A 53608-nucleotide genomic window follows, 5' to 3' on the forward strand; every position below is an offset into this window, starting at 1 on the left:
GGCGCGCGCTTCGGCCATCGCGAACTTGTGCTCGAACGCGTCGAGCACGCGGCAGGTCAACACCGCCCCGTGCCCGAGTTCGAACGTGACGGGCGCCTTGGCCTGGGCGCCCGCCTTCTTCACTTTCAACGTCATCGTTTGGACCCCTAATTTTTCGTTCGACCGTTAGCCGTTCATCACGGCGGCGGCGGCGGCGGCGGCGGGGGCGGGGGATAGCCCGACACGTCGTTCACCAAGGTCACCGTCATCGCCGGATCGTCGGCCGATTGCTCGGCGACGAAATTGTAGGTCTGGAAGAGCCGCCCGCGGCCGGTCACCGCTTTCGGCGCCACGCCGATCGACACGTTCGTGAGCTCGAAGGTGAGGCTGGCGTGTGAGCCCACGCCGAGCCCGTTGGTCTTGACCCAGCCGAACTGCCACGGCTCTTTGGTTTCGGCCTCGGCGAGATCGTCGAACGTCGCGTCGGCCAGTCGCACGGTGAAGCTGCCGCCGATCGTCGCTTCTCCCGGATCGAGCGCGGCAGGAAATTCGTTGCCGTTGAGCGGATCGTAGCGCTCCAGGCCATTTGCGTAATTGAGGCTGAACGCCGTCGTCGGCGCCGCGACGCCATTGCGCTTCACGAATGGCATCGACGCCGGCACGCGCAGCAGCTCGAACGGATCGGCGATCGTGCCCGACGCCTGGACGCCGGCCTTCGTCACGTCGAGCAGCATCAGATTGAGATCGAAGCCGTCGAAGCCCGCCTTCTTCTCGAGGTTGATCGCCAGCGTGTCGGCGACCAGGCCGCGCGTGCGCTCGTACCAGGTGTCGGTGAATCGCTTCGACTGCGCGAGGTACTTCAGATCTTCCTTGCCGCTTTCCCAGACGTGGGTGTACGGGCCCGAGCCCGTCGTCTCCGGCGCGCCCAACAGCACCGTCAGCCAGAAGCCGAATTCGCGCAGGCACGCGGGCACACGCACCGGGCCGCCCCCCTCGGAAAGCGTCGGCGCCGACGCCTCCGGATCGCGGTTATTATGGCCGCCGCGGCCGAGCAGTTGATCGGTTTCGCGCCCCTTCGACTTGCCGTCGCTGCGCGTATACGCCGACAGCGGATACCAGATCCCGGTCGAGGGGAAGTCGCTGTCGAACGCCGCCAGGAATTGGAAGACGGACGTAACGCCGCTGCCGCGAATGCTCATCGTACTGTGCTCCGTTGTTAGCCGAGCGCGTCCGGCGCCGTGTAGGTGAGGGTCAAAGTTGCCGCATAGGCGACGTAGCGCGCCTCGGCGCTTGGATCGGGCGCGCCGATTTCGGCGTGATCGACCAGGCCGCCAAGCGTGGGGTCCGCGGCGATCGCCGCGGCCGCCGCCGCCAGCGCCGCGGCGCGTCGCGCACGCCGTTCGGAATCGCTGCCGCCGACAACGAGGATTTCGAGCGCCGCCGCGTGCTCGAACTCGAACGGCCTGGCCGCGCCCATGCAATAGCCGGTTTCGCTGCCGACGCCCTCGCTCAAAGCCACGAGGAGGCCGACGCCGTCTTCGTCTTCGTCCGGCTGCTGCGGGCCGATCGGGTCGCGCAGCACTTGCGCAAGCTCGAGCGCCTGGCCGATGATTTGCGCCGCTTCGTCGAGCGCCGATTCCGCCACCGTCATCGCGCTGCGCCGCCGCTCGCGCGCGCGACGACTTGGTCGCGGCCAGCGAGGAAGAGCTGCATCGTCCGCTCGGCGACGCGCGCCTCGAAGCCCTCGGCCGCGCGCGCGATCGCGTTTGACATGTCGTGCTTCTTCGGGATCGTCACGCTCTTGCGCAAAATGAAAAGCGGTTTGAAGCGCATCTTGCCGGCGCGGCTCGCTGACCAAGCCCCGTAAGCTGGCGTGCCGTCGCGCAAGGTGTGCCAATGCAGCTCACCGTACTTTTGCCGCATCGCCGCGATCACGCGCGAGAGCCGGCCGGCTTGAGTCGCGAAATGCGGCTGCTTGAACTTCGCCGCCTCGAAAATCGGAATCATCAGCCCGCCGCCTTTGGCGTGGATCGTGATGCCGGTCTCCAAATGGTCGAGCGGCATCGAGGCGTTGGTGCCGATCAGATAAGCGGGCTTGCGGGCCATCGCCCGCGCATCCTTCGGGAAGATGTTGCCGCGCACGGCGGTCGCGAGACGCGCCGCGCCGCGGATCTTCGCCTTGCGCACCGCATCGCGGCCAACATTCTTCAGCTTGTCGCCTTCTTCCTTCAGCGCCTTGTGCTGGCTCTCCGCAAAGAGCCGCCGCTCGCCGTCGGCGATCTTCGCCCACGCGCCGAAGGTCTCGACGCCCAGGCGAAAGCCCGATCCGTCGCCGAAGCGGGTGACGGTCACGACCCGGCTCCAATTTGGGCGGCGCCCACGATGCAGCCGAGCGCGAACATCGCCACGCACAGGGCGCAGATGCCCCATTCCCAGGCGTTCGGCCACTCGAAGCGCGGCTTCACGACGCCGCCTCGACCTTGATCGTGTAGCGCAAGCCGTCGTCGTCCTCGATCGTTGGCGTCTCGAGGACGCGCAGCGTCTCGGCGACGGTGACGCCGTCGGCGGCGAACAGCTCAAACAGATCGTTCTTCTTCGGCCTCGCCGGCAGCGTGCTCGTGCGCACGCGCAGCACGAGATCGGCTTCGACCGCCTGCGCCTCGCCGAGCCCGAACGCCGGCGCCGGCGCGTGCTTCTCGACCGCGCAGGGGTGCGCGCCGCCGGCGGCCGGCCGGAAGCTGGCGCGCACGCCGAACGCATCGTCGCACGCGGCGTGCATCCGCTCGAGCTCGGCTTCGAACGTCATTCCGCGGACTCTTAAACGCGCTCGATCACGCCGGCGGTGACCAGCGCCTCGATTTCGGCTTCAGGCAGGAAGAGCGTGCCGCCTGGACCGATATCCTTGCCCTCGGCGCCGCGCACCACGCCCAGCTTCACGCGCACTTCGCGTACGGCGCCGGTCTGCACGACAGCCTGGCCGTGCGCGGCGGCCAGGCGTTCGACTTCCGCTTGCGCCCGCTTCGTCTTTTCGGCTTCGGCGACGAGCTTGACCTCCGAAGCCTCCGCAGCGAGCACTGCCTGAACGCGCGCCGCCTCTGCCAGATCACGGGCGGCGATCGCTTCCCCGAGTTGCGTCGCCTTGACGTCGGCCTCGGCGCGCGCCGCCGCGGCGTCCGCCTTGGCGGCGTCCCGTTCGGTCTTCAACGCGTCACGCTCCTCTTTCGAAACCTTGCCGGCGTTCGTCAGCGCGTCCTCGGTCGCCTTCGCGATCGCCGCGCTTGCCGCCGCGCGTTCCTCGGCGCGGGCCGCTTCGACCGCGGCCGTCATGGCGGCGGCGTCGGCGGCGGCGCGGGCGTCGGCTTGCGCGACCAGGGCGGCTCGCTCGGCCGCGAATGCTTCAGCGGTGCGCTGGTCTTCTTCTTCCTCGGTCACGAGCGCAGCTTGCGCGGCCAAGAGCTCGCGCTGCAGGCGCGCGGCTTCGGCCTCGGCAGCTTGGCGGCGCGCGATCTCGGCCGCGTGCTCTTCAGCGCTTACGCCGGGCGCGGGCGCAGCTTCAGCCGCCGGCGATTGTTCGGTCGAGCCGTTCATGTCGGCGGCCGTGGGGCCAGAGCCAGGCGCATTGGGATCCGCGCCCGCTGCAGGCGGCGTTTCCGTTTGCGCCGCCGGACCCGTCGTCACGCCCTCGCCGGCGGCGGTTTCGGCGGCCGGGTCCGTTTGCGGCGCGGCCGGTTGCGTCTGATCCGCGCCGGCCGGGGCTTCGTTGTTCGCGAGCGGCAGTTCGCCGCCGATGTTTTCGGTGTTGGACATTGGAGCTGCTCCTCTGAGGGGACTTGCTGGGCGCCGCGCCGATCACGCGAAGCCAAGAAAGGCCCCTCGGCGCGTGACGCGCCGAGGGGTTGAGGGGAGGGAACGATTAGCGGACGCGCGCGCGGAACGTGGCCGCCGGGCGCGACAACACCGGCAGCGGCGCGCCCTGCATCAGCAGCAAGCGGCGGCCGGGATCGAATTCGACCTTCGACTTCGTGAAGCTTTCCGCGACGATGTAGCCCGCCTCCGGGTCCTGGATCGCCCCGAAGCAACGCGTTTGCGCGCCGTCTTCGCCGTTGTTGCCCAGCAATACGCTGTAGTCCGCCAGCACCTTCTGCAGCGCGCCGGCGTCGTCGTGGTAGGTGTTGAAGTACATCCAGATCCGGACCGTCGAATTCCAGATGCCAACGAGCTGGCCGCCGAAGTCCGGCAGCTTGGTGAGATCCAGCGAAGCCGTGGTGCCGCGCAGCGTCGTGTCGACCGCCTTTTCGAACTTTGGGTCGGCGCGGAGCAGACGCAACGCGAGGCGATCGACAACGATATCGGTCACCGGCACGCCCGAGTTTTCGGCGAAGGTCGCCGACCAGTCTTCGATGTTCTCGAACGGCGAAACGTCAGTCTCGCCCCAGCGAGCGGTCGTGGTGAGCGTCACGGTGTGACCCGCCGGCCGGCTGAAGTCCACCGTCTTCGTCGCGTAGCCTTCTCCCGTCACCGTGGTGATGCCGTCGTCAAGCGCGTCGGCCGCCATTAGCTCGAGCCGGCGGTAGTACATGTCCTGCTGATCGAGCAGAGTTGCGTTCAGCAGCGCCGCTTCGCGCTGCGCCGGCGTCATTTGCGGGGCGCCGCCGATCGTTTCGCCGATCGCACGCTTGAAAACGCGCTTCGGGTTCGGAGAGCGCTTGTCCTTCACGTACGCCGGCTTGAAGGTCTTCGCCTCGTAGCCGAGATCCTCGACGAACTTGCCGGGCACGTGCGCCGCGACGAACGGCGTCACGCGCTGCTTGTTGATCTCGATATCGAAGGCGATCTCTTCTTCGTCCGACTCGACCTGGTTGCGGAAGAAGAGATCGAGCAGGAATCGCTGCGGGCGTTGTTGACGGCGGATGACTTCCGCGATCGCAGCGGTGGAATACATATCCATCGTGGTGTTTCCCTGAGTTGGAATGTGTGGCGACAGCCGCGGTCGCGGCGCGGTGCAGGCCGGTTAGTCGGCGAGCGGCTTGTGGATGTGGATGCCCTTCTGCGCGAGGGCGCGGCGATTGGCGGCCGCGGTGTGACCCGTGCCGAACCCGATTTTGTTCTCGTTGAACTCGCCCGTGTAGTACACGAACGCGCTCTTGTCGCCGCCGCTGGCGTCGCAATCCTCGGCCAGGACGGCGACGATGGCCTGCGAGCCGTCGACAGCCGCCGAGAGCGACTTGATGTACTTGCCGCTCGCCGTAATCTGCCCGAGCGCGTCGCCGGCGACCAAATTAGCGCCGGACGCGATGGTCACCATTTCGCCGGACACCGGCTGACCGTTCAGCGCCACCAGAAGCCCGTTGGGGTCCAGCGCCGCATGGTTCGTCACACCAACCATGGTGCAAAGCTCCTATCGATTGAGTTTGGGAGGGACGCTGACGATTACGCGCGCCAGCGACGCGGACCGTCAGCTTTTCGCGGGCGCCTTGCCGATCGCCGCGTCGTAGGCAGCCAGCACGCGATCGGCGATCGCGCTCGCCTCGCCTTGCGCCTTCTTGCCGGCTTCCGTCTCGGCGGCCGCGCCGAGCTTGGGATCGTAGACGCGGCCGGCGAGACCAGAGGCTTTCGGCGCGGCGGCGAGCAGCTTCTTCGCCGTCTTCGCCGTCATGCCGGCGGTAAAGGCGAGCTCCTGCGCAAGCGCCTCGCGGCCCTTGGCCTCGGGGAGGGCGAGAATCGCCTTGGCGCGCGCGAGCGCGGCCTTGGCCTTCGGCTCTTCCTCTTCGCCTTCGGCGGTGGTCTCTTCTTCCTCGCCCTCGGCCTCGACTTCTTCGTCTTCGCCTTCGGCCGTGGTTTCTTCTTCCTCGCCCTCGGCGGCCGCTTCGTCCTCGGCCGGCTCTTCTTCTGCCGCTTCGGTCGTCTCTTCGTCCAGAATGCCCTGGATCGCTTCGAGCTTCTCCGACTCGGTCATCGCCGAACGCTTCATGATCGCCGCGATGCGCGCGTCCTTCGTCTTGCGCATATCTTCAGTCTCCGTTTGCGCGCCGGGTTCAACAGAGGCCGCGGACGTCGGCGCCGGCGCGCGCCGCGATGCGGAAACAGGTGCTATGTTTTTGACGGAGGCGCCGGCCACGTGGGCGCGCAGGGCGCCGAACGCGGCCGCTTCGTGCGCGATTTCGTCGACCAGGCCGAGCGCCTTGCCGGAGCGCGCGGCCTCGGGGTGCTCGGCCATGAAGCACGCCGCTTGCGTCACGATCTGCGCCTCGCGCGACAGCATCGGCCGGCCCGCGGTGACGTCGGCGACGAAGCGCTCGCCGATCGCATCGATCTCCGCCTGCAGGTCCGCGCGGGCGTCCTCGCTAAGCGGCTTGAACCAGGCGCCGTCGGTTTTCTTCGCGCCAAACTGAATCGGCGTCACGACGACGCCGGCCTTGTCGATCGCGCTCGACCAATCCTCGTGCACGATGACCGCGCCGATCGAGCCGACGATGCCGACCGGCGGCGCAAAGATGCGGTCGGCCTGGGCGCCGATCCAATACGCGGCGCTCGCCATGCAATCGGCGAACATGAAGATCGGCTTGCCGTTCGCGTTGCCGCTCTCGCGCATCGCGCGGATATCGGTCGTCAGCGCCTCGAGGCCTCCGGCGACGACGCCGCCCGGCGAATCCATCCGCACGAACACGCCGCGCACGCGCGGCTCGGCCATCGCCTCCTTCAGCGATTGCGCGATCGTGTCGTAGCCCCAGAACATTGCGCCAGAGATCGAGCAGAAGCCGCGATCCAGCAGCGCGCCTTCGATTTCGATGCAGGCGATGCCGTCGATCAGCGACCAGCCATAGCCTTCGGCTTCCGGCTCGCCGGCGTAAGACGGCGCGTAGGCCTTCGGCTGGCGCGGCGCATCTGCGTCGAGCACGATGACGGCGCCGTCGTCATCTTCGCCGGCGCGCTTCTGCAGCAGCTTGGCGATGCCGAGCCGCTTGAAGAACGCGCCGGGCCGGCTCTGCAGTCGATCGTGCTGCAGCGCGCGTTCGTTGACGGCGAGCGCGCGCAGTGCGAGCTCGCGCGCCGCGTCGGGCGTGAGCAGCAGCGGGCGTCCCGCGTGGCGGGCGATGCGGTGCATCGTCATGTGTGTTTCCTTCAGCGCGCGCGGCTTGCCGACGCCGGCGCGGGTTGCGCGGCCGGGACGTCGGTCGCCGGCGTTACGCCATAGATAGCGGGATTGACCGGAGCGAGACCGCGCTCGGCGCGCAGCTCGTTTTCGTAGGCGAGCTGATCGAGATTATCCTCGTAGTCTTCGCCCTCGGCCGCGGCTTCCTTCTCGAGCGTCGTCAAGCCCATCTCGATGCCGATCTGCGCGGCTTGGCGATCCTTGACCGGATCGACGCTGCCGAGCGCCGGGCCGATCCAGGTCGCCGCGCAATAGGCGCCGGGCATTTCCTCGAACGGCGGCGCGCCGGCGGGCTCGGTGAGATAGCCGCGGTCGAACGCTTCCTGCATCACCGCGAAATAGGTTTGGTCCGCGGCGTTCTGGCCGAGCTGTGCCCGGCGCCCGCCGACTGTGCGCCACACTTCGTTCAACGCGGCGCGCGAACTCGAATAGTTCGTGCGGGAGAAATCGCGGCTGATCTGTTCGTAGCTCGTGCCCGTCATCGATGCGACGATCGACAAGAAGGCGGCGCGGAAATCGATAAAGGGCTGCGTCGTGCGCGACGACGTGTTCATCTGCACTTCGTCGCCCGGCGCCAGCACCGGCATGCGAATGCCGTTCAGGAAGAGCGGCGCGATCTCATAAAACGCCGAGCGGAAGCCCCAAGGATCGGTTTCATGGTCACCTGTCGCCAACGCGTCGGCGATCGCTTTCGGATCGTACCCGGTTTTGATGAAGGCGCCGAACAACGCGTTCAGCAGCGTGTTCGCGGCTTCGGCGTCCGTGATTTGCGCCAGCTGCTTGATCGCGGTCAGGATCGGCGCGAAGCGCGTCACACCGCGGTTCTGCGCGGCGCGGTCGTGATCCATGACGTGCAGCACGATCGGGCGGCCGCCGGGATTTTCCCACGGCACGCGCTCCCACTCATACTGCTTCGATGAGAAGCCCGGCTCGATCGCGTGGGCCCTGCGAATGTGCGCGGCGATCGGCGCGCCGTCTTCATCAAGCTCGACGCCGCTGCGCAGCGTGTCGGAATCGGGCTGGCCCATCGGATTGCTGAGGCGATCGGGGTCGATCACTTCGAGGCTCGTGGAATAGCGTGCGCCGAGCTCGAGACGCTTGGCTTCATCACGGAAACCCAGCACCGCGAGGGCTTCACCCTCCGGGCCCGACCATTGCTTCGCCATCAACGTGAGCATTCCGGGGAATGTCTGACGCCGCCGGCGGTCGCAATGCTTCCGCGGGTCCATCGCCCAGGCGTAGAATTCGCGCTGCATCGCACGCGCCAACACACGCGAGGTTTTCTTGTCGATGCCGAGCGCGTGATAGTCGGGCTTTGCCGACAGAACCCAGCGATGGCCGACGATAAGATCGGCCGAATGGATGACGGCCGCCGCGGTCGCACCATCATTGCGCTGCAGATCCCGCGCGCGGGCGACGAGCTCTTCACGCTCGTACTGCAGATCGGCATCGGCGCTCGCGCGGATCGGATGCCAACCGGCCATGGATTGATGCGCGCGACCGGCGCCCTGATACGCGCTCGCGTGCGCCTGGTTGGGCTTCGTCCAGGCCTTGACGCGCACGCGGGGCTTCTCTTCCGCGGGCACGGGCGCGGGCGCATTCACGACGGCGTTCATGCGTTCAACCGAAATACGGCTTGATCGCGCCGCGGCGCGGGCGGCCCGCGAGCTCGGCTTCGGCGCGCGTCAAGGCCTGCTCGAGCTCCTCGATCGTCATCTGCGCATACTCAACCGAGCGACCGCCGGATGCGATCTTTGACACAGCGCGGCCGCTGCGGCGCGCCTGCAAGGCCGCGCGAATGGCGGCGACGTCATCTGCTGTCGTCATTCGCTCGGCTTCCTCTGGTTGGTTTTGTTGTGCGCAGCGAGACGCTGCATCCAGGCCGGCAGCGCGCCGTCGCTGGCTGACGGATTCTTCGCAAGCCTCCCCGCCGGCGGGGGAGGCGGCGCCGGATGCGCCGCCTCCCGTTCACTGCTCACGGGGGCATCTTGCGTCGTGTCGGTCGTTGGCGCGACAGCGCGGACCGCCGGAAAAAGTTGCGCGCCGGCGTCCTGGGAGGGCACCGCCGGCGCGGCGGCAGGCTGCTCCTTCGCTGCATGGCGGGGAATTGCCTGCGCACCTTGTTCGGCCGCTTCACGTGCGGCGTAATCCAACAGCGGCGCATCGCCCGAGGGTGCGGCGCGCGCTGCAAAGAGCTTCGCCCATTCGGTCGGGCCCCAACGCTCCAAGCCCTTATCCCAGGCGAGCGCGTAGCAATAAACGGCGAGATCGAGCTGTTCGTTCGAGCGGCCACTGATTTTTTCCCAGAAGCCGACGGCGCCGGCGCGGCGCGACTTCGGCTCTTTGAACACTTCGGCAGTCAGCTGTTTGAAGTGCTCTTCCGGCGCATCGAACGGGAAATAGAGCCCGTACGGCAAACGCTCGCCGGCCTCGCTCGCCTGCAGCGCGCGAAACGCCATCGCGTAAATCGTCTTCTTGACGCCCCAGCCGCCGACCAGGTGGATCTTCGCCGTGACGTACTTGCCGTTCCGGCCCTTGACGCGGCCAATGCCGCCTTCGCCGAACGGCAGCGCGTCGAACTTCGATGCGCCCTTCAGCGCCTTCAAACCGATCGAGCGTTTGACGAACTCGTAGACCTTCGCCGTCCGGCCCGCGCCGCCCCCTGAGTCAACGCCGAACGCGTCCAGCCCGAGCGGTTGCGTCGCTTCACCAGGCCAGCGGCGCTTAATCATTTCCGCGAGCTCGAGCCACGGCGCGTCAGTCGAGGTGTCGCCCTCGCACACGCCGCAATCGATCCGAGCGCCCGACTTGTCCGGGCCCCACGCGTACACCGCCCATTCGATGCGGTTGTTCTGCACGTCGGCCGCGCCCGTCAGCAGACACGCCCAGGCCGGCACCACGCCCCGCTGCACGTGTTCGCCGCGCGCCTTGTAGAGCGCTTCGAAATCCGGCGCGTCGACCGCCGGGTCCCACGCCAGGCCCAGCTTCTGCTGCCGGAACGTCTTGCGCTGCGCCGGGTCTTTCTGCGCCGCGTCCGCTTCATCGAGCAGGCGCGCCCACGGTTTGAACGGCGAGTAGACCTGGCTCAGATGAAAGCTCGGCTGGCGGCCTTCGGTCGATCGGCCGCGCCAGTGTTCGAGCTCGCTCGCCTCGAAGCACGCCGGCGGCGCCGGATTGCCGAGCGGGTCGGCCTCGCTCTCGTACGTTTTAATCCAAACGCCGGCGGCCAGCATCGGCTTCTTGTGCCGCTCGTCGATCAACACGCCGCACTCGGCACACGCGAACGCCGCGCCTTCGCCGGTGCGCTTCAGCCGGTCGAAATCGAGCGTCTGGAACGCGCCGCACTCGGGGCAGGGGCAATAGAACTGCCGCTGGTCGCCCTTCTCGTAATAGCTCGAAATCCGACAGCCCGGCAGCTCGCCCGGCGTCGACGCGAGCAGGATCTTGCGGTCGGCGTGCGCATCGGTGCGCGTAATCGCCTGCGCCAGCGGATCGCCGCGCTCGCCCGAATCCTCGCCATACTCCGAAATCTCGTCGGCGAAGACCCGCTTGACGCTCTTGGCCTGCAAATCCTTCGACGCGCCAGCGCTGACGATGTGCAGCGGCCCGCCGCGATAGCGTTTCGTCTTCGTCGTCGAGCCAGTGCGCGAGCGTTCGATCAGTTCGAACACCTTGCTCTTCAGCGTTGGCGTCGCCGACACCATCGGCTCGAACTTCGTGGTCGAGAAGAGCTGCGCTTCGCTCAGCGAAGGCTGCACGACCAGGAACGGCGCCGGATCGACGTCGATCGTCTGGCCGATCCAGTTCAAACCGACCTCGGTCTTCACCAGCTGCGAGGCGCATTTGAGCGTGACGGTGTCGGCCGGGTGATCCGGCGACAGACACTCCATCATCTCGACCGCGTACGGCGTCGTCGCGTTCGACCACTTGCCCGGCTGCGGCGAGCCGGCGTCTTCCGAGACGTAGCGGCGCTTTTCGGCCCACTCCGCGACGCTGAGCTCTGGCGTCGGCTCGGCCGCAGCGCCGATCGCGCCATAGAGCCGGGTGCGCGGCGCGAAATAGGCGGCGAGGGCGGGCGAATAGCCGGCCATCGTCAGGCGCCGCGCGCTTCAGCGTCGCCGTCTTCGGCATCAACGTCGGTCTCGCGGACAAAATCGCCGCCGGCCAGGCGCATCATGTCCGCCGCGAAGCGCTGGCGCGCCTTGTTGCAGAGCGTACGCAGGCGGCGCGCCAACATCGCCTCGCGGTCGGGGCTCAAACCGAGGTCGATCGTGAGCTGACCCGCCATGGCGCGCGCTTCGAGATCGAACGCGGCCTGCAGGCCTGCGATGGCGTCAAGAATCGTGCGTTCGACTTCCTCGATCGGCACAAGGTCGCCGGCTTTGCGCGCGAGTTCGAGCTGCAGCGTGTCGCGCTTCAGCTCTTCGATCTCGACTTTCGCGGTTTTGCCGCTAGGCGGCGGCGCGCGCGGCGCCGGCGGTGGCTGAGTGGTGTCGTTTGCGGCGATTTTCTCGACCGCGTCGAGTTTCGCCAGCGCCGCCTGGCGCTTCGTTTCGTCCAAACGTCCGGCCAGCGCCTCGAGCGAGGCGCGCGCGTCGAGATTCTTGGCGTCGATGAACACGAGCAGGCCCTGCTCGCCGTACTTCGTCACCATGGCCGGCGAGATGTCGGCCAATTCCGCGAACGCGACCCGTTTCACACCTCACCCGTCAGCTTCGCCACACTTCGTTCAGGTGGCGGCAGGGTGAAATCGCACTACAGGTAGCGGTCTAACCCCACAAAATTTCACCAGAAATTGCGTCTGCCCCACTGCGCAAGCCCCGCGCCTTCGTCGCGCCGTGTATGCTTTTTGGCCGGGAAGGACCCGCAGCGGGAGGCGTCCGGCCTCCCGCCGCGCGCACTCATTCCTTCGGCAGCTGTTCGCGCGTGAACGTGAGCCGATAGTCGACGCCGACCTCGAACGCATCAGCCGCGGCATCGTTCGTGATCGTCATCTTCACTTCGCCCGCAGGCGTCCACTTCGACCACGTCTTGTTCGGACCCGTTTCGTCATACGTCGGCACGAGCCGCACATCGACGATCTTCTTCGGATCGCTAAGCCCGCCATTGTCGCGCTCGGTCTTCTCAGCGCACTTGAACATCGCGACAACTTACATGTCGTTTCTCCTTTGTGGTTGGCGGCAAACGAAACGGCCCCGCTGTCGCCAGCGAGGCCGTGTCAGACGCGATTCGCGCCCATGCCTATTTCGGTACATCGCGGGGTCCCCCCGCGACAAGCCCCCAATGCATCGCGAGCCGCGTGAGTCCACAAGAAAGAAGCTGCACCACGCCCGCTTCAGCTTTTCGCCGCTCCTGAAACCGCACCAGCGAACGCCGCCGGCCCAGCGTTTCAATGGTCGTTTCGTACACCGCGACTTCCATCACCGCTTCCGCTTCATTCGGCAGCAGCCCTGCGAGCGCCTCATTCAGCGATTGCCACGCATCACTGCCGACCTCCACCCACGGCCGCGGGGCAGCCCCGCCTTGCGCGATAATGCCATCATACGAGCCGGTCACCTTCGGCGGCTTCACGGCCGCCAGGTAGAGCGCGCACACTTTCTCGCCCGCGCGCACCTGATGATCCTCCAACACGCCCGCGCGCCGCAGCCGCTCCAACGGCGCGTTGCCATCAAACTTCACGACATACGCCGGCAGGGCTTCGATGAATTCCTCGCCCGGCGGCACGTCGACTTGCTCGACCCGCCAGCTCGTCTGCAACAGCGCCCGCACCGGCGGCAGCGCCGCGCCCAGGCGCTCGGCTTCGTTCATCGGCTGCGCGATATCCGCCACCGCGCGACGCACCGCCTGTTTCACCTTGCGCTGCTGTTTATTCGGCTTCAGCCCCGCGTCATTCGCCGCCTTGGCCGCGGACTCGACCTCAGCCAAGACATCGGCCGTCTCCACGCCCGCGCCCGCCAGCGCGCCCCTGAGGCGCGCCGTCGCCCGGTCTGGATCGTACGCGACCACTGGTGCTGCAGCTGTTTTTTTCATGCTTGATCCAGTGACGAGAGTGACAAGTGACAAAAGTGACGAATATCGAGAGTTAGCCAGCAAAGCGCGTGCGCACGCGCGCGCGAGTGCGTAGGGGGTCATCGTCACTTTCGTCACTTTCGGTTCGCGCCCTTGGCCGCCAACGCTTTCCGGCAGTGACGATCAGTGACGAAAGGGACGATCCGGCGCGGAAAACAGAACGGCGCGCGAACAGGCGCGCAGGACGAATTGTCACTTCGTCACTGATCGTCACTGTAAGGGCGGCGCACGCGCTCATGCTTCACCTCCGGCGACCAGCACGGCCTCACGCCACTCGACCGAAATGAAGCCCGCGCCACGTCCCGCCAACTCCGCATTCCACGTCCGCGCCGCGATCTGCCCGGCCTCCTCGGCGCTCTCGCGGCAAGGAAATTCGAGCGCATCCAACCATTCATACCCGCTCGGCGCGGGCAGCCCGTTGACGATGACGGCTACGCCGCGATTGAGCGGATACGAGACGCGGAAGAGATTGCGCCAGCGTTTGCCGCACCCCGTTTCGTTCGCGCTTTCCGGACGTTCGCCTATGACGACCGCGCCGATCATTCGCCGCCCCCGTCCTTCGCCGCCGCGTAATCAGCGCCCGCCGCTTCCTTGTCCTTCTTCTTCTGCTGGCCGGTGCGCACCATCAGCTGCCATTCCGGCAAGAGCTCGAGGCCCGTGCGATAGACGAAGCCGTCGCTCTTCTCGCGGCCGAAGCCGCGGTCGGTGAGGCGGCGGCCGACCATGTTCGACGACAGCGGCTCCTTCATGCCTTCGTCGCGCGACCAGAGCTTGAAGCCGTCATAGAGCTCGCCGAACTCGGTGCGCGCGCCTTCGGCCTTGGTGCAGCACTCGGCGATGAAGCGCCCGATCACGTCGCTGTCGGTGCGATAGGCGAGCGTCTCTTCCTGCACCTCGTCAGGGGGGCTAAGGCCGCCGCGCTCGAAATAATCGGCGAGCCCGTCAAGCAGCCAGTTCAAAATCCCCGGCGCCTCGCGTTCCAGCGCCGCTTCGAGCGCCGGGCCTTTTTCGCGCTGCTCTTCGGCCGGGATCTGCACTTTCCACGGCACCAAGAGAATGCGGCGCCAGATCCCGTCATCGCCGCCGCGGATCGAGGGCCGGTTATTGCACGAGAGCACGATCTTGAAATTCGGGCTGAACTCGATCGGCGCTTCCTGCAGCTTGCGCGCCACGATCGGCTCGCCGCCCGTCATCGACTTGACGCCGCCTTCGGAAAGCCGCGCGCCCGGTTCCGGTTCGGACACGCGCACCAGGCGCGGCTTTTCGGCGAGGCGGGCGATATCGGGCGAAGGGCCGCTTCCGGATTGGCGATCGTTGTAGAGCAGCGACTGCACCGCCGCCGTCATCGCGTAATCGCCCAGGACGCGCGACACCGCGTTGAGCAACGTCGACTTGCCGTTCGCGCCGCCGCCGTGAAACACGATCATGGCCTGGTCGCGCACGCTATCGATCAGACAGACGCCCAAGCAGCGGCGCACGAAATGCTGCAGGGATCGGTCGAGGCCGTCCGCCGTGGAAACGCAGCGCACGTCGCTCGCATCGCTCGCCGGCGACGGCGGCAGCACGCGATCGAGAAACGCGCGAAATTCCGGCGCTTCGGCGTCGGGCTCGTAGGCGACGCCGGCCATGTGCGTGATGTAGTCTTCGCGCGCGTGTTTTCGAAGCGTCACCTCTTCCGGCGAGAGCTCGAGCGTGCCGTTCGTGACATTGAACAGCCGCGGCCGTGCATTCCACTCCTCGTGCGTCACCATGAGGTGCGGCCAGGCCTGCGCCAGCATCGCGTTCAGGCGCGACGAGTTCGCCGAAGCCGTCGCCCACTTCATGTGCGATTCGGCGCGCGCCAGAAGCGACTTGCGCCGATCCGGTTCGACGCCCTCGGCTTCGGCGCGGATGGCGTCGGCTTCCTTGCGGATCGCCCGCGCCGTTTCCTGCGCGCGCCGCAGCGCGTGCGCCTGGTCGTCATCGATGCGCCAGCGCTGGCCGTCGAACACCAGGACGCCGAGGCCCGGCGTGCGGCGCAAATCCGCCCCGTGCCGCGCGCGCAGCCGCTCGGCGTTGCCGATATCGTCGCGGCCATAATCGGCCAGCGCCCGATCGTCGACCGCCGGGCCGCCGCCGCTGACGAGCGTGAGGGCAGGGCGCGCCGTCAACCGGCGCGCTCCGCTTTTGCCAATAGCAACCGGATCGCGATGGCGGCGATGTTGAGGTGACCCTCGGCGATCGCGCGGATCGCTTGCGCCACGTCCGGCGCGAAGCCGGCGCACGCGCGCGCCAAAAGTCGGGCAAACGGGTCGTGACCGTCATCCTTCAAGCCATCATCGATGACGACTGTCGCCGCGGCGCTGTCGAGCGCCCGCTCGACGTACCAGAGCGCTTTCTGCAAATCCTCGAGCTGCGCGCCCTTGTGATCGGCGCGCCAGAGATACTTCACCGCATTACCCTGGCAGAACGGCAGCTGTTCGGCGAGTTCGATGCATTCGACGCCGTGCGGGTGCGCGTTGTAGTGCGCCGGATGATCGATCGCGTTCACAGCGGCCTCGCATCTTCAGCGATGCCCGGCCGCATCGAATTGTCCGCGCCCAAGATCGCCGCGTGCCAATTCGCGAGCGCGGCCGCGCTCGAAATGGTATGGTGCAGGGCCTTCTCGCTGTTGCCGGCATCGGCGGCGTGCAGAGCCTTTCCGGCCAGGTAGCCGATGAGCCAGAACCAGTCGGCGGGCGTCTTGCCGGCGTCATGAGCCGATCCCCAACGCGCGCGCTGATGCGCTGCTTCGAGGACGACGGCCCTGCTGAAATCCCGCAATTCCGGCGCGTTCAGTTTCGCCAGTGCGTCGTCGCGCTCGCGCGTGACGCGCGTTAGCGTGTCCCGAAGCTCCTCAACTTGCTCAACGGTGAGATCGCTGCGCGCGAAGCGAGACATTCACTCAGCCTCCGCTTCCGAAGCCGAGTCGTCCGCCGCCGGCCGCATCGACGCCCAGTCTGGCATCGCCACGACCACGACGCCCCCCCCCAGCCACTCCGCCTCGGCCATCTCAGCGCCGTGCCAGACGCCGGGCTTGAACGGGTGAACCTTGATCGAGCACGAGCCGGACGGGCGGCCGTTCTCGCTCTTGGGCGCGTCCCGCTCCATCACCGGCCAGCCTTCGCCGAGTTTCGCGGGCGTCAGCTGCAGGAAGTCACGGCCGTCAGCGCTCGCCGCCTCGACCTTCATCGCGTCCGGCTTGCCGAGCTCGGCATAGGCGCCGGCGTTGAACGTCAGCTTCACCGCGCCGGCTTTCGTCACCGCCACCTTGATGACGCGCTCCGTTTCCGGCTCTTCGACCGCGACCGGCTTGAACGCGAGATTTCCAAACTTCGACATGACACCCTCCTTTATTTGCGCACGTCGCACAGCAGCACGACGGCGCTCTCGCCGCCCAAAACCTCGATCACGATTTCCCAAAGCGCCTCAGCCGACCATTGCTTGCGATCGAAGTCCGCGTCGGGCTCGACGCCGACCGCGCACAGCGAATGCGCGCCGTGTTCGCCTTCGCTTGTCTTCGTCATCAGCGTAGCGACACGACCGTCCCCGCCTGGCTCGGTCCAGTGGAACGCGTAGGGGGCCATATGATATTCAGCGCCGGGCAGCACGCGCGTTGGATCAATCTCGCGCACGCGCACACGGCGATCGGCAATCCATGGCCGATTGCCGAACTTCGTGCGCGCACCTTCGTGCAGATAAGCGATGTGCGTCGCATCGTCATTACGCTCGACTGCGACGGCGTGGTTGATCTGTTCGCCGACCAGCACGCGCGAGACGAAGCCAAAGCGATGATTGTGAATCGCCGAATGCGCAAAGCAGGCGCGGCGCGGCAGGGCGGGGTGCCAGACATGCAGCCGCTGCTTGCCTCCGAGCTTCACCTGCAGAAAGCCCAGCCCGTGCAGCGTGATCGTGTTTTCCGTTTCCTCGAACTCAAACTGCTTCACGTTGACCCTCCGCTTCATCAGCCGGCAGCGTCGCCACCTGCACGTCGCTGGCGCCGGCCGCTTTCCACCAATGCGTGACGCAGAGCGCGATCACTTGCGTGAGCCGCGCCGCGCTGATCCATTTCTCCCACTTCGTCCCCTTGGAGACGTGAAAGCCCTCGAGCGCGCCCGGCAGCACGACGAGCACGCGCCCGCGCCATGGGCTTGTCGCCGCTGGCCGTTCCGGATCGGGCGAAGGCCGCGACCAATCGTCGAAGCCGCCGCGATTCTTGGCGATGCCGCCGGCGAGCGCGCCGAGATCGCGCACGACGAAGAGCCCGTAGGCGCCGCCCTGCGCATCCTCCCAGGCGAGCGCCGCCAGCTCGGCTGTACCGCGATCGGCGACGATCAGGGTGGCGTCCGCCGCCGGCGGATATTTCATCATCACCGCGACCGGCCCGCGGTCGTCGCGCAGCGACGCCTGGCGCACACCGCGCTCGAACCGTTCCGCGCGCGTTTCCGATTGCGGACCGCCGAGCCGATCTTCTCGCGTCACTTTGCGCGGCCGCGATTGGCCGACAGAGAAGCCCCAGGCGATCTTCGCTTCGATCTGCTGCGCCAGCCACGGCCCTTTGGCTTCGCTCATCTGCGCCGCCGCATCGCGCAACGCGCGTTCGGCATACGCGGCTTCGATTTCGCCGCCGGCGACGAGCTCGCCGATCGCCGCGGCCTCGCTGGTCAGCGTCGTGTTCTGCACGCCGGGCGCGGCCGTCGCGATGCGCCGGCAAGCGCTGTCGAGCGCCTTCTCACCGTACGCGGTCGCGCGCCCGCCGCGGAAACGGTCGCTGTAGCTCGCCGCCGCCGCGGCTGGCTTAGGGGGAGGCGGCACGATCGCGCGCAGCAGCCAATCCGGCGCGTTTGCGATCGGCGTGTCGCGATCGGCCCAGGCATATTGCCGCCCGCTCGGATGGATCGACGGCGGCAGCACGATATAGCCGCCGTCGCCGCGCACATCGAAGCCCGCGCACTTCACGCGCTTGCCGTCGACGAGATAGCCGCCGCCGCGATTGCGCACGCCCTCGACGTGCTTGAACAGAAGATGCCGGCCCTTGCCGGTGTACTGCATCAGAGTCGGTGCCATGTGCGGGCCGCCGGCGAGACGCGCCAAACCCGCTTCCGCTTCCGGTCCGTCGAGATCGAGCACGAACACGCCCGACGCCGCGCCGGTCGCCATGCCGATGTTCGCGTTCGGCCACCGCGTCCACCACGCTTCGATCTGGGCCGCATCCGTCGTCGCCGCGTGAAAACCGCCATCGTTCGCGCCAGGCGCGGAAGGTTCGATCATCGGCCGCTTGTCGCGAACGCGCAGTGGAAACACCGCCCAGCCGCGCGCCGCATAGGCGAGGGCGGCGATGTGATAGATCGTCGTCACCGCCGCACCTCGTGCAGAAACTCTGCTTCGGTCAGCCAGTGAAACCGCTCGCGCCGCGCTTCCATCGCACGGCGCAGCGGACCGGATGCGAAGATGAACCCGGTGAGGTCGAAGGCAAGCCCCGCCATCGTGTGATCGAGCTCGTCCGGATGCACGACGAGAAGAATGGCTGCGTCCGGGAAGCGGCCCTCGCGCCGCTCGCCATCGATGCCGCGGTCGCGCAGCCAATCGAGCGCACGCCGGCGATTGCCGGCGAAGACGACGACGCGCTGCTTGTCGCCGTCACACATCAGCGGCCTCCCTGAGCGAAGCGAAGTGCGCGTTGAGCGACCCGCGCGCCGCCGGCGCCAGCTGGTAGCCGACGCCCCATACGGTCTCGATGGCGGCAAGGCCGCGGCGCTTCAGCTTGCCGCGCACCTTGCAGATCAGCACGTCGATGATCTTCAGCTCCGCCCCGCCGTCGGGATCGTCGCCGTAGAGCGCCGCGTGCAGCGCATCCTTGGTCGCGAGCGGCCGCGCCAGCAGCACGGCGAAGAGACGCGCCTCCGATTCGGTGAGCCCCCCCCAGGCCATGATCGGCGCGACCGCGCTTTCGCGGAACATCAGCTCGCGGAGCGCGCGCACTTCTTCGGCCAGCTCGTCACAGCGCGGACAGCAGGAGACCTCGACCCGCGCCACACGCTGCAGCGGCCGCGCTTGCGCCCGCGCCCGCTCGAACCGATTGCGCGCCGCCTGCACGACGGCGGCGACGTGGGCGTCGGCTTCGTCAGCTTCGACCAGGCGGCAGAGCGCGCTCATGCGCAGCCGCCCTTGCCGATGCTGCCGCGGACCTCGAGATCGCGACGCACCGCCGGCGGCAGCGTGATCTGTTCGACCGCGACATCGTACTTGCCACGGCCCGGCGGCAGGCGCCGCGGAATCGCGACGCCGAACGGCCCGAGCTTGATCCGGAGCCGCCCGAGCACGACGCTGACATTGTGCGGCGCGAAACTGAGCCCCGCGCGCTCATTGACAGCCTCGGTCAGCGCCCGCGTCGAAGGCCAGCCGCGCTCCAGCATGGCGAAGAACACCGTCTCCTCGCTCAGCGACAGATTCCAGAGCGCCGGCGTCTTGCGCTCGGCGTCGGGGCGGCGGCTGCGACGCATGTTCGGATTGACGGGCGGCTTGTACGCGCGCGCCTCGGCGATCGTGGCGTTGAACCCCGGCTTTCGCCCCTCGCGCTCGGCGCGGCGCTCTTCCAGCATTTTGATATTCGCCGCCCGGGCGCGTTCGAAGCGTTCCTGCGCGGCGCGCACGACCGCGGCGACGCGTCTGTCGCTATCGTCAGGCGGCAAGAGGCGAGCGAGGGCCGTCATTGCGCGCGCGCCTTTTGTTGCCGGCCGAGCACGCCGAGCGCGTGCATGATGGTCGTGTGGTCGCGGCGGAAGATCTTGCCGAGATGCGGATAGGAGAAATCGGGAAAACACTTGGCGACCAGCTGAATCGCTTCGTTGCGCGCCTTCACCAGCGGCCGCGATCGGCCTTTGGCCTTCAGCTGGTCGGCCGTGAACCCATGCCGCGCCGCGCAGCGTTCGACGATCGCCTTCACGCGCGTTGCGATCGGCGCGCTCAGCAGATCGTGCGCCTCGCGAAAGTGCGCCGTCGCCGCGAATGAAGACGCGCCGGCGTCAGCGCTGTTGCGCGGACCGCCGCACGCAGAATTCTTGGGCGCGCCCGACGATGCGGACGCCGCCCTCGATTGCTTTGCCATGATGTGGGTCTACTCCCCCGCAGCTTTGTGTTTTCGCTCAGCGCGCGCCCCGACCCAAAGCGCGCGCGCCTTCGTTACTTGGCGCGCCAGACCTCTTCGCCGCCGTCGCCTTTCGTCATGCTGACCTTCTTCGCCGCCCTGAGCTCGGATAGACGCGGGCTGATCAGCTTCGCCTTCACGCTGATGCGCTGCGCGATCGTGTCGGTCGACGCCGGCCCGTGCTTCTGCAACGTCGCGTGAATGCGATCCTTCAACGGCTTCACCATCAGCTGCTCCCTTCTTCGTCTGCGGCGGTCCGCGCAAAAGCGCTAACGCCGCCTTCGATTCTCTGTGTGAGCGCGGCGTCGAAACCGGCGAGGGCGGCGATCGCTTCGCGAATGTCCGCGCGCGCCGCCCTCGCCTGCTCGAGCCCCCAGGCCCCCGGCGCCAGCTGCGCCAGGGCAGCCACAGCTTCGCCAGTCTCTTTGATCGCGCTGAGCGCCCGCGCTTCCGTGCCGCCGCTGACGCCGTAAACGGCGCAACCCGCAAGCTGCGCCAAAGCGCGCGCCATGATCGGTTTCCCCGCCGCGCGGTCGAGATCGGCGGCGATATCGATCGGCACGAACAATTCGTGCGCGTGGTCGGCGTACTTTCTGAGCGAGCGCGGTTCGTTGCGCGTCAGCTGCGCGAACGCTTCAGCCGTGCCCTGCGGCGTCGCCACGGCGAACGCCGCCGCCGTCGCGCCCTTCAGCGAACCGTACGCGGCAGGGGAGAGCAGGCGAGGTTTGTCGCTCATGCGGCGCCTGCCTGGAGAGGCCGCGCCGGTTCCGTTTCGGACTCGGTTCCCTCGACGGCGTCGGGCAGTGTGATCCCGGCTTCGGCGGCGAGGCGGGACAATTCCGCTTCCGCCTGGGCGAGCCGCTTTACACCGACATCCGAGCGGGTGTTGCGGATCTCGCTCACCCGGTCGGATGCGCCGAAAAGTTGAAGCGAAACGGGACCTTGCTGACGCCCGGCGGCTTCGCAATAGGCGTCGAACCGGGCCAAAAAGGCGGCCAGCGCGGGCGAAGAAGGGGGCGCTTCGGAATGCATACTGCAGCCATGAACCGGGAAATGGCCCGGTCAGTCAAGCGGGACGAACCCCAAATGCCGTGGATAAGTTCCCATGGCAGATTGCGGGAGATGCCCCGTGCCCGTTCTAAGTCTCAGTACCCGAAAGCTTTTCTCGACATGCTCGCGGCGGCCGGATTCTCCAGCCCGCACGCGGCTGCGGTAGCGGCGGGCAGTCCCGACATGCTGCGCGACCTTGCGCGCGGTAAGTCCCGAGTGCTGCGTACGGACTCGCTCGCGGCTCTGGCGAACACGCTTGGCCGTTCGATGGAAGACGTCAGCGCCGCGCTCGAGCTGCCAGGCAGCGACGGCGCCGGTCGGCTTCGCGTCGACGAGCACACGCCACAGCGCGCGCCAGTCCGCAGCGGTCCGCTTCTGCCGGTGCGCTACGTGGTGCAGGCCGGCGCCTGGATCGAGGTCGACGACCTCGCCCAGGAACGGCTCGTGTCGCCGCCGGTCACCGCCGACCCCGGCTTCCCGCCGGACGCACAATGGCTCGAGCTTGTGCGCGGCGATTCAGCCGACCTCTATTATCCCGAGGGCGTGTTCGTGCACGTCGTCGACGCCGTCGCCATTGGCTACGCCCCGCGGCACGATGATTTCGTCGTCGTCGAACGAAAGCGCGAGCAGGGTGGGCTGATCGAGCGCTCGCTGAAGCAGATTTTCAAGAAGGGGCGCAAGGTGGAGCTCTGGCCGCGCTCGCGCAATCCGAAATGGAAAGCGCCACTCGATTTCAGCGACTCGGCCGAAGAAGATCTGATCGAAATCGCCGCGCTCGTGCTCGGCGGCTATCTGCCGGCTCGGCGCTGATCGAAAAGGAGGGGCTGACATGCAGGGTTTCGGTTGGGTTCTGTTCTGCGCCGGCGCGGCGCTCGGCATTTTCGCGCTCTCGATCGACGCCAGCACCGGCGTATCGGCGTTCGAGAGCTACAGCTACCTAGACGGTCCGGGCGTCAACAATATCGGCGTGCTGAATGAGAAAACGAACCTGACGATCATCGCCGCCGCCTTGCTCGTCGCCGGCGCAATCTTCGCGCGGCCGCACGCCGAGCCTGCGCGCGTTGCGGCCAGCGGCCCGTCTCGCGCCGCCGACATCACAGCTTAATCGAGGGGAGAAGCTTCAGATGCTCACGCGCACCATCGCCGCCGTCATCGCGGCCGTCGCTATGACCGCCTGCACCACGACGCACGGGAGCCAGGCAGTCCACGATTTCGGCCGGTGGCAACAGCTGCAGCCCGGTGTGACGACGAAGCAGGAGTTGCATGCGATCTTTGGTCAGCCGCACGAAGTGCGCTACGCCGCTGACGGCGGCGAGAGCGCATGGACGTACTATCATGTCGTCAATCGCACCAACGCATCGACGTTCGTGCCGTTCGTCGGCCTCGTCACCAATGGCAGCGACCTCGACATCACCCGAGCCGAGTTCGTGTTCGCCGCGGACGGCCGGTTCGCGCGATCCACGCGCGAGCAGGACAGCCGCTATGTGAATTCGTACGCCGGCATCGGCGATGCGCTGACTCCAACCGGTCAGGTCGCGGCGGTTGAGCGCGAAATGCAGACTCTCGGCCTCCCCTTCGACCGGCGCGCAGCGCGGGATGCCGCCGCGTGGGCCGATCAAGCGAACTGAAATCCACAAGTCTATCGGGACAAATCCCTAATGCGCCGTTGACGACCGGGAACTGTCCCGGTTAGCGTCCGCTCCGCCTGTAACGCGGAGGGGCGCTTTTGCCCGAATCTGTCACCTCGCTCGCCGTCGAATCCGCCCGCCGCGCAGCCCGCGCCGGCGTGGCCGGCCTCAACGACCCGTTCGCGCAAACCGACGCGCTGGCGCACCTGATTCACACGTTGACCGCCGAGGCGATGGCCGCTGGCGTCGGCCTCTACGCCCGTATCGACGCGCTGACGCGCGCGCTCGCGGTCGAGATCGACTGCGCCATCAGCCCCAGCAGCAATGACGACGTCGCGCACGAGACCATGAAGGCCGCCGGCCAGCTCGCGCGCTCGCAGCTCAACACGCTGCGCATCCTGCGCCGTGCGCGCGAACTCCAGCAAAAAGGAAACAGCAATGGCTAAAGCCGCGCGCAAGCCCAAAGGCGTACCTGCCGCGATCGCCGGCATAGAAGTTTCGCCGCGCCTCGCGCCGTTCGAAGCGCCGCCGATCCGCGAAGGCGCAGCGCCGCTCGATAAGCTCTACGTCGCGCCGGAGAACGCGCGCGCGGACTCTCCGCTCGAAAACATCGACGAGCTCGCCGCCAACATCATCGCCTGCGGTCTCTTGCAATCGCTGCTCGCGTACGAAGATGACGAGGGCCGCTTCGCCATCGTCGGCGGTCGCCGCCGCCTCAATGCGCTGAAGCTGATCCGGGACGCGGCGCGCGTCGCGCCGGACGCACCGGCGTTCAAAGTCGATTTCGACGCCATTCCGTTGCGCATCACGACGCAGGCGAACGCGACCGCGGCGTCGATCGCCGAAAACACTCAGCGCGTCGATCTCGGCGTCGTCGACGCCGCGCTCGCCTGGAACCGCATGGCCGTGATCGAAGGCCGCGACATCAGCGAGATCGCCAAGGCGTTCGGCGTCACCGAACGCTTCGTCAAGAGCCGCATGAAGCTCGCGAGCCTGCACGAACCGATCCTTGAAGCATTGCGCGCCGGCGAACTCTCGCTCGATGTGGCGCAGCTCTACGCGACTGCGCATATGTCGCGGCAAGAGAAGGTGTGGAAGGGCCTCGGCAAGCAGCGCGACGTCGAGTGGCGCGTGCGCGATGAACTGAAGAAAGACACGCTCGTCGCCGGCGACGCTGTCGCCCGCTTCGTCGGCGAGGAAGCTTACCTCGCCGCCGGCGGCCAGATCGAACAGGAGTTCTTCAAGGCGCCCGAGCAATCGCGCTGGCTCGACCCTGCGCTCGCAGAGCGCCTGGCGCAGGAGAAGCTCGCAGCCGAAGCCGCCAAGCTCGAGGCCGAAGGCTTCCTCTTCGTCGACGCCGCGATCACGATGCCCTACGGCAAGTACGCAGACGGAAATCTCGGTACGCCGCGCAAGCCGACGCCCGAAGAAAAAGCCCGCGTCAAAGAGCTCGACGCCAAGCTGAAGGCGCTGCGCGCCGAGTACGAAGCGATCGAGCGCGGCTGTGAAAAGCGCGACACCGCCGAAGAGGTCGGCGAATACACCGACGAAGAAGCCGAACGCATGACGGAGATCGAGGACGAAGAAATCGATCTGCGCAACGCCAGGGAAGCGATCGAGGACTCATTCTACGAGTTCGATGACAAGGCCAAGCAAAAGAGCGGTGTCGCCGTCACGTTGAACAGCGATGGCACGCTCGCTATCACGCGCGGCGTCATCTCGCCGAAATCACGGCCGGCCACGCCGGCCGGCAGAGCCGCGAAGAAGGGCAAAGCCGCCAGCGCGAAACCGGCCAAGCCCGAACCGCAGGCGCCGATGACGAACCTGACGCACGAGAAAACGTCGCGCATCGCCAGCGCCATCGTCGGCCGCGCGCTGGCGCAACGGCCGGACATCGCGTTGATCGCGGTGACGGCCGCTTTGGCGCGGGAAGTGTTCGACATTGATCTTAACGACAGCGCCTGCGAAGCGCTGACGATTCGCGGCGCCGGGCAGGGGATGACCGGCGCCGAGTTCGCCGACGAAGACGCGTTGCTCGGCGCTGATGCGCAAGCAGCGGCGCGCAAACGCTGGCTGGTCGCGCTCGGCAAGCCGATCGACAAGCTCGAAGCGCGAATGACGACCTGGCCGCAGGCTGACGTGCTGGCGCTGCTCGCCTTCTGCGTCGGCGAAAGCGTCAAAGTGATCGAGCCGACCGCCGCGCGCGATTACAAAGACGACCAACGCGACGCGCTGATGCTGCTCGGCCGACTCGCCGGCGCGAATCCGGCGGCGCATTTCATCCCCGACGCCGATTATCTCGAAGGCTATTCGAAAGCCTCGCTCGAAGCGGCCGCCGCCGAGCTCGGCCTCGACAGCGCCGGCGTCAAGACGAAGGCCGCGCTCGCCGCTCTTGTCGCCGATCACGCCAAAGGCGGCGGCGCCACCGCGGCCTGGGTCCCGCCGCTCCTGCGCACGCTCTGCGGCATGGACGAAGCGCCGAAACCGAAATTGCCCGCGCCACGGGAGCCGAAAGGTAAGCCCGGGCGGTTGGATGCGGGCAAGGGGGCCGCAGCGAAGACCGCGTCTTCCGCCGCGAAAGCTGCGGCCCCCACCGCATCGAAGAAGGGCGCGGCGAAGTCCGCGAAGAAGCTCGCCAAGCCGCCGGCGAAGAAGGCGGCGAAGCCGAAATCGAAGACCGCTGCGAAGGGAGCCGCGCAATGAGCGAAGTCGCGTTCGAAGGTTGGGCCATCGTCGAACTGATGGGCCATCGCACGCGCCCCGGCCGCGTCAAGGAAGTCGAGACCGCCGGCGGCAAGATGCTGCGCATCGACATCCCCGCGCCCGATGGCGAAGTGACGGAGTTCTACGGCGTGTCGGCGATTTATTCGATCCGGCCCTGCTCGGAACAGATCGCGCGCGACCAATCCAGCACCGCACAGTCGCGCCCGGTCCGGCCGATCCAATACCGCGAACTGCCGCAGCCGGACGCGAACGCGGCCGGCGCCAGCAATCACGATTACGACGACGACGACGAGCTGCCGCTATGAGCGACCTCTATCCGATCGGCGGCGCGCTCGCGGCGGTCGCCGCCAAGCTGGCGCCGAAACCGGAAGCGCGCGCGCTCTACACCAGCGGCGTCGCCTGGTTGCCCGGCATCGATGCGGAAGCGCAAGCGCACACGCTGCGCCTCCGCGGCGGCCCCGAGTCGCTCGCCGCTTATCGCCACGCCGTCGCCGTCACCCGCGGCGAGGCCGCGCGCTGCGCCGTCGTGCGCGTTCATGTCCGCGCCGGCGGCGAGCTCCACGCGTTCGACTGCCGCCTCGACGAAGCCAACGTGCACAGCGTCGAAAAAGTGGAGGCCCTCTGATGCTTGCAAGGCCGCCGGTCTGGCAAAGGCTTGAACAAGCGCCGCCCGACATCGAGAACGCTGCCCTTGCAGCGACCATCACGTGTGATTGTGGCCGCGGCGGCAAAATTGTCGTCACCGGATCGCGCGTCGCAGGCGAGTGGATCGTCATGTGCGAGCACTCGATCGAGCTTACGCACTTCATGATTCTGCCGCGTCATCCCAACTGGGGATGCGTCCAATGAGCGACGGCACCAAGATCGAATGGGCGGCGAACGCTGACGGTTCGCCAGGCGCGACCTGGAATCCGATCCGCGCGCGCCGCCGCTCTGACGGCAAGCTCGGCTGGTTCTGCATTCACGCCAGCGAAGGTTGCCGCCTGTGTTATGCCGAACGCTGGAACGAAGGCCGCTTCGGCAATGGACTTTCCTACAAGAAGCAGAACGAAGCCGAGGTCGAGATCTTCCTCGACGAAAAAACGCTGCTGCAGCCGCTGCGCTGGAAGAAGCCCCGCACGATCTTCGTTTGCTCGATGAGCGATCTGTTCGGCGAGTTCGTACCCGACGCTTTCATAGACCGGGTGCTGACGGTCGCGGCGTGCGCGCCGCAGCACACCTTCATCGTGTTGACCAAGCGCGACAAACGCATGAGGGCGTACTTCGAAGCTCTATTCGGCTCGCAGGTAGCGCCGCGCGGCGTGCGCTGCCCGGCTTGGCCCGCGCTGCTCAATCGCGTTGAGCGTGTGTGGCTTGAGGAGCGAGGTCGCGACGCGTACCTCGCTGACGTGCGCCCGCTGCTTGAGCGTGGCTTGCGCACACTTCCCCCCGGCCCCCTGCCGAATGTCTGGCTCGGCGTTTCAATCGAGGATCGCGAGAACGGCGCCGGCCGCGGACCAAACCTGGCGATGACGCCCGCTGCCGCGCGGTTGTGGAGCGTCGAGCCGCTGCTCAGCGATCTCGGCGACATGACACGGCTGGGCCTCTTCGACACGCTCGACGGCGCACGCAAGGCCGTCGATTGGGTCATCGTCGGCGGCGAAAGCGGCCCAGGCGCGCGGCCGATGCATCCCGACTGGGTGCGTTCAATCCGCGATCAGTGCGCCGCCGCCGGCGTCGCCTTCTTCTTCAAGCAGTGGGGCGCGCACGCGCCCGTCACGATCCCGAAAACGGACTGGCGCGGCGAGACGCCGGTGGCATGGCCGCTCGGGCGGCTCGGCGCGCACCCGTGGCCGGATCACGACGACACGATGGTTGTGCTGACGCGCGTCGGCAAGCGCGCCGCCGGCCGCGTTCTCGACGGCCGCACCCACGACGAGCGCCCGCCGCTCGCGCACCAAAGGGTGGCGGCATGACCGCGCTGACGCACATCTATGCCGCCTTCATCGCCGGCGGCTGCGCCGTCGTCGCCGGCCAGGTGTTGCGCGCGTCCTACTGGCGCTTGCGCCGGCGCTTGATCGCCAGCGACGCCGCGATCGCGTTCGGCGGCGTCGTTAAGTTCAGCCGCGCCCTGCGCCGCGCGGGCGCGCTCGAGCCGCTCAGCCGCGCGCTCTTGATCGCCGGCGCTCTCGTCATGACCGCCGCTACGGCCGCGCTGTTCGCCTACGGCTTGTCGGGAGGGTTTCGATGACCGGCCGCCAGGGACGCCTGCTGTTCATCGGCGCCGTCGCCGCGTTCTGGAGCGCCGTCGGCTTTCTCGTCACCACCTGCGTCGGGAGCTGCGCACGATGAGTCCGACCGAACGCGCGCTGCGCGCGAGCCTCGAACAAGACGACGCCGCCTTCATCGCCGACATGCTGGTCAAGATCGCCGCGCGCCCGCTCGGCGCCGCCACCGTCGAGCTCGACGCCGAGGACGCTGCGCGCCTCGCGCGCCTGGCGACGGCCGCCTACATCGCCAACACCAATCGCCAGGGCGAGGGGTCGCCTTCAACAGAGAGAAGAGACTCATGATCGCCTACGGCTTCAAAACCGCCTTCGGGCCGCAAATCGACACCGACGCCAAAGAGCCGAAGGTCCTGACGCTGCGCCGCCAGCGCAAAGCGCCCTCGCGCCACGCCAATGTCGGCGAGACGATCGGGCTTTGGACCGGCCTCAGGACGAAGCAGGCGGCGCGCCGCGGCGTGGGCGTCGTCATCCTGCGCGGCCTGCTGCGTTTCAACGCCGCCGGCATCGTCTTCGTCAGCGAACTGCGGTCGACGCTGACCGTCGACGCGATGGCTGACGCGCTCGAGCGCGAGATCCTCGACGCCGAGAACGATTCCTTCGCGCGGCGCGACGGCTTCGAGAACTGGGCCGCGATGTGGGCCTGGCACGACGCCGCCCGCGACAAGGAAGAACGCGGCGCACCCTCGCTCGTGCGTCAAATCATCGCCTGGCGCCCGCTCAGCAAAGACCAGATCGCCGCCGTCGCCGCCGGCGCGCGCCTGGAGGAGGTGGCGTGATGCCGAAGCGTATTCCGATCGAGACGGCCAAGAGTGTCGCTCAGAAGCATGATCTTCATCAGGTGTTGCTCATCGGCTGGGACGGCGCGTTGACGCATGTCGTCACCTATGGAGCAACCCCGCACGATTGCGCGCTAGCAGCTAAGGCGCAGGATTTCTGGACAGGGAAGATTCGCGAGTTCTCATTTCGCGACGGAGATGCCTCGCCGTGGCGCCGCGATCTGTTCGTCGACGAAAGCGAGGACGTCGGCGTGAAACTATCCCACTTCGCGGACGCGATTCAGACTTACGTCATGATGCAGCAGGGGCGAAGGGTGTGCGTCCGCGAACTGGCCTCTGTCTTCAACACCGACCGCAGAACGGTTCTCGACGCCATCGACGCCGGCTATTGGCTCTATACGACCGGTGATGGCGCCGACGACACCAAGCACTTCGTCGGTGTGGACGGCGAATGATGGTCGTTTTTCCGAACCTCGCAATCTGCGTGCTGATCGTCGGCATCATACTTTTCGCCGCACTGCTTCCCGCGCCGCCGCCGCAGCTGCAACCCGCTTGGCGGCTCGGCGACATGCCGCGCGACGGCGTGACCTGGATCGAGATCGAGACCCGCTGGGGCGTCGAACCGTATTGCTGCGTGGTGCGCTGGAATCCGGCGTTGATCACGCGCAGCGGAACGGGCGGCTGGCAGCAAGCCGACGGCGGCTATTTCGAAGATGCGCCGTATCGCTGGCGCCCCGCGACGCGCCAGCCCGCGCTCCTCCAGAAGGCGCCGTCCGATGTCTGACTTGCAGTTACTTCGCGACGCGCTCGATGGCATCGCCGCCCCCAATTTCGCGGTAGAGCAGCAGATCGAGCGAGTGCTTGAGCCTGAGCGTGATGCGCAGCGACTCGCGTGGGATCGCCTTAACAAGGGTGCTCCGCCGACACCGAACTACACTAGCTCGCTCGATGCGGCCCTTGCGCTACGCGACACCCTGCTTCCTGATCGTGAGGTCGCAGTGTGGGACGACAAGGAAAACGGGCGCTGGGCGGCAAAGGTTGGTGACGATCATTGGGATGAGGCGATGAATGACTTCGTGTCATCAGGTCCGAACGCCGCCATCGCACTCATGCGCGCGATCATCCAGGCGTTGTGCGCGGACGAACTGGGCTCGATGAAGGCGCCGCCCGATGCGTGAACACGCCGAAGCCGCGGCCGCTTGGCGCGCCGAGTGTGAGCACAAACGCTGGCTCTTCATCGACACGATCGACCGCGTTCCCGTCGACCTGTTGATCGCGCTGATCGACCACGCTTTCCCGCCGGCGACCGCCGGCTTCTTCGAACCGCTCGGCGTCACTCGCGATCGCGCCGACTTCCTCGCCCGCCGCAACGCCGCCGAACGTGAATGGGCGGAGGCCTGGAAGCGCCACCACCGCTCCGTCGGCCGCAGCACACAGGTGATCAAGTCATGATTTACGAACTGATGTTGCCCGTCGCGTGCTTTGTTTTTGGCGTTTGGATCGGCCGCGGAAACGAATGGGAAGACGTGCGCGACACGGGCGTGCATTTGTACCAGCGCAATCGTCGCACGGGAAAACGGCGCGTGCTTCGCGGCGGCCCGAACCAGCCGATCGACACACACTGGCTCGAGACGGGGGAGTGGTTTAGCTCGAAACCGCCGCCCGGCCACAAGCGATGAGCGATCGCTGGCCCGAGCTGATGCGCCGCGAGACCGCGGCCGCGTTCTGCGACATGACGCCCGACCAGTTCGATCGTCAGTGTCCGGTCGCGCCGGTCGATCAGGGCTGGCGCGGCTATCGCTGGAAGCGCGCCAAGCTGCAGGCCTGGATCGACAATCTGCCGGAAAAGCCGCGCCCGCTCGCGCCCGGCCTTGACGCCGCCGAGCCCCAGGCGCCTGATGCGCCCGGCCTAACGCCAGAGCAACGCCGCGAGGCCAGCCTGGCGCGGATGTAACGAGGCACGAGGGGAGCAGGATGATTTTCGGCCGCCGCCGCCATTTCCGCGAGATCGCTGACGAGCTCGCCAGATCTGGGCTCATGCCGGACCGACTATTGCTGCTGCGCACCGACGCTGAACGTCTCGACGGCAAGATCGAGGACTTAGTCGAAGCGCTCAACGCGCGGACGCGCACCGGAGCCTGGCGCGCGCACCGCACCGCCGAGGGTGACTATGATTTGCGCCGGGAGGCGCCGCCGACGATCGCCGTAGAACTCGAACTGCCGACGAACGTCGTGTTTCTTCGGCGCAAGTGATGAGCGACGATCCGCTCGCGCCCTGGGCCAAGCGCCCGCCTTACCTGCAGCGCTGGATTGATCCGCGCAACGGCGCCGAGCACGTCTACTATCGGCGCGCCGGCGTGCAGAAGCGGCCGCTGAACGCGCCCTGGGGCACGCAGGCGCTCGCCGACGAAGTCGGCGCGCTCGCGGCCGCGCACACGCCGAAGCCGAAACCGGAAGCCGGCACGATCGTCGGCGCCATCCGCGAGTATCGCGGCGATCGCACGCGAGGAATCGACGCCTCGGCCGACTTCCTCGCCCTCGCGGCCGCGACGCAGCTGGATTACGAACGCCTCTGCGATGAATTCGAGACCACGTTCGCCGGCGTGCTGCTCGAAGACATCGACGCGGGCTACGTGCTGAAGCTCAGGGATAAATGGGCCAAGCGCGGCTATCGCGCGGCGAACCTGCGCCTGCAGGTGTTCAAGAATATCTGCAAAGGCCCGCGCATCCGCGCCGAGATCGCCGGCGATCCGTTTGCGCTGATCGACAAGGTGCCGCGGCCGCAGAACCTCGGCGTCGCCAACCCGCGCTGGCTCGACGAAGAGTTCGAGGCCGCGCTCGAGCACGCGATCGAGACGCACCGGCCCGGCCTTGCGCGGGCGCTCGCGCTCGGCCGCTGGGGCGGGTTTCGCCGCCAAACCATCTGCAGCGTGCCGCGCCGCGCCCGGATCTGGCGCGACAACGAAGACGGCGTGCGCGAGCGCCGGCTCTACTGGGTGACGGAAAAGAAGCTGGTCCTGTGCGATCGCCGCGAAGATCCGCGCCTGACGGCTCTACTCGAGCGCACCGAAAAGATGCGCCCGCGCTTCGCCAAGAACGTCGCGTCGCTGACGATCGCCTTCAACAGCTACGGGGAGGCCTGGAAGAAGCGGGCCCTGAGTCACGCTGTCGAGGACCTGGTCGCCGCCCTCGCGAAAGCGGGCCGCTGCCGGCCGTCGCTGACGATCCATGGCCTGCGGCACGCGCGCGGCGTAGAACTGGCGCTCGCGGGCGCCAGCGACGCCGGCATCATGTCCCAGCTCGACCACGCGACGCCGCGCCAGGCGGCCGAATATCGCAAGCAGGCCGAACGTCTCGGCCTCGCCGACGCCGCCCAAGACCAGGTGGACGCCCGCGTCACCAAGCTGCGCCAGCGGCGCGCCGCGCGTGGACAGCAAGACAAGAGCTAAGCTATTGATCCGGCGCCGCTTGTCTCCGCCCTACGAATCTGGGGGTCAGGAGTTCGAATCTCTTCGGGCGCGCCATGTCTCTTCGCTCCGGCCAGTCCGGAGCCTCCTCCGTCCGAACGCCGGCGCTTGACGGCGCCGCCTCCTGGACCGGATCGTCACGGCATGGGATCAGGCCAGGACCCGGCGCTGTTGCGCCGTTTGCTGCGGGCGAAGGACCGGATGGACGCGGCCTCCGACGAGGAATGGCCAGTCGAGCGGCTGGCCAACGTCAGCGGCGTCTCCCAGGCCCATTTCGCCCGCGCCTTCAAGCAAGCCTTTGGCGTGCCGCCGCACCGCTATCTGCTCACCCGCCGGCTGGAGCGCGCCAAGGCGCTGCTGCGCGACACCGAGCTGGCGATCATCGACATCGCCTTCCAGACCGGCTGGAACAGCCTCGGCACGTTTGGCCGCGTGTTCAAGGACGTCACCGGCGAGAGCCCGAGCGAGCTTCGTGCGCGTGAGCAAACGGGGGCGCACGCGCTCCAGCACGTGCCGCACTGCTTCGTCAGCGCCGCCCATCGGCCGAACCTCAAGACCGCAGTTTCGGAGAAGCGCCGCCGCGAGAGCGGCGGTATGGAATCCTCAACTGAAGAGGAGGTCCCATGAGCACCGGAATCGGAGTGATCGGTCTTTACGTTCACGATCAGGATGAAGCGCTCGACTTTTATGTCGGCAAACTCGGCTTTCGCGTCCACGCCGACGCGCGCAACGGCAATTATCGCTGGCTCACGGTGAAGCACCCGAACCAGCCCTCGTTCGAACTCGGCCTGTTCCTGCCGCAGGAGCCGGTGCTCGACGCGGCGACGGCGCAGACCATGCGCGAGATGGTGGCGAAGGGCGCAATGCCCCCGCTCGTGCTCGTGGTCGAGAATTGCCGCGACGCTTATGCGCAGATGAAGGCCAAGGGCGTCGAGTTCACGCAGGAGCCGATCGAACGCTTCGGCGGCGTCGACGCCAATTTCCGCGACCCCTCCGGCAACGGTTGGAAAATGATCGAGGCGCGCTGAGATGTACGCGCAATTCATGCAGCCCGCGGCAAAGGAGGTTCGCGTGAGCAAGTGGATCAGGCAATTTCACCGGTGGATCGCCATCGCGTTCACGATCGGCGTCATCGTCAACACGGTCGTAATTTTCGGCGGCGAAGCCGAGCCGGCGTTCTGGATATATTTGCTGGCTCTGATCCCGCTTTTCCTGTTGCTGATCACGGGCCTGTACTTGTTTGCGCTGCCCTATGCCGCCAAGTGGAAGCGCGCCTGACGGGAGCACTGCCATGGCGAAAACGGCAACCGCAAAGAAAGCGGCCACGAAAAAAGCCGCAAAAAAGATCGCGAAAAAGAGCGCGCCGAAGAAAGCCGCGCCGAAGCTTCTGTCCGGCGGCAATCCGCAGATCGCCAAGGGCTACGGCGAGGCGCCGGTGAAGGCCTATATCGCGGCGATGCCGGACTGGAAGCGCGATGTCGGCAAGCGCATCGACGCCATCGTCACCCGCGCCGTGCCCGACGTGAAGAAAGCGGTGAAGTGGAATTCGCCGTTCTACGGCATGGAAGAGGGCGTCTGGTTTCTGAGCTTCCACGTGTTCGCCAAGTACGTGAAGGTGACTTTCCTCAACGGCGGATCGCTGAAGCCGCCGCCGCCCGGCGCCTCGAAATATCCGCACGTCCGCTATCTGGACATTCGCGAAGAGGGATTCGACGAGAAGCAGTTTGCCGATTGGGTGAAGCAGGCCAGCAAACTGCCGGGCGAGAAGATGTGAGCCATGACCAAGATCGCAAAGACCACGAAGAAAGCCGCGCCGAAGAAAGCCCCGCCGCACACAAGCGATTGGCGCCCCGAAACGCTCGCGCGGGTGCGCGCGCTGATCCAAGAGGTCGATCCCGAAGCGGTGGAAACGCTGAAGTGGCGCGGCGTGCCGGTGTGGGAGCACGACGGCATCATCTGCACCGGCGAGACCTACAAGGACAAGGTGAAGCTGACCTTCGCCAAAGGCGCCGCGCTCGATGATCCTGCGGGACTCTTCAACGCGAGCCTCGACGGCAATGTGCGCCGCGCCATCGACATTGAGGCGGGCGACAAGATCAACGAAACGGCGTTGAAGGCGTTGGTCCGCGCCGCTGTTACACTGAACACGGCCAAGCACGCGGCGCGACCGCGCAAGGGGGCGCGCCGCGGCTGAGGCGCTGCACGGAGGGAACTTTTCTGGCGCCGTGGCCGGACATTCAGCGATCCGCCGAAGAAAACTTGTCTGAAACGCAGCGCTTTGCGTGTAGTCTTGCCGTCGCGCTTGCTTCAGCGCGACCTGAGACGATCGGGGCGCGGTGCTGGCTCGAGCGCGCGCGAGACGCCGGGGGAGCTGATGGCCAGAGCGTACGCCCATATCACCGCCGCGTTGTGCGCCGCCTGCGTCGCATTGCCGGTGTCGGCGCTCGCGCAAACCACGGCCATTGCTTACGATGAACTGGAGCAGCTCTCGATTGAAGACCTGGCGAATCTGCGCATCAGCTCGGTTTCGCTTCGGGCCGAGCCGCTGAGCGAGGCCGCAGCTTCGGTTTACGTCATCACCAACGACGATCTGCGCCGGTCCGGCGCGACCAGCATTCCCGAGGCGCTGCGCCTTGCGCCGAACCTTCAGGTCGCGCGCGACGACGCCATCGACTGGTCGATCACCGCGCGCGGCTCCGGCAATTTCGGCAGCGCCAACAAGCTGCTCGTGCTGATCGACGGCCGCAGCGTCTATTCGCCCGTGTTTTCCGGCGTGTTCTGGGACGCGCAGCACAGAATGCTCGAGGACGTCGACCGGATCGAGGTGATCAGCGGCCCGGGCGGAACGCTCTACGGCGCCAACGCCGTCAATGGCGTCATCAACATCACCACGCGAGATGCGTTCGAAACCCAGGGGCTTCTCACCAGTGTCAGCCTCGGCGATGTCGACCGCACCGCCGCCGTCCGTTGGGGCGGCCAGATCAATCCCGCCAGCGCGTTCCGCGTCTTCGTCGCGGGTTACGAACGCGGCGAGTCGCTGCTCGCCGGCGGCGGCGCCGGCGACGGCTGGGAAGGCGGACACACGGGCATTCGCTTCGACTGGCGCGGCGCCGACGATTCGGTCACCGCGCAAGCGGACGGTCACATCAACACCTATGATGTCGACCAGCGCGACACCAACGCCAACGTCGTGCTGCGTTGGACGCGCGAACTCGACGCCGACGCTTCGTTGGAGACGCAATTCTATTGGGACCAGGTCGACCGCAACAGCCCCAACGCGTCCGACATCTTCAACAGCTACGATCTGCGTTCGCAGCTGAGCATGCGACTCGGCGGCCATGCGATCGTCGCCGGCGCCGGCTATCGCTCTACCGAAGATAGTTTCGTGACGAAGCTCCCAGTGCTCACGCTGACGCCCGCGCGCCGTCACACCGAGATCGTAAACGTCTTCCTGCAGGATTCGATCAATCTCAATCCGGAGACGACGCTGATCGTCGGTTTCAAGGCCGAGCACGACACCTTCGTCGAGGAGACCGAAATCCTGCCGAACGTCCGCTTGGCTTGGCGTCCGCTGCAGGATCACCTGTTCTGGGCCGCCGTTTCGCGCGCGACCCGGACGCCTAACCGGTTCGATCGCGACCTCGGCCTCGCCGGCGTGATCGTTCCCAACGACGACTTCGTTTCCGAAGAGCTGTTCGCTTACGAACTGGGCTATCGCGGCCTGCCACGCGAGGGGCTCAGCGTCTCGGCGACATTCTTCTACCATGAGTACGACGAATTGCGCAGCATTGGGCCGAGCGGCGGCGGGCCCGCCCTCCAATTCCGCAACGACATCGAAGGTGAGCGGTGGGGCGTTGAGGCTTGGCTGCGCACCGATCTTACCGATTGGTGGCGCATGGAAGTCGGCGGCTACGCCATGGACGAGTCGTTCGGCGTGCGCCCGGGCGCGGTCGATCTGAGCGGGGGCCTGTCGCCTGGTGCGGATGCGGATCACCAGGTGCTGGTTCGCTCGCAGTTCACCTTGGCGCCGGAGGTCGAACTCGATCTGCGCCTGCGCCACGTCGGCGAAATCGACGAACCGAGCGTCAGCGTACCAGCCTACACCGAGGCGGACGCGCGTCTCGGCTGGCGCATGAATGAAAATCTGGAGCTCTATCTGGCCGGACACAATCTTCTCGACGAAAGCCACCTGGAGAACCGCCAGCCGGGAGATCCGGCCTTTGAGACCCGGCGGCGCGTCTCGATCGGCCTGCGCTGGACCCGCTGAGCATGGGCGGGGGAGCCTCTCATCTGCGATGTTGGCTCATCGCTTGCGCGTTCGTCCTTGGCGGATTGCCGGCGCACGCCCAAAGCGCCGACGAGTCGGCGGTTAAAGCCGCCTTCCTCACACGGTTCGGCTCTTTCACGGAGTGGCCGCCGACCGCCTTCAGCGCGCCGGACACGCGGTTCTCGATTTGCGTCGCCGGCTCCTCGTCGATGCTGCGCAGCATTGATCGCTTCGCGCGCGGCAGCCAAATCGGCGGCCGCGCCGTCGTCGTGCGGCGGGTCGCCGACGCCTCCGACATTAGCGGCTGCCAGATCCTCTATCTCGCCGCGTCGCGCGTGGCCGTCGCCGACTTCCTGCGCGCGGCGCGGGGCCGGCCCGTGCTCACCGTCACGGATGAGCGGTACGGCGCCCGGCGCGGCGTGATCCACTTCGTCGTCGTCGACGACCGCGTGCGCTTCCACATCGATCGTGACGCCGCCGAACAGAACCGGCTTGGTTTGAGTTCGCGCTTGCTGAGCATCGCCCTCAGCGTGCGCGGCCATGGCGGAGCGAGCGCGCCATGAGCCGATTGCCGATCAAGACACTGCGCATCCACACGCCGTTGCTCGCGGTCGTCACGGCCGTGGCGCTCGTGTTCGCAGGCGTCGCCGGCGCGGCGCTCAGCGAGCGCGATTTCCGCGAAGCGAAAGTCGAACAAGCCCAGGCGCATGCGCGCGTGCTGGCCGCGAGCGTGAGCGCGGCGCTCGCGTTCCAGGACGCCGCCGAAGCCCAGCATGCCGTGGACGCGCTGACTGCCAATCCCGATGTCGGCTCGGTCGGCGTCTACACCGTCACGGGCGACTTGTTCGTGCGCCGCGTCGGCCCTGAGGGCGCGCCGCCCGCGCGGCTGCAGCAGGCGGGGGAGGCGCGCTATGACAACGGCTTCGCCACCGCCTCGGCGCCAGTAGTCCAGAACGAAACGCCGCTCGGCGCGGTTCATGTGCGGCTTTCCAGCGGCTCCGCAGCGACGCGGTGGGCGCGCTATATCGGCGTTGCGCTGCTGCTTGGCATGGCCGCATTAATCGTCATCGTCATCGGCGAAGCGCAGCGTGCGCTGAATACGGCGAACGACGAACTCAGCCGCCGTGCCGAGGCCCTGGCGAAATCGAACCAGCAACTCAGCAGCGAAATTAACGAAAAGCGCAAGGCGCAGAATGCGCTGGCGCAGGGGCAGAAGATGGAGGCGATCGGCCAGCTCACCGGCGGCGTCGCGCACGATTTCAACAATCTGCTGATGGTGATCTCGAGCGGACTGCGCCTGTTGGAGACGCGGGACGACGAGAGCAAGCGCGCCAGCATCGTCGCCGCCATGCGTCAGGCGGTGGACCGCGGCGCAGGGCTCACCAAGCAACTGCTGGCGTTCTCGCGCCGCCAGAAGCTCACGCCGGAAGTGATCCGCTTGCAGGAGCGGATCGAAAATCTGCGCCCGTTGCTCGAACGCTCGCTGCGTGAGGACATTGCGCTCGAAGTCCGCTCGACCGCGCCAGACGCCGCCGTGAAGGTCGACCCGGGGCAATTCGACATCGCCATCTTGAACCTTGCCGTGAACGCGCGTGACGCCATGCCGAACGGCGGCTCCCTCGTCATCACGATTGCGCCCGCTGGGCCGGATGAGCCCGACGCCATCGCCGTCAGGGTCGCCGATAGCGGGCAGGGCATGGCCCCGGAGGTGCAGGCGCGCGCCTTCGATCCGTTTTTCACCACCAAGGAAGTCGGCAAGGGCACCGGTCTCGGCCTCAGCCAAGTCTACGGCTTCTCGATGCAGTCCGGCGGACGAAGCGAAATCGAAAGCGAGCCGGGCCGCGGCACGGCGGTGACGTTGATCCTGCCGCTGAGCGAGGAAGCGCCGCCGCCGCGGCAGGCGCCGGCCCCGGACGCAGCCGGCGGCAGCGGCGCCGTGCTGGTGGTGGAGGACGACGACAGCGTCGCGGCGATGGTGTGCGAGATGATCGCCGACCTCGGCTACAGCGTGACGCGCGTGCCGAACGCGCACGAGGCGCTGCAGCGCATCGAAGGCGGCGCGCAGGTCGATTTGATTTTTTCGGATATCATCATGCCCGGCGGGCTCAACGGCATCGAGCTTGCGCACGAAGTGCGGCGCCGGCGTCCTGAGCTGCCGATCCTGCTCACCACCGGCTATGGCGGGCGCGGCGAAACCGAAGTGCAGGGGTTCAAGGTGCTGCGCAAACCGTACGACCGTGACGAGCTGGGCGCCGCCTTCGCCGAGATCGGCGCCTGATCAGCGTTTGGCGATGTTCTTGCGGATAATCGCGATGATCAGGATCGAGAACGCAGCCAGACGCAGCAGATAGAGCCAGCTCCGCTCCTCCAGAACGCCGCCGAGCAGCGTCGAAAGCGCCGAGTTCAGCGCCAGCAGGAAGAAGGCGATGGCGAAGACGAAGAACAGCGAGTCCTTCGTCCGCTGCCAGAAGCGGAGAAAGAACGCCGTGCAGACGACATAGCCCATCGCAATGAGGCCGGAGAAGAAATCCGTGAACGGCATCACTCGACTTCCCAGATGAAGCCGTAGATCAGCACGCCGACGGCAAGCAGAGCGGCGAGGTGCCGATATGGCAGCAGATTGAAGTCCGGGAACAGCACGAGGTCGCCCAGGACGAAGAAGTTGTTCACCGCAAGAAAGACGAAGCTCACCGCGCTCCAGAGCAGCAGCCGCGCGCGGGTCCGGAAATAGGCCCGCACCAGCAAGACGGCGCAAAGCGCGCTGGTCACGAAGCAGAGCGTATAAACGAGCGTTGGCATGCTCATTCGTCCTTCTTGGTGAAGCGGAAGGCGTCGGCGAAGCTCTTCAGCCGTTCGTTCGGCGAGGCCACGATGGCGTTGATGACGGTGACGGGGCGCTCCTGATAGGCCTGCGCAAGCTGGGCGCAGAGTTCCTCCAGCGCGGGAGAAGCCGGTGCGTAGCGGCAGCGGTCGCCCTCGCACACCACAAGCCCGGCGTCCTGAAGCTGTTTGGTGCAGGAAGAGATTAGCGTGCGGGTGGCGCGAAGCTCGAGCACCGCCTCGTCCGTCGTGAACGCGCGATCCTGGTGCGCCCGCAGCAGCAAGAGCAGCTCGAGCGCCCAAGTGGAGCGTATGGCGCTTCGAACGAAGCTGAGGAGATCGGCGTCCAGCACTATCGGATGCTAAAAAGTCTCATCGGCGCAAGCTTCTGCCCTCCGCTGTGTCGGCATTGGCCGCGAATTTCAACCCCTCCTGAAAAAAAGCACATGCGGCTGGGAACTTCGATCTCCGGCGCGGCGTTTCGGCTTTCGCGGGGGTGTATGCGGACGGCGCCCCCGGTGCGTCAGACGTCCCGGGTGTGTTGCGGAGCTATTCTCAATGGACGCGAAGACGGCGACGGTGAGCAACCGCGCACGTAATGGCAACGGCGGTTCGCGGGGCGCAGGGCAAGGCGGTGACCCGCCATCGAGCCAAGAGGCGCAGCTGCGGGAATTGCTCCAGGCGCTCCAGGCGATGAAGGTCGGCGACTTCTCCGCCCGCCTTCCTGCCGACCATGTCGGGGTCCTCGGCAAGATCGCCGACACCTTCAATGAAATCGTCGCCGCCAATGAGCGCATGGCCGCCGAGCTTGAACGCGTCGGCTACACGGTCGGGCGCGAAGGCCGCACCAAGCAGCGCGTGAAGTTCGTCAATCGGGCGGGCTCCTGGGGGGAGATGGAGAATTCTGTCAACACCCTGATCGACGATCTCCTCTGGCCCACCGAAGAGATGACGCGCGCTGTCAGCGCCGTCGCTCAGGGCGACCTGCTGCAGACCGTTCGCCTCGAAGTCGACGGCCGCCCGCTCAAAGGCGAGTTCCTCCGCTCCGCCAAGATCGTCAACACGATGATCCGCCAGCTGCGGGAGTTCACCTCGGAAGTGACGCGCGTCGCCCGCGAAGTCGGCACGGAGGGCAAGCTCGGCGGCCAAGCGCAGGTGCGCGAAGTCACGGGCGTCTGGAAGGAGCTCACGGAATCCGTGAACTCGATGGCCGACAACCTGACATCACAGGTCCGCAACATCGCCGAAGTCACGATCGCGGTCGCCAATGGCGACTTGTCGAAGAAGATCACGGTCGACGTGCGCGGCGAAATCCTGCAGCAGAAGGAAGCCATCAACACGATGGTGGACCAGCTGCGCTCGTTCGCGTCGGAAGTGACGCGCGTCGCCCGCGAAGTCGGCACCGACGGCAAACTCGGCGGCCAAGCCATCGTGCCCGGCGTCGCCGGCACCTGGAAGGATCTGACCGACTCCGTCAACGCCATGTGCGGCAACCTAACGGACCAGGTGCGCAGCATCGCCCAAGTGACCACGGCCGTCGCCCGCGGCGACCTCTCGCGCAAGGTCACCGTCGACGTGCGCGGCGAAATCCTCGAGCTCAAGGACACCATCAACACGATGGTGGACCAGCTCAACTCGTTCGCCTCCGAAGTGACGCGCGTTGCGCGTGAGGTCGGCACCGAGGGCAAGCTCGGCGGTCAGGCGCAGGTGCCGGGGGTCGCGGGCACCTGGAAAGATCTCACCGACAACGTGAACTTCATGGCCGGCAACTTGACCGCTCAAGTCCGCAACATCGCCGAAGTGTCGACCGCTATCGCCAGCGGCGACTTGTCCAAGAAGATCACCGTCAACGTCTCGGGCGAGATTCTGCAGCTGAAGGAGACCATCAACACGATGGTTGACCAGCTGAACGCCTTCGCCGGGGAAGTGACGCGCGTTGCGCGAGAAGTCGGCACCGAAGGCCAGCTCGGCGGCCAGGCCAACGTGACCGGCGTCGCCGGCACCTGGAAGGATTTGACCGAGTCCGTGAACTCGATGGCTTCGAACCTCACCGCCCAAGTCCGCAACATCGCCGAAGTGTCGACCGCCATCGCCAACGGCGATTTGTCGAAGAAGATCACCGTCGACGTGCGCGGCGAGATTCTCGAGCTGAAGGACACCATCAATACGATGGTCGACCAGCTGAACGCCTTCGCCGGCGAAGTGACGCGCGTTGCGCGCGAGGTCGGCACCGAAGGCAAGCTCGGCGGTCAAGCCGTCGTGCGCGGCGTGGCGGGCACGTGGAAGGACTTGACCGACAACGTGAACTTCATGGCCGGCAACCTCACCGGCCAGGTCCGCAACATCGCCGAAGTCGCCACCGCCGTCGCCAAGGGCGATTTGTCGAAGAAGATCACCGTCGACGCGTCGGGCGAGATCCTGTCGCTGAAGGAAACGCTCAACACGATGGTCGACCAGCTGAACGCGTTCGCCGCCGAAGTGACGCGCGTCGCCCGCGAAGTCGGCACAGAAGGCAAGCTGGGCGGTCAGGCGCAGGTCTCCGGCGTCGCTGGCACATGGAAGGACTTGACTGACAGCGTGAACTCGATGGCCGGCAACTTGACGGCGCAGGTCCGCAACATCGCCGAAGTCGCGACCGCCATCGCCGGCGGCGATTTGTCGAAGAAGATCACGGTCGACGTGCGCGGCGAAATCCTTCAGCTGAAAGAAACGCTCAACACCATGGTCGATCAGCTCAACCGCTTTGCGGGCGAGGTGACGCGTGTGGCGCGCGAGGTCGGCACCGAAGGCAAGCTCGGCGGCCAGGCCCAGGTGCCGGGCGTCGGCGGCACGTGGAAGGATTTGACCGACAACGTCAACTCGATGGCCGGCAACCTGACGTCCCAGGTCCGCAACATCGCCGAAGTCACCACCGCCGTCGCCAAGGGCGACCTCTCGCGCAAGGTCACGGTCGACGTGAAGGGCGAAATCGCCGAGTTGAAGAACACCGTCAACACGATGGTGGACCAGCTCAATTCGTTCGCTTCGGAAGTCACCCGCGTCGCCCGCGAAGTCGGCTCCGAAGGCAAGCTCGGCGGCCAGGCCCAGGTGCCGGGCGTCGCCGGCACCTGGAAAGATCTCACCGACAACGTGAACTTCATGGCCGGCAATTTGACGGCTCAGGTCCGCAACATCGCCGAAGTCGCCACCGCCATCGCCGGCGGCGATCTCTCGAAGAAGATCACCGTCGACGTGCGCGGCGAAATCCTTCTCCTGAAGGAAACGCTGAACACGATGGTGGACCAGCTCAACGCCTTCGCCGGCGAAGTGACGCGCGTTGCGCGCGAAGTCGGCACCGACGGGCGCCTTGGCGGTCAGGCGGTCGTGCCCGGCGTCGGCGGCACCTGGAAGGACTTGACCGACAACGTGAACCTCTTGGCGGCGAACCTCACCACCCAGGTCCGCAACATCGCCGAAGTCACCACCGCGGTGGCGCGCGGCGACCTGTCGCGCAAGATCACCGTCGACGTGAAGGGCGAAATCCTCGAGCTGAAGAACACCATCAACACGATGGTCGACCAGCTCAACGCCTTCGCCTCGGAAGTGACGCGCGTCGCCCGCGAAGTCGGCACCGAAGGCAAGCTCGGCGGGCAGGCGCAGGTGCCCGGCGTCGCCGGCACCTGGAAGGACTTGACCGATACGGTCAACGTCATGGCCGCCAACCTCACCGAACAGGTGCGCGGCATCGTCAAGGTCGTCACCGCCGTCGCCGACGGCGACCTCAATCAGAACCTCACCGTGAAATCGAAAGGCGAGGTCGCCGCGCTCGCCGACACGATCAACAACATGACGCGCACGCTGGCCACGTTCGCCGACCAGGTGACGACGGTGGCGCGCGAAGTCGGCGTCGAAGGCCGTCTCGGCGGCCAAGCCAACGTGCCGGGCGCCGCCGGCACGTGGAAGGACTTGACCGGCAACGTCAACCTTCTCGCCGCCAACCTGACGAGCCAAGTCCGCGCCATCGCCGAAGTGGCGACGGGCGTCACCAAGGGCGATCTGACGCGCGCCATCGAAGTCGATGCGCGCGGCGAAGTCGCCGAGCTCAAAGACAACATCAACACCATGATCGAAAACTTGCGGCAGACCACCGACCGCAATACCGAGCAGGACTGGCTGAAGACCAATCTCGCCAAATTCACCTCGATGCTCCAGGGCCAGCGCGATCTGGCCTCGGTCGGCCGTTTGCTGCTCTCCGAACTCGCGCCGCTCGTCGATGCGCACCAGGGCGTCATCTATCAGATGGTCGCCGACGAGGACGGCCCTGCGCTGCGTCTGCTCTCGGCCTACGCCGACGACATCGAGAGCGCGCACCCGGCGCGGCTCGAGATTGGCGACGGCCTCGTCGGCCAGTGCGCGGCGGACAAGCGCCGCATGCTGATCACCGACATTCCCGACAATGTCGTGCCGATCCGCTCGGCGCTGTTCCGCTCGACACCGCGCAACATCATCGTGTTGCCGGTGCTGTTCGAAGGGCAGGTCAAGGCGGTGATCGAACTCGCCGCCGTCGGCGGCTTCACCACGCTACAGATCGCGTTCCTCGAGCAACTGACGGCCTCGATCGGCATCGTCCTGAACTCGATCGAAGCGACGATGCAGACCGAAGGCCTTCTGGTGCAGTCGCAGCAGCTCGCCGGCGAATTGCAGGCGCAGCAGCGCGAGCTGCAGCAGACCAACGAGCAGCTCGAACTGAAGGCGCAGCAGGTCGCCGAGCGCAACGTCGAAGTCGAACGCAAGAACCAGGAACTCGAACAGGCCCGCCGCGCGCTGGAAGAGAAGGCGGCCGAACTCGCGCTCACGTCGAAGTACAAGTCCGAGTTCCTGGCTAATATGAGCCACGAACTGCGCACGCCGCTGAACTCGATCCTGATCCTCGGTCAGCAGCTCAGCGACAACCCGGACGGAAACCTCAGCGCCAAGCAGGTCGAGTTCGCGCGCACCATTCACGGCGCCGGCACCGATCTGCTGAATCTCATCTCCGACATTCTCGACCTGTCGAAGATCGAATCCGGCACCGTCACCGTCGAAGCGGAGGAGATCTACTTCCAGAACGTCATCGACCGCGTCGCGCTGCCGTTCCGCCACGAGGCGGACAACCGCCAGCTCTCGTTCGGCGTCAACATCGATCCGAACGTCGGTCGTTCGATCATCACCGACTCCAAGCGTCTGCAGCAGGTGCTCAAGAACCTGCTCTCCAACGCCTTCAAGTTCACGGAAACCGGCGGCGTGCGGCTTGACGTGCATGCGGCGGCGGAGGGCTGGAACGCCGAACACCCGGTATTGTCGCAAGCGCCGCTAGTCGTCGCCTTCACCGTCTCCGATACGGGCATCGGCATTCCGGTCGAGAAGCAGCGCATCATCTTCGAGGCGTTCCAGCAGGCCGACGCCTCCACCAGCCGCCGCTACGGCGGCACCGGGCTCGGTCTCGCCATCAGCCGCGAGCTTGCCTCGCTGCTCGGCGGCGAGATCCAGCTGCGCTCCACGCCGGGCGAAGGCTCCACCTTCACGCTGTATCTGCCGATCGCCTATGCCGGCGCGAACGCGCCGTCGCGTCAGCCCGTCGGCGAGCGCTTCCCGCAGCCGGCGCTGACGATCCGCACGCAGACCGTCGAGCGCGTCGCAGACGACCGCAATGAAATCGAGCCCGGCGAGCCGTGTTTGCTCATCGTCGAGGATGATCCGCACTATGCAAGGATTGTCGCTCAACTCGCCAAGGATCAGGGGCTCAACGTTCTGGTCGCCATGACCGGCGCGGAGGCGCTGGACCTCGCCCGCGTCTACAAGCCAACGGCCATTTCGCTCGACGTCTTCCTGCCCGACATGCTGGGCTGGACGGTGCTGAGCCGCCTGAAGCAAGACCCCGCGCTCCGGCACATTCCCGTGCAGATGCTGACGCTCGACGAAGACCGCCAGCACGGCCTCGCCCGCGGCGCCTACGACTTCATCTCCAAACCGATCGCCGCCGACGAGCTCAGCGGCGCCATCGGCCGCGTGCTCGATTTCTCGAAGCCGCAGCAGCGCCGTCTGCTCGTCGTCGAGGACGATCCGACCGAACAATTCAGCATCAAGGAACTGCTGGCGCACGATGACGTCGAGATCGGCTTGGCCTCCACCGGCAAGGAGGCCCTGCGATCGCTGAAGCAGGAGCATTGGGACTGCGTCGTGCTCGATCTGCGACTGCCGGACATGTCGGGCTTTGACGTGCTGGAGCGGCTAAAGCAGGACGAGGAGTCGCGCGACGTCCCTGTCGTCGTCTTCACCGGCAAGGAGCTGTCGCCGGAGGAAGACGCCCGTCTTCACACCATGGCGCGCAGCATCGTCGTCAAGGGGGTCGAATCGCCCGAGCGGCTGCTCGATGAAACGGCGCTCTTCCTGCACCGCGTAGTTTCCGAGTTGCCGGAGGAGAAGCAGCGCATGCTGGAGCGGCTGCATGGTTCCGACGAAGACCTCGTTGGCCGCTGCGTACTGCTGGTGGACGACGACGCACGGAACATCTTCGCGCTTTCGAGCTTGCTCGAACGCCGCGGCATGCGTGTGGTGACCGCCACCACCGGCCGGGAAGCGATCGATCTGGTGGAGACGACGCCGGACATCTCGATCGTGCTGATGGATATCATGATGCCGGAGATGGACGGCTACCAAACGATGCATAAAATCCGTCAGAACCCGGCCCACCGGCGCTTGCCGATCGTGGCGCTCACGGCCAAGGCGATGAAGGGAGACCGCGAAAAGTGCCTGGAGGCGGGTGCATCCGATTATCTGGCGAAGCCGGTCAACACCGAGCAACTGCTCTCGGCCCTGCGGATGTGGCTGCACCGCTGATGGCGTCCGGCTTCGATCAACCCACCGAACGGGTGAACATCCTTCTCGTCGACGACCAGCCCGGCAAGCTGATGAGCTACGAGCTCATTCTTGCCGGCCTCGGTCAGAACCTCTTGAAGGCGCCCTCGGCCAAGGACGCGCTCGAGCTTCTGCTCAAGAACGACGTCGCAGTGATCCTCGCCGACGTCTGCATGCCCGATCTCGACGGCTTCGAGCTGGCGCAGATGATCCGCGAGCATCCGCGTTTTGTGGACACGGCGATCATCTTCATCTCGGCTGTGCATTTGAGCGAACTCGACAGCCTCAAGGGCTACGAGCTCGGCGGCGTCGATTACGTGCCGGTGCCGGTCGTGCCGGAAGTGCTGCGCGCTAAGGTGCGCGTGTTCGTCGACCTCTATCGCAAGACGCGTGCGTTGGCGCGCGTCAACGAAGAACTCGAGCGGCGCGTGACCGAGCGCACGGCGCAGCTGGAGGCGGCGATCGAGCGGCAGGAATTGCTCGCGCGCGAGGTCGATCACCGCGCCCGCAACGCGCTGGCGGTGATCCAGGCGATCGTGTCGCTCACGCCGGCCGACGACGCCGACAAGTTCGCCGCGGCCGTGAAGGGGCGCATCCGCGCCATGGCGACGGCGCACAATCTACTCTCCGAAACGCGCTGGAGCGGCGCCGATCTGCTGCGGCTGATGCACGAAGAGCTGGCGCCTTATGCGTCCAACGCCAGCGTCGCCGTGGACGGGCCGCCTGTCGCTATCGTGCCGCGCGTCGCGCAGAACCTCGCGCTCGCCCTGCACGAATTAGCCACCAACGCGGCCAAATATGGGGCGCTCTCCAGTGCGGACGGCAAGCTCCACGTCACTTGGCGCCTTGGCGACCGCGAACTTGTGCTCGAATGGGACGAGCAGTGCAGCCACCCTGTCAGCACGCCCGCCCGATCCAGCTTCGGTTCACGCGTGGTCGACACCAGCATCAAGGCCCAACTGGGCGGCTCCTTGGAGCGCGAGTGGCGCCGCGATGGTTTGCGCTGCACTCTGCGCCTGCCGGCATTGCATTTCGCCCCCGGCGCGAGCGTGACGGCTGGCCCCATAGATACGCACCGCCTCGGCGCCGCCAACCTCGATCGCATCGCCGGACGGCGGGTGCTGGTCGTCGAGGACGAGCCGCTCGTCTCGATGATGATGCAGCGGCTCGTGTCGCAGTTCGGCGGCCATGTCGTTGGCCCGTTCTCAGGGCCTCGTGACGCACGCAGCGCGCTCGACACCGAGATCGACGCTGCTTTGCTCGACGTGAACGCCGGCGATGAGATGGTCTATCCGCTGGCCGAAGAGCTATTGGCGCGCGACGTGCCGATCATCTTCGTCACCGGCTATCAGGCGGAGGCGATCGACCCGCGTTTCGCCGACGCGCCGCTGCTGACAAAGCCGATCGAACCTGATGAACTCGCGGTCGCCGTGGCGCGACTTATCGCCAGCAAGGATGCGCTGCGGCGTTCCGCCGAGGTCAGGGCGTAGGCGAAGCAGCCTCGTTCGCGCCGGCGTCCGAGGCGCCGCCTTCCTGCGGCGGTTCGGCGGGTCCGAGTTCCTCCTGCGTCTGTCCCGGCTGTTGCTGGAGGTCGGACAGGTTCGGATTGTCGCCGCTGGCGGCGCCGTAGACGCCTTCTTCCGTTCGCGTCGCCGGGTCCGGCTGATTGCAGGCCGGCAGCGCGCTCGCGGCGGCGAGCAGAATGAGGGCGCGGGTCGGGCGAAGCGTGGGGGACATGACGGAAGGACGCTCTAGCGTAGACAAGGTTCCGGCAATCTTAATCGTCCTGTTGCGGCAGCGCGTACGCGATCACGTGGTCGCCCCGCGGCGTCTCCATAAAATGGTGGCCGCCGGTCATGATCACGAGGAATTGGCGCCCGTTCGCTTCGTACATCATTGGATTGGCTTGCCCGCCCGCGGGTAGGACATCGCTCCAGACCGTCTCACCGGTTTCGAGGTCGATGGCGCGGATCAGATTGTCCGTGGTCGCCGCGATGAAGATGAGGCCGCCCGCGCTCACCACGGCGCCGCCATTGTTCGGCGTGCCGATCCGGAGCGGCAGCATCGAGGGAATGTTGAACGGCCCGTTGCGCCGCGCCGAGCCGAACGGCCGATCCCAGATCGTGCGCCCGGTCGCGAGTTCGATCGCGCGGATGCCGCCATAGGGCGGCTCCTTGCACAACAGATTTGTCGCCGGCATGCGCCAGCCGGCGTTCACGTCGATCGCGTAGGGCGCTCCCGCCTGCGGATCGCCTTCGCCCTCCGCGCCGCCGAGCGAACCGCCGCGCGCCTGCTGCTGTTGCTGCTCTTGCGGCGATCCGCGCGGAAACCAGCCGCGTTGGTTCGCCTCGCGCCGCGGCACCAGGCGGTTGCGATTGGGCATGTCGTTATAGTTGGCGACGATCACGCCGCGCACCGGATCGACGGCGATGCCGCCCCAATCCGAACCGCCATTGTAGCCCGGATATTCGATCCAATGCCGGTCCGTGGTCGGCGGCGTGTAGATGCCTTCGTACGCCGCTTGCCGGAACTGGATGCGGCAGAACATCTGATCGATCAGCGACATGCCCCACATGTCGCGTTCGGTCAGATCCGGCATGCGCAAGCTGTGATAACTGGAGAACGGCTGCGTCGTCGCCCGCCGCACCGGCTCGACGCCGCCGCGCGGCGCTATCTGCTGTGAAACGCCGTGCAGCGGCACGCCGGTGCGCCGATCGAACACGTACATCTCGCCTTGCTTGCTGGCGAGGATGACAGCCGGCACGACGCCGCGCGGCGTCGGCAGATCGACCAATGTCGGCTGCGATCCGAGATCGTAGTCCCACACATCGACATTTACCGTGCGGAAATGCCAGCGCGGCCGCCCCGTCGTCACATCTAGCGCCACCAGCGAGGCGGTGTACTCGTCCTCCGCCGGCGTGCGCGTGCCGCTCCAATAATCGACCGCCGAATTGCCCATCGGCAGATAGACCAGCCCCAGCGCTTCGTCACCGGTCGCGGTCGTCCACATGTTCGGCGTGCCGCGCGTGTATTCCTGTCCCGCCGGCGGCGCGCCGCGCCATTCGGGATGGGTCATGTCCCAGGCCCAGCGGAGCTCGCCGGTCACGGCGTCGAAGCCCTGGATCACGCCGGACGGCGCATCGAGCGTCTGCCCATCGAGCACCTGATGCCCGGTCACCACCATGCCGCGCACGATCGCCGGCGGCGAGGTGATCGACACCATGCCCGGAATCACCTGGCCCATGCCGCGCTTGATGTCGACGGCGCCGTTCTCGCCGAAATCGGCGCACGGCTGCCCGGTGCGCGCGTCCACCGCTATCAGTCGCCCGTCGAGCGTGCCTTCGATGATGCGCGTCGCGCAGGCGGCGTTCGCGGCTGCGCCCGGGCGCGCATAATAGGAAACGCCGCGGCAGGCGGCAGTGTAGGGGATCCAATCGTCCGACACGTGCGGATCGTGCCGCCAGCGCTCCCGGCCCGTCGCAGCATCGAGTGCGATCAGGATGTTGCGGGCGGTGCAGAGATAAACCGCATCACCGATCTTGATCGGCGTCGTTTCAGCGCCCCATTTTTCCTCCGGCAGATCGCCGGTGCGATAGACCCAGGCGCGTTCGAGATTGCGCACGTTGTCAGGCGTGATCTGCGTCAGCGGCGAGTAGCGCCGCGCCGCATAAGTCGCGCCATAAGCGGGCCAGTCGGCGCCGACGTGCTGCAGCGATGGATCGCTCATCGGCGCCTCGATCGGCGCCGGCATCAGCCCAGGCTCGTCGGGTCGGTTGGCGATGCCGACGGCGATCAGCAGCAACACCGTGAACGCCGCCCAGGCGCCGGCGCCGAGGAGTCTTTGACGCTTTCCGTGCTCGCGGTCCAGCGCCGGCATCGCCAGCACGACGAGCAGCAACAGCACCAATGGACCGACCAGACGCGGCACGAGCGCCCAACCGTTTTCGAGCCCGACTTCCCAAAGCGCCCAGATCAAAGTCGCAACAAATACGGCGAAGTAGATCCAGGCGCCGATCATCCGCCGCTGCATCAGCGGAATGGCCGCCGCGATCAAACCGGCGCCGGCGAGAAAGTAATACCAAGAGCCGCCCAACGCCGCGAGCCATAGTCCGCCGATGAGCAGCGTCACCCCGACCAAGCCGATGATCGCGCCCAGCGCGACGACCGCCCAGGCGCCGCGCGAATGCGGCTTCGTCCAGCTCAGTCTCATGGCGGCGCCACGCTCCATTACCGCAGGCGCAATGCGAGTGGGCGTTCTTTGTTCCTAGAACAGGCGCGTAAACAGGAGCCAGAATGCGCCGCCCATGACGCCGGCGCCGATCGTCAGCAGAACGCCGTCTCGCGCCGTCAGCCCCAGGCCGAAAAACGTGATCGCCAGCCCCGGCAGCAGCGGCGCGATCGGGATGAGCCCGAGCGGAAACGTGATCAGCGCCGCCAGCACACAGAGCAGCGCCACGACGATCACCCAAGGCGGCTTGGTCAGGAATTGCAGCCGCGGCCGCACGACCGTGTCCACCGCCCGCGCCGTCGGCCGCGACGCTTGCAGAAACTGTCCGAGCTTCTCTTCAGACAGTTTCATGTCGAGCGCTTTGCGGGGCAGCCACGGCGTCTGCTTGTGAAACGTGAGCTGAATCGCGATCAATAGAGTCACGACGGCGAACAGCCACGTCGAGCCCGGGATCAAGGTCGCGGGCGAAACCGAGATCAGCCCGATGATCAGCAGCAGCGGGCCGTAAGCGCGCCGGCCGATGACTTCGAGCACGTCGCGCAACTGGACGTCGCCGCCGCCGTTGCCGTTTCGCCGATCGTCGTCGATCTTGTGCTGGAGCGCGTCCAAGAGCGACGTCAAATTGTGCACTTCGGATCGGCGCCGGGCCATGCGTCCTCCGCTGCGGTAAACCTCGCGCCGATGCGCGCTGTTCCTAGGCCGGCGGCAGCAGCGCCGGCAAGCTCTGCCACAGGATCGCGACGATCCCGATCACGGCGCCGGCGATGGAAGCCGAGCGCCAGAACCGGTCCACCTCGTCCTCGCCGCGCCGCAAGCTGAGGCAGAGCAGGGCCAGAACGCCGACGAACGCGAGCCCCGATCCTCCGATCAGCCCCCGCGCCAGCGGCGTGCTTTCGCCGACGGCCTGGATTGAGATGCTCGCGACCGCGTAGATCAGGCCGAAATGCGCTGCCCAGAGCAGCGGCCCGGCGAGCAGGATGAGCCAGCGCACCATCGCTCACACCGCCAACGGAAACGCGCGCGTCAGCAGCAGCGCGAGCAACGCCTGCGCCGCCGCATACGCGGTAAACAAGCCGACGCTCTCCATCGTCGCCGGCCGCTCCCGTACCAGCAGCCCCGCCCACCAGCGCGCGACGAGATAAAGCGCCATCAAAGTCGAGATTGTCGCGAACACCATGTCCCAGGCCAAGAACATCGCGATCAGCGCATCATGGCTGTTGAGCTCCGGCGTCAGCCCGCCGCCGCGCCAGCTCGCGGTACTGATCCAAAGCTCGGCGGCCAGCGCAATGACAGCGACGCCAACTAGCGCCATCGCGCCCACCGGCGTCGAGCGATAAAGCCGCACGCCGAAAACCGCGCATCCCAGCGCGACAGAAGCGAGCGCGCCGCAAGCCCACAGCGCCGACAACGGCGGCGGCGCCGGCCAGTGCGCCGCCTGCGAACTCCAGATGAAGATGTAGGAAAAGCACATCATCGCGAAGATCATGCCGGTCACCGTCAGCAGCACGATCATCGCCCACCAGCTATGGCTGCGCGGTCCGCTGGAATAGGTCGGCACACGAATGCCCGCGCCGATGTCGGCGCTCGCCTGCTTCATCGGCAAATCGTTCGCCCACACCCAGCGCACGATGCAGACGATTGCCGCCAGCCCATTGAGCACGGCGAGCGCATAGAGCTTCACCGTCAGCAGCAGAAAGAAACCCGCCGTGAACAAAGCGGCGCCGAAATGAAACCAAGACGGTCCCGGCATGCGCTGCAGATATTGCGGCTCAGCGTTGATCGGACTCGTCACGATCGTCTCACGCTCGCCGGTCGCCGAGTTCGGCAGGAAATAGCGCCCGTCCTCGACGTCTTTCGAAAGGTTCGAATCGTCCCAGAGCGGATAGCGGCTCTTGATCACCGGAATCGAGCGCGTCGAATAGAGCTCCGTCGGCAGCCATTCCAGCGTGCCGGCGTTATAAACGTTGCCGGCGCCTTCGCCGGTGCTGAAGCGGAAGTTGCGGACAAGATCGATCACGATCACCAAAACACCGGCGCCGATCATGAACGAGCCGATCGTCGAAATCTGGTTCGGCAGCGTCCAGCCGATATCGGGATAGGTCCACACCCGCCGCGGCATCCCCATCAAGCCGGTGAGATGCATCACCAGGAAGGTCACGTGCATGCCGACGAAAATGAGCCAGAACGCAACTTTCCCGAGCCGCTCGGACAAGCGCCGCTTGCTCATCATCGGCGCCCAATAATAGAAGCCCGCCAGCAGCGGAAACACCATGCCACCGATCAGCACGTAGTGGAAATGCGCCACCACGAAATAGGTGTCGTGCGTCACCCAGTCGAACGGGACCATCGCCAGCATCACGCCGGTCAATCCACCCATCACGAACACGACCAATCCGCCGATCGCGAAATAAGCCGGCGCGGTCCAGCGTATCTTCCCCGCCGCGAGCGTTGCGATCCAGGCGAACACCTGCAGCCCCGCCGGCACCGAAACCGCCATGCTCGCCGCCGAGAAGAAGGAGGTGGAGATCGCCGGCAGGCCGGTCGTGAACATGTGGTGCACCCACACGCCGAACGAAATGAAGCCCGTGGCGATGATCGCCAGCACGACCAGGTTGTGGCCGACGAGCGGCCGTTGCGCCACCGTCGGAATGATCATCGAAGTGATCCCCGCCGCCGGCAGGAAAATGATGTAAACGTCCGGGTGGCCGAAGAACCAGAACAGGTGCTGCCAGAGCAGGGGATCGCCGCCGCGCAGAGCGTCGAAGAACGGCCAGTTCAACGCCCGCTCCAGCTCGAGCAGCAGCGTGCAGAGGATGATCGAGGGAAAGCCGATCACGATCATCGCCGCGAACACCAGCATCGACCAGGCGAACACAGGCAGCTTGTCGAGGCTCATGCCGGGCGCGCGCGTTTTCAGAACGCCGACGATGATCTCGATCGCGCCGGCGATGGCGGAGATCTCGATGAAGCCGATGCCGAGGAGCCAGAAGTCGGCATTGATGCCGGGCGAGTAGGCGCTCGAGGTGAGCGGGGGATACATGAACCAGCCGCCGCTCGGCGCGAGGCCGAAGAACAGCGAACAGAAAAACGCGAGGCCGCCGATGAAATAAGCCCAGAACGCGTAAGCCGAGAGCCGCGG

67 protein-coding genes (2 of these 67 running past the window's edge) are annotated in these 53608 nt (G+C 66.7%); 30 read left to right on the forward strand and 37 right to left on the reverse strand.

Annotated features, from left to right (window positions below; genetic code table 11):
• The 29 genes from VEA80_RS06525 to VEA80_RS06665 all read right to left on the reverse strand — a co-directional run.
• Positions 1 to 135, reverse strand: partial view of a hypothetical protein gene (locus VEA80_RS06525; RefSeq protein WP_325059894.1) — the 5' end (the start) only. The gene continues 507 nt to the left of window position 1, outside the view; the window shows 135 of its 642 coding nt (coding positions 1-135); it begins with the start codon at positions 133 to 135; its stop codon lies off the left edge, out of view.
• Between the two features lie 41 nt (positions 136 to 176).
• The gene (locus tag VEA80_RS06530; protein ID WP_325059895.1) at positions 177 to 1178 is read right to left on the reverse strand and encodes a phage tail tube protein; all 1002 of its coding nucleotides are present in this window, start codon (positions 1176 to 1178) and stop codon (positions 177 to 179) included.
• A gap of 17 nt (positions 1179 to 1195) precedes the next feature.
• Positions 1196 to 1630 carry a hypothetical protein gene (locus VEA80_RS06535; RefSeq protein WP_325059896.1) on the reverse strand — a complete coding sequence of 145 codons (435 nt, stop codon included), beginning with the start codon at positions 1628 to 1630 and terminating at the stop codon, positions 1196 to 1198.
• Positions 1627 to 2331, reverse strand: coding sequence for a hypothetical protein (locus VEA80_RS06540; protein WP_325059897.1), 705 nt, complete (start codon positions 2329 to 2331; stop codon positions 1627 to 1629). Before VEA80_RS06540 ends, VEA80_RS06535 begins: the two co-directional genes overlap by 4 nt.
• Positions 2332 to 2440: 109 nt before the next feature.
• Positions 2441 to 2785, reverse strand: coding sequence for a head-tail joining protein (locus VEA80_RS06545; RefSeq protein ID WP_325059898.1), 345 nt, complete (start codon positions 2783 to 2785; stop codon positions 2441 to 2443).
• Positions 2786 to 2796: 11 nt separating this feature from the next.
• Positions 2797 to 3786, reverse strand: coding sequence for a hypothetical protein (locus VEA80_RS06550; protein ID WP_325059899.1), 990 nt, complete (start codon positions 3784 to 3786; stop codon positions 2797 to 2799).
• 106 nt (positions 3787 to 3892) lie between these two features.
• Entirely contained in the window at positions 3893 to 4927 is a 1035-nt protein-coding gene (locus VEA80_RS06555; protein ID WP_325059900.1) for a major capsid protein, read from the reverse strand.
• Between the two features lie 63 nt (positions 4928 to 4990).
• On the reverse strand, positions 4991 to 5365 hold the full coding sequence (locus tag VEA80_RS06560) for a head decoration protein (protein ID WP_325059901.1): 375 nt from the start codon (positions 5363 to 5365) through the stop codon (positions 4991 to 4993).
• A 69-nt stretch (positions 5366 to 5434) separates the two neighbouring features.
• On the reverse strand, positions 5435 to 7090 hold the full coding sequence (locus VEA80_RS06565) for a S49 family peptidase (RefSeq protein WP_325059902.1): 1656 nt from the start codon (positions 7088 to 7090) through the stop codon (positions 5435 to 5437).
• A gap of 11 nt (positions 7091 to 7101) precedes the next feature.
• Entirely contained in the window at positions 7102 to 8748 is a 1647-nt protein-coding gene (locus VEA80_RS06570; RefSeq protein ID WP_325059903.1) for a phage portal protein, read from the reverse strand.
• Between the two features lie 4 nt (positions 8749 to 8752).
• Positions 8753 to 8959, reverse strand: a complete 207-nt coding sequence (gene gpW / locus VEA80_RS06575) for a gpW family head-tail joining protein (RefSeq protein WP_325059904.1) — start codon at positions 8957 to 8959, stop codon at positions 8753 to 8755.
• Positions 8956 to 11223, reverse strand: a complete 2268-nt coding sequence (locus VEA80_RS06580) for a phage terminase large subunit family protein (protein ID WP_325059905.1) — start codon at positions 11221 to 11223, stop codon at positions 8956 to 8958. The genes gpW and VEA80_RS06580 overlap by 4 nt, the downstream gene beginning before the upstream one ends.
• A gap of 2 nt (positions 11224 to 11225) precedes the next feature.
• Positions 11226 to 11831 (reverse strand): hypothetical protein, encoded by a 606-nt coding sequence (locus VEA80_RS06585; protein WP_325059906.1) that lies wholly within the window; start codon positions 11829 to 11831, stop codon positions 11226 to 11228.
• A gap of 202 nt (positions 11832 to 12033) precedes the next feature.
• Entirely contained in the window at positions 12034 to 12273 is a 240-nt protein-coding gene (locus VEA80_RS06590; protein WP_325059907.1) for a hypothetical protein, read from the reverse strand.
• 100 nt (positions 12274 to 12373) lie between these two features.
• A complete protein-coding gene (locus tag VEA80_RS06595; RefSeq protein WP_325059908.1) occupies positions 12374 to 13162 on the reverse strand; it encodes a DUF6456 domain-containing protein in 789 nt (262 codons plus the stop codon).
• Between the two features lie 273 nt (positions 13163 to 13435).
• A complete protein-coding gene (locus VEA80_RS06600) occupies positions 13436 to 13744 on the reverse strand; it encodes a hypothetical protein (protein WP_325059909.1) in 309 nt (102 codons plus the stop codon).
• The gene (locus tag VEA80_RS06605; RefSeq protein ID WP_325059910.1) at positions 13741 to 15351 is read right to left on the reverse strand and encodes a phage/plasmid primase, P4 family; all 1611 of its coding nucleotides are present in this window, start codon (positions 15349 to 15351) and stop codon (positions 13741 to 13743) included. Before VEA80_RS06605 ends, VEA80_RS06600 begins: the two co-directional genes overlap by 4 nt.
• A complete protein-coding gene (locus tag VEA80_RS06610; protein WP_325059911.1) occupies positions 15348 to 15731 on the reverse strand; it encodes a DUF3310 domain-containing protein in 384 nt (127 codons plus the stop codon). The genes VEA80_RS06605 and VEA80_RS06610 overlap by 4 nt, the downstream gene beginning before the upstream one ends.
• The gene (locus tag VEA80_RS06615; RefSeq protein ID WP_325059912.1) at positions 15728 to 16120 is read right to left on the reverse strand and encodes a hypothetical protein; all 393 of its coding nucleotides are present in this window, start codon (positions 16118 to 16120) and stop codon (positions 15728 to 15730) included. Before VEA80_RS06615 ends, VEA80_RS06610 begins: the two co-directional genes overlap by 4 nt.
• Entirely contained in the window at positions 16121 to 16561 is a 441-nt protein-coding gene (locus tag VEA80_RS06620) for a hypothetical protein (protein WP_325059913.1), read from the reverse strand.
• Positions 16562 to 16572: 11 nt separating this feature from the next.
• Positions 16573 to 17166 (reverse strand): hypothetical protein, encoded by a 594-nt coding sequence (locus VEA80_RS06625; protein WP_325059914.1) that lies wholly within the window; start codon positions 17164 to 17166, stop codon positions 16573 to 16575.
• On the reverse strand, positions 17153 to 18577 hold the full coding sequence (locus VEA80_RS06630; protein WP_325059915.1) for a bifunctional DNA primase/polymerase: 1425 nt from the start codon (positions 18575 to 18577) through the stop codon (positions 17153 to 17155). Before VEA80_RS06630 ends, VEA80_RS06625 begins: the two co-directional genes overlap by 14 nt.
• Entirely contained in the window at positions 18574 to 18867 is a 294-nt protein-coding gene (locus tag VEA80_RS06635; protein WP_325059916.1) for a hypothetical protein, read from the reverse strand. The genes VEA80_RS06630 and VEA80_RS06635 overlap by 4 nt, the downstream gene beginning before the upstream one ends.
• Positions 18860 to 19375 (reverse strand): helix-turn-helix domain-containing protein, encoded by a 516-nt coding sequence (locus VEA80_RS06640; RefSeq protein WP_325059917.1) that lies wholly within the window; start codon positions 19373 to 19375, stop codon positions 18860 to 18862. Before VEA80_RS06640 ends, VEA80_RS06635 begins: the two co-directional genes overlap by 8 nt.
• A complete protein-coding gene (locus tag VEA80_RS06645; protein WP_325059918.1) occupies positions 19372 to 19932 on the reverse strand; it encodes a hypothetical protein in 561 nt (186 codons plus the stop codon). Before VEA80_RS06645 ends, VEA80_RS06640 begins: the two co-directional genes overlap by 4 nt.
• Positions 19929 to 20327, reverse strand: coding sequence for a helix-turn-helix domain-containing protein (locus VEA80_RS06650; RefSeq protein ID WP_325059919.1), 399 nt, complete (start codon positions 20325 to 20327; stop codon positions 19929 to 19931). The genes VEA80_RS06645 and VEA80_RS06650 overlap by 4 nt, the downstream gene beginning before the upstream one ends.
• A 74-nt stretch (positions 20328 to 20401) precedes the next feature.
• Positions 20402 to 20593 (reverse strand): hypothetical protein, encoded by a 192-nt coding sequence (locus VEA80_RS06655; RefSeq protein ID WP_325059920.1) that lies wholly within the window; start codon positions 20591 to 20593, stop codon positions 20402 to 20404.
• Positions 20593 to 21102, reverse strand: coding sequence for a hypothetical protein (locus tag VEA80_RS06660; protein WP_325059921.1), 510 nt, complete (start codon positions 21100 to 21102; stop codon positions 20593 to 20595). Before VEA80_RS06660 ends, VEA80_RS06655 begins: the two co-directional genes overlap by 1 nt.
• The gene (locus VEA80_RS06665; protein ID WP_325059922.1) at positions 21099 to 21398 is read right to left on the reverse strand and encodes a hypothetical protein; all 300 of its coding nucleotides are present in this window, start codon (positions 21396 to 21398) and stop codon (positions 21099 to 21101) included. Before VEA80_RS06665 ends, VEA80_RS06660 begins: the two co-directional genes overlap by 4 nt.
• A gap of 90 nt (positions 21399 to 21488) precedes the next feature.
• On the opposite strand from VEA80_RS06665, the gene VEA80_RS06670 reads away from it, so the two are divergent.
• The 28 genes from VEA80_RS06670 (at position 21489) to VEA80_RS06805 (ending at position 38823) form a co-directional block, all read left to right on the forward strand.
• The gene (locus VEA80_RS06670) at positions 21489 to 22226 is read left to right on the forward strand and encodes a hypothetical protein (protein ID WP_325059923.1); all 738 of its coding nucleotides are present in this window, start codon (positions 21489 to 21491) and stop codon (positions 22224 to 22226) included.
• Between the two features lie 19 nt (positions 22227 to 22245).
• Positions 22246 to 22521: a hypothetical protein gene (locus tag VEA80_RS06675; RefSeq protein ID WP_325059924.1), complete on the forward strand. Its 276-nt coding sequence runs from the start codon at positions 22246 to 22248 to the stop codon at positions 22519 to 22521.
• 19 nt (positions 22522 to 22540) lie between these two features.
• Positions 22541 to 23044 carry a hypothetical protein gene (locus VEA80_RS06680; RefSeq protein ID WP_325059925.1) on the forward strand — a complete coding sequence of 168 codons (504 nt, stop codon included), beginning with the start codon at positions 22541 to 22543 and terminating at the stop codon, positions 23042 to 23044.
• A 98-nt stretch (positions 23045 to 23142) separates the two neighbouring features.
• Positions 23143 to 23490: a hypothetical protein gene (locus VEA80_RS06685; protein WP_325059926.1), complete on the forward strand. Its 348-nt coding sequence runs from the start codon at positions 23143 to 23145 to the stop codon at positions 23488 to 23490.
• Positions 23483 to 25747, forward strand: a complete 2265-nt coding sequence (locus VEA80_RS06690) for a ParB/RepB/Spo0J family partition protein (protein ID WP_325059927.1) — start codon at positions 23483 to 23485, stop codon at positions 25745 to 25747. Before VEA80_RS06685 ends, VEA80_RS06690 begins: the two co-directional genes overlap by 8 nt.
• On the forward strand, positions 25744 to 26073 hold the full coding sequence (locus VEA80_RS06695) for a hypothetical protein (RefSeq protein WP_325059928.1): 330 nt from the start codon (positions 25744 to 25746) through the stop codon (positions 26071 to 26073). The genes VEA80_RS06690 and VEA80_RS06695 overlap by 4 nt, the downstream gene beginning before the upstream one ends.
• Positions 26070 to 26393 carry a hypothetical protein gene (locus tag VEA80_RS06700; protein WP_325059929.1) on the forward strand — a complete coding sequence of 108 codons (324 nt, stop codon included), beginning with the start codon at positions 26070 to 26072 and terminating at the stop codon, positions 26391 to 26393. Before VEA80_RS06695 ends, VEA80_RS06700 begins: the two co-directional genes overlap by 4 nt.
• Positions 26393 to 26617, forward strand: a complete 225-nt coding sequence (locus VEA80_RS06705) for a hypothetical protein (protein ID WP_325059930.1) — start codon at positions 26393 to 26395, stop codon at positions 26615 to 26617. The genes VEA80_RS06700 and VEA80_RS06705 overlap by 1 nt, the downstream gene beginning before the upstream one ends.
• On the forward strand, positions 26614 to 27723 hold the full coding sequence (locus VEA80_RS06710) for a phage Gp37/Gp68 family protein (RefSeq protein WP_325059931.1): 1110 nt from the start codon (positions 26614 to 26616) through the stop codon (positions 27721 to 27723). The genes VEA80_RS06705 and VEA80_RS06710 overlap by 4 nt, the downstream gene beginning before the upstream one ends.
• A complete protein-coding gene (locus tag VEA80_RS06715) occupies positions 27720 to 27998 on the forward strand; it encodes a hypothetical protein (protein ID WP_325059932.1) in 279 nt (92 codons plus the stop codon). Before VEA80_RS06710 ends, VEA80_RS06715 begins: the two co-directional genes overlap by 4 nt.
• A 97-nt stretch (positions 27999 to 28095) precedes the next feature.
• A complete protein-coding gene (locus VEA80_RS06720) occupies positions 28096 to 28320 on the forward strand; it encodes a hypothetical protein (RefSeq protein WP_325059933.1) in 225 nt (74 codons plus the stop codon).
• Positions 28317 to 28811, forward strand: a complete 495-nt coding sequence (locus VEA80_RS06725; protein ID WP_325059934.1) for a hypothetical protein — start codon at positions 28317 to 28319, stop codon at positions 28809 to 28811. Before VEA80_RS06720 ends, VEA80_RS06725 begins: the two co-directional genes overlap by 4 nt.
• Positions 28811 to 29266: a hypothetical protein gene (locus VEA80_RS06730; protein WP_325059935.1), complete on the forward strand. Its 456-nt coding sequence runs from the start codon at positions 28811 to 28813 to the stop codon at positions 29264 to 29266. Before VEA80_RS06725 ends, VEA80_RS06730 begins: the two co-directional genes overlap by 1 nt.
• On the forward strand, positions 29263 to 29595 hold the full coding sequence (locus VEA80_RS06735) for a hypothetical protein (RefSeq protein ID WP_325059936.1): 333 nt from the start codon (positions 29263 to 29265) through the stop codon (positions 29593 to 29595). The genes VEA80_RS06730 and VEA80_RS06735 overlap by 4 nt, the downstream gene beginning before the upstream one ends.
• Entirely contained in the window at positions 29588 to 29989 is a 402-nt protein-coding gene (locus tag VEA80_RS06740) for a hypothetical protein (protein ID WP_325059937.1), read from the forward strand. Before VEA80_RS06735 ends, VEA80_RS06740 begins: the two co-directional genes overlap by 8 nt.
• Entirely contained in the window at positions 29982 to 30263 is a 282-nt protein-coding gene (locus VEA80_RS06745) for a hypothetical protein (RefSeq protein WP_325059938.1), read from the forward strand. Before VEA80_RS06740 ends, VEA80_RS06745 begins: the two co-directional genes overlap by 8 nt.
• Positions 30260 to 30490, forward strand: coding sequence for a hypothetical protein (locus tag VEA80_RS06750; RefSeq protein ID WP_325059939.1), 231 nt, complete (start codon positions 30260 to 30262; stop codon positions 30488 to 30490). Before VEA80_RS06745 ends, VEA80_RS06750 begins: the two co-directional genes overlap by 4 nt.
• Entirely contained in the window at positions 30487 to 30765 is a 279-nt protein-coding gene (locus VEA80_RS06755; protein ID WP_325059940.1) for a hypothetical protein, read from the forward strand. Before VEA80_RS06750 ends, VEA80_RS06755 begins: the two co-directional genes overlap by 4 nt.
• A 20-nt stretch (positions 30766 to 30785) precedes the next feature.
• A complete protein-coding gene (locus VEA80_RS06760) occupies positions 30786 to 31064 on the forward strand; it encodes a hypothetical protein (protein WP_325059941.1) in 279 nt (92 codons plus the stop codon).
• Complete coding sequence (locus tag VEA80_RS06765) at positions 31064 to 32260, forward strand: hypothetical protein (RefSeq protein WP_325059942.1); 1197 nt, start codon at positions 31064 to 31066, stop codon at positions 32258 to 32260. Before VEA80_RS06760 ends, VEA80_RS06765 begins: the two co-directional genes overlap by 1 nt.
• 162 nt (positions 32261 to 32422) lie before the next feature.
• Positions 32423 to 32905 (forward strand): helix-turn-helix transcriptional regulator, encoded by a 483-nt coding sequence (locus tag VEA80_RS06770; protein ID WP_325059943.1) that lies wholly within the window; start codon positions 32423 to 32425, stop codon positions 32903 to 32905.
• Complete coding sequence (locus tag VEA80_RS06775) at positions 32902 to 33306, forward strand: VOC family protein (protein WP_325059944.1); 405 nt, start codon at positions 32902 to 32904, stop codon at positions 33304 to 33306. The genes VEA80_RS06770 and VEA80_RS06775 overlap by 4 nt, the downstream gene beginning before the upstream one ends.
• A 43-nt stretch (positions 33307 to 33349) precedes the next feature.
• Positions 33350 to 33556 carry a hypothetical protein gene (locus tag VEA80_RS06780; RefSeq protein WP_325059945.1) on the forward strand — a complete coding sequence of 69 codons (207 nt, stop codon included), beginning with the start codon at positions 33350 to 33352 and terminating at the stop codon, positions 33554 to 33556.
• Between the two features lie 13 nt (positions 33557 to 33569).
• A complete protein-coding gene (locus VEA80_RS06785; protein ID WP_325059946.1) occupies positions 33570 to 34052 on the forward strand; it encodes a DUF1801 domain-containing protein in 483 nt (160 codons plus the stop codon).
• A 3-nt stretch (positions 34053 to 34055) separates the two neighbouring features.
• Positions 34056 to 34472: a DUF1801 domain-containing protein gene (locus VEA80_RS06790; protein ID WP_325059947.1), complete on the forward strand. Its 417-nt coding sequence runs from the start codon at positions 34056 to 34058 to the stop codon at positions 34470 to 34472.
• 180 nt (positions 34473 to 34652) lie between these two features.
• The gene (locus VEA80_RS06795) at positions 34653 to 36545 is read left to right on the forward strand and encodes a TonB-dependent receptor plug domain-containing protein (protein ID WP_325059948.1); all 1893 of its coding nucleotides are present in this window, start codon (positions 34653 to 34655) and stop codon (positions 36543 to 36545) included.
• 2 nt (positions 36546 to 36547) lie between these two features.
• Positions 36548 to 37108: a YfiR family protein gene (locus VEA80_RS06800; protein ID WP_325059949.1), complete on the forward strand. Its 561-nt coding sequence runs from the start codon at positions 36548 to 36550 to the stop codon at positions 37106 to 37108.
• On the forward strand, positions 37105 to 38823 hold the full coding sequence (locus VEA80_RS06805) for an ATP-binding protein (protein WP_325059950.1): 1719 nt from the start codon (positions 37105 to 37107) through the stop codon (positions 38821 to 38823). Before VEA80_RS06800 ends, VEA80_RS06805 begins: the two co-directional genes overlap by 4 nt.
• On the opposite strand, the gene VEA80_RS06810 is transcribed toward VEA80_RS06805, so the two are convergent.
• The 3 genes from VEA80_RS06810 to VEA80_RS06820 are packed head-to-tail and all read right to left on the reverse strand — an operon-like array spanning position 38824 to position 39718.
• On the reverse strand, positions 38824 to 39087 hold the full coding sequence (locus tag VEA80_RS06810) for a DUF5985 family protein (protein ID WP_325059951.1): 264 nt from the start codon (positions 39085 to 39087) through the stop codon (positions 38824 to 38826).
• Positions 39087 to 39350, reverse strand: a complete 264-nt coding sequence (locus tag VEA80_RS06815; protein ID WP_325059952.1) for a DUF5985 family protein — start codon at positions 39348 to 39350, stop codon at positions 39087 to 39089. The genes VEA80_RS06810 and VEA80_RS06815 overlap by 1 nt, the downstream gene beginning before the upstream one ends.
• The gene (locus tag VEA80_RS06820; RefSeq protein WP_325059953.1) at positions 39347 to 39718 is read right to left on the reverse strand and encodes a hypothetical protein; all 372 of its coding nucleotides are present in this window, start codon (positions 39716 to 39718) and stop codon (positions 39347 to 39349) included. Before VEA80_RS06820 ends, VEA80_RS06815 begins: the two co-directional genes overlap by 4 nt.
• A 340-nt stretch (positions 39719 to 40058) precedes the next feature.
• On the opposite strand from VEA80_RS06820, the gene VEA80_RS06825 reads away from it, so the two are divergent.
• Positions 40059 to 46223 carry a HAMP domain-containing protein gene (locus VEA80_RS06825; RefSeq protein ID WP_349257227.1) on the forward strand — a complete coding sequence of 2055 codons (6165 nt, stop codon included), beginning with the start codon at positions 40059 to 40061 and terminating at the stop codon, positions 46221 to 46223.
• Complete coding sequence (locus VEA80_RS06830) at positions 46223 to 47731, forward strand: response regulator (RefSeq protein WP_325059955.1); 1509 nt, start codon at positions 46223 to 46225, stop codon at positions 47729 to 47731. Before VEA80_RS06825 ends, VEA80_RS06830 begins: the two co-directional genes overlap by 1 nt.
• Here the strand turns inward: VEA80_RS06830 and VEA80_RS06835 are convergent.
• The 5 genes in view from VEA80_RS06835 to VEA80_RS06855 are tightly spaced (at most 54 nt apart) and all read right to left on the reverse strand, a layout consistent with a single transcriptional unit that may run on beyond the window.
• Positions 47721 to 47978 (reverse strand): hypothetical protein, encoded by a 258-nt coding sequence (locus VEA80_RS06835; protein WP_325059956.1) that lies wholly within the window; start codon positions 47976 to 47978, stop codon positions 47721 to 47723. The two genes, VEA80_RS06830 and VEA80_RS06835, sit on opposite strands and share 11 nt — an antisense overlap.
• Before the next feature lie 40 nt (positions 47979 to 48018).
• Complete coding sequence (locus tag VEA80_RS06840) at positions 48019 to 50451, reverse strand: membrane-bound PQQ-dependent dehydrogenase, glucose/quinate/shikimate family (RefSeq protein ID WP_325059957.1); 2433 nt, start codon at positions 50449 to 50451, stop codon at positions 48019 to 48021.
• A gap of 54 nt (positions 50452 to 50505) precedes the next feature.
• On the reverse strand, positions 50506 to 51120 hold the full coding sequence (locus VEA80_RS06845) for an exopolysaccharide biosynthesis protein (protein ID WP_325059958.1): 615 nt from the start codon (positions 51118 to 51120) through the stop codon (positions 50506 to 50508).
• Positions 51121 to 51163: 43 nt separating this feature from the next.
• Positions 51164 to 51463, reverse strand: a complete 300-nt coding sequence (locus VEA80_RS06850) for a hypothetical protein (protein ID WP_325059959.1) — start codon at positions 51461 to 51463, stop codon at positions 51164 to 51166.
• A 3-nt stretch (positions 51464 to 51466) separates the two neighbouring features.
• Positions 51467 to 53608, reverse strand: partial view of a cbb3-type cytochrome c oxidase subunit I gene (locus VEA80_RS06855; RefSeq protein WP_325059960.1) — the 3' portion only. 384 nt of this gene lie beyond the right edge of the window; the window shows 2142 of its 2526 coding nt (coding positions 385-2526); its start codon lies beyond the right edge, outside the window; its stop codon occupies positions 51467 to 51469.

Origin of the sequence: Vitreimonas sp. (assembly GCF_035627415.1) — a bacterium.
In the GTDB taxonomy this organism is placed as follows: domain Bacteria; phylum Pseudomonadota; class Alphaproteobacteria; order Caulobacterales; family Aquidulcibacteraceae; genus Vitreimonas.

Excerpts from the sequence above, each read along its gene's own strand:
- VEA80_RS06530 (WP_325059895.1), bottom strand. The coding sequence starts at position 1,178 with ATGAGCATTCGCGGCAGCGGCGTTACGTCCGTCTTCCAATTCCTGGCG.
- VEA80_RS06535 (WP_325059896.1), bottom strand. The coding sequence starts at position 1,630 with ATGACGGTGGCGGAATCGGCGCTCGACGAAGCGGCGCAAATCATCGGC.
- VEA80_RS06545 (WP_325059898.1), bottom strand. The coding sequence starts at position 2,785 with ATGACGTTCGAAGCCGAGCTCGAGCGGATGCACGCCGCGTGCGACGAT.
- VEA80_RS06550 (WP_325059899.1), bottom strand. The coding sequence starts at position 3,786 with ATGTCCAACACCGAAAACATCGGCGGCGAACTGCCGCTCGCGAACAAC.
- VEA80_RS06555 (WP_325059900.1), bottom strand. The coding sequence starts at position 4,927 with ATGGATATGTATTCCACCGCTGCGATCGCGGAAGTCATCCGCCGTCAA.
- VEA80_RS06560 (WP_325059901.1), bottom strand. The coding sequence starts at position 5,365 with ATGGTTGGTGTGACGAACCATGCGGCGCTGGACCCCAACGGGCTTCTG.
- VEA80_RS06565 (WP_325059902.1), bottom strand. The coding sequence starts at position 7,090 with ATGACGATGCACCGCATCGCCCGCCACGCGGGACGCCCGCTGCTGCTC.
- VEA80_RS06570 (WP_325059903.1), bottom strand. The coding sequence starts at position 8,748 with ATGAACGCCGTCGTGAATGCGCCCGCGCCCGTGCCCGCGGAAGAGAAG.
- gpW (WP_325059904.1), bottom strand. The coding sequence starts at position 8,959 with ATGACGACAGCAGATGACGTCGCCGCCATTCGCGCGGCCTTGCAGGCG.
- VEA80_RS06580 (WP_325059905.1), bottom strand. The coding sequence starts at position 11,223 with ATGGCCGGCTATTCGCCCGCCCTCGCCGCCTATTTCGCGCCGCGCACC.
- VEA80_RS06590 (WP_325059907.1), bottom strand. The coding sequence starts at position 12,273 with ATGTTCAAGTGCGCTGAGAAGACCGAGCGCGACAATGGCGGGCTTAGC.
- VEA80_RS06595 (WP_325059908.1), bottom strand. The coding sequence starts at position 13,162 with ATGAAAAAAACAGCTGCAGCACCAGTGGTCGCGTACGATCCAGACCGG.
- VEA80_RS06600 (WP_325059909.1), bottom strand. The coding sequence starts at position 13,744 with ATGATCGGCGCGGTCGTCATAGGCGAACGTCCGGAAAGCGCGAACGAA.
- VEA80_RS06615 (WP_325059912.1), bottom strand. The coding sequence starts at position 16,120 with ATGTCTCGCTTCGCGCGCAGCGATCTCACCGTTGAGCAAGTTGAGGAG.
- VEA80_RS06620 (WP_325059913.1), bottom strand. The coding sequence starts at position 16,561 with ATGTCGAAGTTTGGAAATCTCGCGTTCAAGCCGGTCGCGGTCGAAGAG.
- VEA80_RS06635 (WP_325059916.1), bottom strand. The coding sequence starts at position 18,867 with ATGTGTGACGGCGACAAGCAGCGCGTCGTCGTCTTCGCCGGCAATCGC.
- VEA80_RS06640 (WP_325059917.1), bottom strand. The coding sequence starts at position 19,375 with ATGAGCGCGCTCTGCCGCCTGGTCGAAGCTGACGAAGCCGACGCCCAC.
- VEA80_RS06645 (WP_325059918.1), bottom strand. The coding sequence starts at position 19,932 with ATGACGGCCCTCGCTCGCCTCTTGCCGCCTGACGATAGCGACAGACGC.
- VEA80_RS06650 (WP_325059919.1), bottom strand. The coding sequence starts at position 20,327 with ATGGCAAAGCAATCGAGGGCGGCGTCCGCATCGTCGGGCGCGCCCAAG.
- VEA80_RS06655 (WP_325059920.1), bottom strand. The coding sequence starts at position 20,593 with ATGGTGAAGCCGTTGAAGGATCGCATTCACGCGACGTTGCAGAAGCAC.
- VEA80_RS06660 (WP_325059921.1), bottom strand. The coding sequence starts at position 21,102 with ATGAGCGACAAACCTCGCCTGCTCTCCCCTGCCGCGTACGGTTCGCTG.
- VEA80_RS06665 (WP_325059922.1), bottom strand. The coding sequence starts at position 21,398 with ATGCATTCCGAAGCGCCCCCTTCTTCGCCCGCGCTGGCCGCCTTTTTG.
- VEA80_RS06670 (WP_325059923.1), top strand. The coding sequence starts at position 21,489 with ATGCCCCGTGCCCGTTCTAAGTCTCAGTACCCGAAAGCTTTTCTCGAC.
- VEA80_RS06675 (WP_325059924.1), top strand. The coding sequence starts at position 22,246 with ATGCAGGGTTTCGGTTGGGTTCTGTTCTGCGCCGGCGCGGCGCTCGGC.
- VEA80_RS06680 (WP_325059925.1), top strand. The coding sequence starts at position 22,541 with ATGCTCACGCGCACCATCGCCGCCGTCATCGCGGCCGTCGCTATGACC.
- VEA80_RS06690 (WP_325059927.1), top strand. The coding sequence starts at position 23,483 with ATGGCTAAAGCCGCGCGCAAGCCCAAAGGCGTACCTGCCGCGATCGCC.
- VEA80_RS06695 (WP_325059928.1), top strand. The coding sequence starts at position 25,744 with ATGAGCGAAGTCGCGTTCGAAGGTTGGGCCATCGTCGAACTGATGGGC.
- VEA80_RS06700 (WP_325059929.1), top strand. The coding sequence starts at position 26,070 with ATGAGCGACCTCTATCCGATCGGCGGCGCGCTCGCGGCGGTCGCCGCC.
- VEA80_RS06705 (WP_325059930.1), top strand. The coding sequence starts at position 26,393 with ATGCTTGCAAGGCCGCCGGTCTGGCAAAGGCTTGAACAAGCGCCGCCC.
- VEA80_RS06710 (WP_325059931.1), top strand. The coding sequence starts at position 26,614 with ATGAGCGACGGCACCAAGATCGAATGGGCGGCGAACGCTGACGGTTCG.
- VEA80_RS06715 (WP_325059932.1), top strand. The coding sequence starts at position 27,720 with ATGACCGCGCTGACGCACATCTATGCCGCCTTCATCGCCGGCGGCTGC.
- VEA80_RS06720 (WP_325059933.1), top strand. The coding sequence starts at position 28,096 with ATGAGTCCGACCGAACGCGCGCTGCGCGCGAGCCTCGAACAAGACGAC.
- VEA80_RS06725 (WP_325059934.1), top strand. The coding sequence starts at position 28,317 with ATGATCGCCTACGGCTTCAAAACCGCCTTCGGGCCGCAAATCGACACC.
- VEA80_RS06730 (WP_325059935.1), top strand. The coding sequence starts at position 28,811 with ATGCCGAAGCGTATTCCGATCGAGACGGCCAAGAGTGTCGCTCAGAAG.
- VEA80_RS06735 (WP_325059936.1), top strand. The coding sequence starts at position 29,263 with ATGATGGTCGTTTTTCCGAACCTCGCAATCTGCGTGCTGATCGTCGGC.
- VEA80_RS06740 (WP_325059937.1), top strand. The coding sequence starts at position 29,588 with ATGTCTGACTTGCAGTTACTTCGCGACGCGCTCGATGGCATCGCCGCC.
- VEA80_RS06745 (WP_325059938.1), top strand. The coding sequence starts at position 29,982 with ATGCGTGAACACGCCGAAGCCGCGGCCGCTTGGCGCGCCGAGTGTGAG.
- VEA80_RS06750 (WP_325059939.1), top strand. The coding sequence starts at position 30,260 with ATGATTTACGAACTGATGTTGCCCGTCGCGTGCTTTGTTTTTGGCGTT.
- VEA80_RS06755 (WP_325059940.1), top strand. The coding sequence starts at position 30,487 with ATGAGCGATCGCTGGCCCGAGCTGATGCGCCGCGAGACCGCGGCCGCG.
- VEA80_RS06760 (WP_325059941.1), top strand. The coding sequence starts at position 30,786 with ATGATTTTCGGCCGCCGCCGCCATTTCCGCGAGATCGCTGACGAGCTC.
- VEA80_RS06765 (WP_325059942.1), top strand. The coding sequence starts at position 31,064 with ATGAGCGACGATCCGCTCGCGCCCTGGGCCAAGCGCCCGCCTTACCTG.
- VEA80_RS06770 (WP_325059943.1), top strand. The coding sequence starts at position 32,423 with ATGGGATCAGGCCAGGACCCGGCGCTGTTGCGCCGTTTGCTGCGGGCG.
- VEA80_RS06775 (WP_325059944.1), top strand. The coding sequence starts at position 32,902 with ATGAGCACCGGAATCGGAGTGATCGGTCTTTACGTTCACGATCAGGAT.
- VEA80_RS06785 (WP_325059946.1), top strand. The coding sequence starts at position 33,570 with ATGGCGAAAACGGCAACCGCAAAGAAAGCGGCCACGAAAAAAGCCGCA.
- VEA80_RS06790 (WP_325059947.1), top strand. The coding sequence starts at position 34,056 with ATGACCAAGATCGCAAAGACCACGAAGAAAGCCGCGCCGAAGAAAGCC.
- VEA80_RS06795 (WP_325059948.1), top strand. The coding sequence starts at position 34,653 with ATGGCCAGAGCGTACGCCCATATCACCGCCGCGTTGTGCGCCGCCTGC.
- VEA80_RS06800 (WP_325059949.1), top strand. The coding sequence starts at position 36,548 with ATGGGCGGGGGAGCCTCTCATCTGCGATGTTGGCTCATCGCTTGCGCG.
- VEA80_RS06805 (WP_325059950.1), top strand. The coding sequence starts at position 37,105 with ATGAGCCGATTGCCGATCAAGACACTGCGCATCCACACGCCGTTGCTC.
- VEA80_RS06810 (WP_325059951.1), bottom strand. The coding sequence starts at position 39,087 with ATGCCGTTCACGGATTTCTTCTCCGGCCTCATTGCGATGGGCTATGTC.
- VEA80_RS06815 (WP_325059952.1), bottom strand. The coding sequence starts at position 39,350 with ATGAGCATGCCAACGCTCGTTTATACGCTCTGCTTCGTGACCAGCGCG.
- VEA80_RS06825 (WP_349257227.1), top strand. The coding sequence starts at position 40,059 with ATGAAGGTCGGCGACTTCTCCGCCCGCCTTCCTGCCGACCATGTCGGG.
- VEA80_RS06830 (WP_325059955.1), top strand. The coding sequence starts at position 46,223 with ATGGCGTCCGGCTTCGATCAACCCACCGAACGGGTGAACATCCTTCTC.
- VEA80_RS06835 (WP_325059956.1), bottom strand. The coding sequence starts at position 47,978 with ATGTCCCCCACGCTTCGCCCGACCCGCGCCCTCATTCTGCTCGCCGCC.
- VEA80_RS06840 (WP_325059957.1), bottom strand. The coding sequence starts at position 50,451 with ATGAGACTGAGCTGGACGAAGCCGCATTCGCGCGGCGCCTGGGCGGTC.
- VEA80_RS06845 (WP_325059958.1), bottom strand. The coding sequence starts at position 51,120 with ATGGCCCGGCGCCGATCCGAAGTGCACAATTTGACGTCGCTCTTGGAC.
- VEA80_RS06850 (WP_325059959.1), bottom strand. The coding sequence starts at position 51,463 with ATGGTGCGCTGGCTCATCCTGCTCGCCGGGCCGCTGCTCTGGGCAGCG.